General features: G+C 74.1%; 48 protein-coding genes and 2 tRNA genes (1 of these 50 only partly in view). 22 read left to right on the top strand and 28 right to left on the bottom strand.

What is annotated here, in order from left to right; all coding sequences use genetic code 11:
- On the top strand, positions 1-1,210 hold the 3' portion of the coding sequence (locus ACIQI7_RS25690) for a penicillin-binding transpeptidase domain-containing protein (protein WP_401113731.1). 548 nt of this gene lie to the left of the window's left edge; 1,210 of the gene's 1,758 nt are visible here — the last part of the coding sequence; the start codon falls outside the window, past its left edge; its stop codon occupies positions 1,208-1,210.
- Between the two features lie 60 nt (positions 1,211-1,270).
- On the opposite strand, the gene ACIQI7_RS25685 is transcribed toward ACIQI7_RS25690, so the two are convergent.
- The 4 genes from ACIQI7_RS25685 to ACIQI7_RS25670 all read right to left on the bottom strand — a co-directional run bounded on the left by ACIQI7_RS25685 (position 1,271) and on the right by ACIQI7_RS25670 (position 6,143).
- Positions 1,271-2,704, bottom strand: coding sequence for a glycosyltransferase 87 family protein (locus ACIQI7_RS25685; protein ID WP_401113729.1), 1,434 nt, complete (start codon positions 2,702-2,704; stop codon positions 1,271-1,273).
- A gap of 127 nt (positions 2,705-2,831) precedes the next feature.
- A complete protein-coding gene (locus ACIQI7_RS25680) occupies positions 2,832-4,391 on the bottom strand; it encodes an amino acid permease (protein WP_401113726.1) in 1,560 nt (519 codons plus the stop codon).
- 202 nt (positions 4,392-4,593) lie between these two features.
- Positions 4,594-5,277, bottom strand: coding sequence for an ABC transporter (locus tag ACIQI7_RS25675; RefSeq protein WP_401114103.1), 684 nt, complete (start codon positions 5,275-5,277; stop codon positions 4,594-4,596).
- Positions 5,277-6,143, bottom strand: coding sequence for an ATP-binding cassette domain-containing protein (locus ACIQI7_RS25670; protein WP_401113723.1), 867 nt, complete (start codon positions 6,141-6,143; stop codon positions 5,277-5,279). The genes ACIQI7_RS25675 and ACIQI7_RS25670 overlap by 1 nt, the downstream gene beginning before the upstream one ends.
- 163 nt (positions 6,144-6,306) lie before the next feature.
- On the opposite strand from ACIQI7_RS25670, the gene ACIQI7_RS25665 reads away from it, so the two are divergent.
- Positions 6,307-7,635, top strand: a complete 1,329-nt coding sequence (locus tag ACIQI7_RS25665) for a VWA domain-containing protein (RefSeq protein ID WP_401113720.1) — start codon at positions 6,307-6,309, stop codon at positions 7,633-7,635.
- A 2-nt stretch (positions 7,636-7,637) separates the two neighbouring features.
- Positions 7,638-8,519, top strand: coding sequence for a peptidase (locus ACIQI7_RS25660; protein WP_401113718.1), 882 nt, complete (start codon positions 7,638-7,640; stop codon positions 8,517-8,519).
- A 64-nt stretch (positions 8,520-8,583) separates the two neighbouring features.
- Here the strand turns inward: ACIQI7_RS25660 and ACIQI7_RS25655 are convergent, their stop codons facing one another.
- From ACIQI7_RS25655 to ACIQI7_RS25610, 10 genes are all read right to left on the bottom strand, one after another.
- The gene (locus tag ACIQI7_RS25655) at positions 8,584-10,203 is read right to left on the bottom strand and encodes a DUF2079 domain-containing protein (RefSeq protein ID WP_401113715.1); all 1,620 of its coding nucleotides are present in this window, start codon (positions 10,201-10,203) and stop codon (positions 8,584-8,586) included.
- Between the two features lie 42 nt (positions 10,204-10,245).
- Positions 10,246-11,436 (bottom strand): glycosyltransferase 87 family protein, encoded by a 1,191-nt coding sequence (locus ACIQI7_RS25650; protein WP_401113712.1) that lies wholly within the window; start codon positions 11,434-11,436, stop codon positions 10,246-10,248.
- 372 nt (positions 11,437-11,808) lie between these two features.
- Positions 11,809-11,882: transfer RNA gene (locus ACIQI7_RS25645), tRNA-Ala, on the bottom strand.
- 92 nt (positions 11,883-11,974) lie between these two features.
- Positions 11,975-12,973, bottom strand: a complete 999-nt coding sequence (locus tag ACIQI7_RS25640; protein ID WP_401113710.1) for a hypothetical protein — start codon at positions 12,971-12,973, stop codon at positions 11,975-11,977.
- A gap of 150 nt (positions 12,974-13,123) precedes the next feature.
- Positions 13,124-13,708 (bottom strand): GNAT family N-acetyltransferase, encoded by a 585-nt coding sequence (locus ACIQI7_RS25635; RefSeq protein ID WP_401113707.1) that lies wholly within the window; start codon positions 13,706-13,708, stop codon positions 13,124-13,126.
- Between the two features lie 38 nt (positions 13,709-13,746).
- A complete protein-coding gene (locus ACIQI7_RS25630; protein ID WP_401113705.1) occupies positions 13,747-14,280 on the bottom strand; it encodes a molybdenum cofactor biosynthesis protein B in 534 nt (177 codons plus the stop codon).
- Positions 14,281-14,353: 73 nt separating this feature from the next.
- Entirely contained in the window at positions 14,354-14,794 is a 441-nt protein-coding gene (gene moaC / locus ACIQI7_RS25625) for a cyclic pyranopterin monophosphate synthase MoaC (RefSeq protein WP_401114100.1), read from the bottom strand.
- Positions 14,795-14,921: 127 nt separating this feature from the next.
- Positions 14,922-16,268, bottom strand: a complete 1,347-nt coding sequence (gene glp / locus ACIQI7_RS25620; protein WP_401113702.1) for a gephyrin-like molybdotransferase Glp — start codon at positions 16,266-16,268, stop codon at positions 14,922-14,924.
- Positions 16,269-16,302: 34 nt separating this feature from the next.
- Positions 16,303-17,223 carry a UTP--glucose-1-phosphate uridylyltransferase GalU gene (gene galU / locus ACIQI7_RS25615; RefSeq protein WP_401113699.1) on the bottom strand — a complete coding sequence of 307 codons (921 nt, stop codon included), beginning with the start codon at positions 17,221-17,223 and terminating at the stop codon, positions 16,303-16,305.
- A 51-nt stretch (positions 17,224-17,274) separates the two neighbouring features.
- The gene (locus tag ACIQI7_RS25610; protein WP_401113696.1) at positions 17,275-18,195 is read right to left on the bottom strand and encodes a GGDEF domain-containing protein; all 921 of its coding nucleotides are present in this window, start codon (positions 18,193-18,195) and stop codon (positions 17,275-17,277) included.
- A gap of 63 nt (positions 18,196-18,258) precedes the next feature.
- Here ACIQI7_RS25610 and ACIQI7_RS25605 point away from each other — a divergent pair, with 63 nt between their 5' ends.
- Positions 18,259-18,849 carry a 5-formyltetrahydrofolate cyclo-ligase gene (locus tag ACIQI7_RS25605; protein WP_401113693.1) on the top strand — a complete coding sequence of 197 codons (591 nt, stop codon included), beginning with the start codon at positions 18,259-18,261 and terminating at the stop codon, positions 18,847-18,849.
- 73 nt (positions 18,850-18,922) lie between these two features.
- Here ACIQI7_RS25605 and ACIQI7_RS25600 read toward each other — a convergent pair whose 3' ends face one another.
- Positions 18,923-21,640, bottom strand: coding sequence for a penicillin acylase family protein (locus tag ACIQI7_RS25600; RefSeq protein ID WP_401113690.1), 2,718 nt, complete (start codon positions 21,638-21,640; stop codon positions 18,923-18,925).
- Between the two features lie 239 nt (positions 21,641-21,879).
- On the opposite strand from ACIQI7_RS25600, the gene ACIQI7_RS25595 reads away from it, so the two are divergent.
- The 5 genes from ACIQI7_RS25595 (at position 21,880) to mscL (ending at position 26,658) form a co-directional block, all read left to right on the top strand.
- The gene (locus tag ACIQI7_RS25595; protein WP_401113687.1) at positions 21,880-23,364 is read left to right on the top strand and encodes a potassium/proton antiporter; all 1,485 of its coding nucleotides are present in this window, start codon (positions 21,880-21,882) and stop codon (positions 23,362-23,364) included.
- 329 nt (positions 23,365-23,693) lie between these two features.
- Positions 23,694-25,040, top strand: coding sequence for an MFS transporter (locus tag ACIQI7_RS25590; RefSeq protein WP_401113685.1), 1,347 nt, complete (start codon positions 23,694-23,696; stop codon positions 25,038-25,040).
- 125 nt (positions 25,041-25,165) lie between these two features.
- Positions 25,166-25,486, top strand: coding sequence for an FmdB family zinc ribbon protein (locus tag ACIQI7_RS25585; RefSeq protein WP_387749431.1), 321 nt, complete (start codon positions 25,166-25,168; stop codon positions 25,484-25,486).
- 431 nt (positions 25,487-25,917) lie between these two features.
- The gene (locus tag ACIQI7_RS25580) at positions 25,918-26,208 is read left to right on the top strand and encodes a hypothetical protein (protein ID WP_401113682.1); all 291 of its coding nucleotides are present in this window, start codon (positions 25,918-25,920) and stop codon (positions 26,206-26,208) included.
- Between the two features lie 30 nt (positions 26,209-26,238).
- Positions 26,239-26,658, top strand: a complete 420-nt coding sequence (gene mscL, locus ACIQI7_RS25575; protein ID WP_401113679.1) for a large conductance mechanosensitive channel protein MscL — start codon at positions 26,239-26,241, stop codon at positions 26,656-26,658.
- 52 nt (positions 26,659-26,710) lie between these two features.
- Here the strand turns inward: mscL and ACIQI7_RS25570 are convergent, their stop codons facing one another.
- Complete coding sequence (locus tag ACIQI7_RS25570; protein ID WP_401113676.1) at positions 26,711-26,944, bottom strand: hypothetical protein; 234 nt, start codon at positions 26,942-26,944, stop codon at positions 26,711-26,713.
- Positions 26,945-27,070: 126 nt separating this feature from the next.
- Positions 27,071-28,042: a sigma-70 family RNA polymerase sigma factor gene (locus ACIQI7_RS25565; protein WP_392874095.1), complete on the bottom strand. Its 972-nt coding sequence runs from the start codon at positions 28,040-28,042 to the stop codon at positions 27,071-27,073.
- Between the two features lie 420 nt (positions 28,043-28,462).
- On the opposite strand from ACIQI7_RS25565, the gene ACIQI7_RS25560 reads away from it, so the two are divergent.
- Positions 28,463-29,326, top strand: a complete 864-nt coding sequence (locus tag ACIQI7_RS25560) for a phosphatase PAP2 family protein (RefSeq protein WP_401113674.1) — start codon at positions 28,463-28,465, stop codon at positions 29,324-29,326.
- A gap of 325 nt (positions 29,327-29,651) precedes the next feature.
- Here the strand turns inward: ACIQI7_RS25560 and ACIQI7_RS25555 are convergent, their stop codons facing one another.
- Together ACIQI7_RS25555 and ACIQI7_RS25550 are read right to left on the bottom strand one after the other, a co-directional pair.
- Positions 29,652-32,120, bottom strand: a complete 2,469-nt coding sequence (locus ACIQI7_RS25555; protein ID WP_401113672.1) for an ABC transporter permease — start codon at positions 32,118-32,120, stop codon at positions 29,652-29,654.
- A gap of 263 nt (positions 32,121-32,383) precedes the next feature.
- Positions 32,384-32,456 (bottom strand) — tRNA-Arg (locus ACIQI7_RS25550).
- A gap of 166 nt (positions 32,457-32,622) precedes the next feature.
- Here ACIQI7_RS25550 and ACIQI7_RS25545 point away from each other — a divergent pair.
- A complete protein-coding gene (locus tag ACIQI7_RS25545) occupies positions 32,623-34,161 on the top strand; it encodes a glycosyltransferase family 39 protein (RefSeq protein WP_401113669.1) in 1,539 nt (512 codons plus the stop codon).
- Positions 34,162-34,300: 139 nt separating this feature from the next.
- On the opposite strand, the gene ACIQI7_RS25540 is transcribed toward ACIQI7_RS25545, so the two are convergent.
- Positions 34,301-36,739 carry a D-alanyl-D-alanine carboxypeptidase gene (locus ACIQI7_RS25540; RefSeq protein WP_401113667.1) on the bottom strand — a complete coding sequence of 813 codons (2,439 nt, stop codon included), beginning with the start codon at positions 36,737-36,739 and terminating at the stop codon, positions 34,301-34,303.
- Between the two features lie 297 nt (positions 36,740-37,036).
- On the opposite strand from ACIQI7_RS25540, the gene ACIQI7_RS25535 reads away from it, so the two are divergent.
- The 3 genes from ACIQI7_RS25535 to ACIQI7_RS25525 all read left to right on the top strand — a co-directional run bounded on the left by ACIQI7_RS25535 (position 37,037) and on the right by ACIQI7_RS25525 (position 39,484).
- Positions 37,037-37,777, top strand: a complete 741-nt coding sequence (locus ACIQI7_RS25535; RefSeq protein WP_355268249.1) for a GPP34 family phosphoprotein — start codon at positions 37,037-37,039, stop codon at positions 37,775-37,777.
- A 631-nt stretch (positions 37,778-38,408) separates the two neighbouring features.
- Entirely contained in the window at positions 38,409-39,272 is an 864-nt protein-coding gene (locus tag ACIQI7_RS25530; protein WP_359826969.1) for a helix-turn-helix transcriptional regulator, read from the top strand.
- A complete protein-coding gene (locus tag ACIQI7_RS25525; RefSeq protein WP_387749371.1) occupies positions 39,269-39,484 on the top strand; it encodes a DUF397 domain-containing protein in 216 nt (71 codons plus the stop codon). Before ACIQI7_RS25530 ends, ACIQI7_RS25525 begins: the two co-directional genes overlap by 4 nt.
- Positions 39,485-39,619: 135 nt before the next feature.
- Here the strand turns inward: ACIQI7_RS25525 and ACIQI7_RS25520 are convergent, their stop codons facing one another.
- Together ACIQI7_RS25520 and ACIQI7_RS25515 are read right to left on the bottom strand one after the other, a co-directional pair.
- On the bottom strand, positions 39,620-40,735 hold the full coding sequence (locus ACIQI7_RS25520) for an ADP-ribosylglycohydrolase family protein (protein ID WP_401113662.1): 1,116 nt from the start codon (positions 40,733-40,735) through the stop codon (positions 39,620-39,622).
- A gap of 188 nt (positions 40,736-40,923) precedes the next feature.
- Positions 40,924-43,512, bottom strand: a complete 2,589-nt coding sequence (locus ACIQI7_RS25515) for a bifunctional FO biosynthesis protein CofGH (RefSeq protein ID WP_401113659.1) — start codon at positions 43,510-43,512, stop codon at positions 40,924-40,926.
- 181 nt (positions 43,513-43,693) lie between these two features.
- Here ACIQI7_RS25515 and ACIQI7_RS25510 point away from each other — a divergent pair, with 181 nt between their 5' ends.
- The 3 genes from ACIQI7_RS25510 to ACIQI7_RS25500 are packed head-to-tail and all read left to right on the top strand — an operon-like array spanning position 43,694 to position 46,940.
- On the top strand, positions 43,694-44,929 hold the full coding sequence (locus tag ACIQI7_RS25510; RefSeq protein WP_401113657.1) for an outer membrane lipoprotein carrier protein LolA: 1,236 nt from the start codon (positions 43,694-43,696) through the stop codon (positions 44,927-44,929).
- Between the two features lie 3 nt (positions 44,930-44,932).
- Positions 44,933-46,042, top strand: a complete 1,110-nt coding sequence (locus ACIQI7_RS25505; RefSeq protein ID WP_401113654.1) for an ABC transporter ATP-binding protein — start codon at positions 44,933-44,935, stop codon at positions 46,040-46,042.
- Entirely contained in the window at positions 46,029-46,940 is a 912-nt protein-coding gene (locus ACIQI7_RS25500; RefSeq protein ID WP_401113651.1) for an ABC transporter permease, read from the top strand. Before ACIQI7_RS25505 ends, ACIQI7_RS25500 begins: the two co-directional genes overlap by 14 nt.
- Here ACIQI7_RS25500 and rarD read toward each other — a convergent pair.
- Positions 46,930-47,901 carry an EamA family transporter RarD gene (gene rarD / locus ACIQI7_RS25495; protein ID WP_401113648.1) on the bottom strand — a complete coding sequence of 324 codons (972 nt, stop codon included), beginning with the start codon at positions 47,899-47,901 and terminating at the stop codon, positions 46,930-46,932. The two genes, ACIQI7_RS25500 and rarD, sit on opposite strands and share 11 nt — an antisense overlap.
- A gap of 225 nt (positions 47,902-48,126) precedes the next feature.
- Positions 48,127-48,975 carry an SDR family oxidoreductase gene (locus ACIQI7_RS25490; protein ID WP_401113645.1) on the bottom strand — a complete coding sequence of 283 codons (849 nt, stop codon included), beginning with the start codon at positions 48,973-48,975 and terminating at the stop codon, positions 48,127-48,129.
- A 101-nt stretch (positions 48,976-49,076) separates the two neighbouring features.
- Here ACIQI7_RS25490 and ACIQI7_RS25485 point away from each other — a divergent pair, with 101 nt between their 5' ends.
- Positions 49,077-49,478, top strand: coding sequence for a winged helix-turn-helix transcriptional regulator (locus ACIQI7_RS25485; RefSeq protein ID WP_387749349.1), 402 nt, complete (start codon positions 49,077-49,079; stop codon positions 49,476-49,478).
- Here ACIQI7_RS25485 and ACIQI7_RS25480 read toward each other — a convergent pair.
- Positions 49,462-50,229, bottom strand: a complete 768-nt coding sequence (locus ACIQI7_RS25480) for a TetR/AcrR family transcriptional regulator (RefSeq protein ID WP_387749346.1) — start codon at positions 50,227-50,229, stop codon at positions 49,462-49,464. The genes ACIQI7_RS25485 and ACIQI7_RS25480 overlap by 17 nt on opposite strands.
- 61 nt (positions 50,230-50,290) lie before the next feature.
- Between ACIQI7_RS25480 and ACIQI7_RS25475 the strand changes: the two genes are divergently transcribed.
- Positions 50,291-50,530: a DUF6011 domain-containing protein gene (locus tag ACIQI7_RS25475; protein ID WP_401113641.1), complete on the top strand. Its 240-nt coding sequence runs from the start codon at positions 50,291-50,293 to the stop codon at positions 50,528-50,530.
- Between the two features lie 12 nt (positions 50,531-50,542).
- Here the strand turns inward: ACIQI7_RS25475 and ACIQI7_RS25470 are convergent, their stop codons facing one another.
- Positions 50,543-52,537: a hypothetical protein gene (locus ACIQI7_RS25470; RefSeq protein WP_401113638.1), complete on the bottom strand. Its 1,995-nt coding sequence runs from the start codon at positions 52,535-52,537 to the stop codon at positions 50,543-50,545.
- A gap of 250 nt (positions 52,538-52,787) precedes the next feature.
- Between ACIQI7_RS25470 and ACIQI7_RS25465 the strand changes: the two genes are divergently transcribed.
- The 3 genes from ACIQI7_RS25465 (at position 52,788) to ACIQI7_RS25455 (ending at position 55,117) form a co-directional block, all read left to right on the top strand.
- Positions 52,788-53,504 carry a chitinase gene (locus tag ACIQI7_RS25465; protein WP_401113636.1) on the top strand — a complete coding sequence of 239 codons (717 nt, stop codon included), beginning with the start codon at positions 52,788-52,790 and terminating at the stop codon, positions 53,502-53,504.
- A 91-nt stretch (positions 53,505-53,595) separates the two neighbouring features.
- A complete protein-coding gene (locus tag ACIQI7_RS25460) occupies positions 53,596-54,132 on the top strand; it encodes a hypothetical protein (protein WP_401113633.1) in 537 nt (178 codons plus the stop codon).
- A gap of 313 nt (positions 54,133-54,445) precedes the next feature.
- Complete coding sequence (locus ACIQI7_RS25455; RefSeq protein ID WP_401113631.1) at positions 54,446-55,117, top strand: DsbA family oxidoreductase; 672 nt, start codon at positions 54,446-54,448, stop codon at positions 55,115-55,117.
- Positions 55,118-55,196: 79 nt separating this feature from the next.
- Here ACIQI7_RS25455 and ACIQI7_RS25450 read toward each other — a convergent pair whose 3' ends face one another.
- Entirely contained in the window at positions 55,197-55,538 is a 342-nt protein-coding gene (locus ACIQI7_RS25450; RefSeq protein ID WP_401113628.1) for a VOC family protein, read from the bottom strand.
- A gap of 201 nt (positions 55,539-55,739) precedes the next feature.
- Positions 55,740-56,093, bottom strand: coding sequence for an antibiotic biosynthesis monooxygenase family protein (locus ACIQI7_RS25445; protein WP_401113625.1), 354 nt, complete (start codon positions 56,091-56,093; stop codon positions 55,740-55,742).
- Between the last annotated feature and the right edge of the window lie 157 nt (positions 56,094-56,250).

Here is a 56,250-nt window from a genome sequence, read left to right as displayed (position 1 = left end):
CACCCCGGCCGTGCACTGGGCCCCCTCGGTGATCCACCCCCACCTGTCCGGCAACGAGACCATCGCCGTCCAGCCGGTCTTCTCCCCGCCGTCCACCGTGGTCGACCGCAACGGCAAGCCGGTGCAGGGCGCCTCGCTCACCCCGGCGCTGATGACCACCCTCCAGGAGAACGCCAACAAGCTGCTGCCGCCGGACCCGAACAAGGACCAGGACGCGGGCAGCGCGGTGGTGATCTCCGACCCGGCCGGCAAGGGCTCCCAGGACAAGCTGTTCACCATCGTCGAGCCGAAGCCCGGCAAGCCGTTCAAGGTGACCATCGACAACACCCTCCAGGCCGCCGCCGAGAAGGCGATGACCGACCTGGGCGGCAAGCCCGGCTCCATCGTCGCGATCGAGCCGAGCACCGGCCAGGTGCTGGCCTTCGCCAACTCCCCGGCCAACGGCCAGAACCGGGCCTTCACCGGGCTGCTCGCGCCGGGTTCGACGATGAAGATCGTCACCTCGGCGTCGCTGCTGGAGGCCGGGATCAACCCGGACACCGTGGTGGCCTGCCCGGAGAAGAGCGGCAACGCGCACCCGATCCCGAACTCGTTCCCGGGCGCGTTCCCGGGCAACACGCTCCAGCAGGACTTCATGATGTCCTGCAACACGGCCTTCATCAACCAGGGCCTGGCCAGCCTCAAGCCCGAGACGCTGTCCGGCACGGCCAAGGACGTCTTCGGCATCGGCCTGGAGTGGAAGACCGGCCTGCCGAACGCGGACGGCAAGGTGCCGGCCACGCCGGGCAGCAAGGACGAGCAGGCCATGAACTACATCGGCCAGGGCAAGGTCCAGATGAACCCGCTGGCCATCGCCTCGATCACCGCCACCGTGCAGAACGGCGAGTTCAAGCAGCCGGTCCTGGTCGCCGAACTGCCGCAGCAGAAGGCCGCCCGCCCGCTCTCCCCGGACGTGGCCGCCAAGCTGAAGGCGATGATGGCCGCCACCGCCACCGGCGGCACCGCCAAGGACGTGATGGCCGGGATCACCGACAACGCGGGCGCCAAGACCGGCTCCGCCGAGGTCGCCGGCGTCGACGTCACCAACAGCTGGTTCACCGCCTACCGCGGCAACATCGCGGTGGCCGCCGAGGTGCAGGGCGGCGGCCACGGCGTGGACGCGGCCGGCCCGGCCGTCGCCTCCATCCTGAAGGCCGCCGGCGGCCGCTGAGCCCGAGCCGAGCCTCCGGGCCCAGCGCGCCCGGAGGCGAGCGGGCGAGTCGCTTCCCGCTCAGCCCCGCGGCAGGGCGGGCTGCGGCCTTCCCCGCACCCGGCCGCGCGGGACCGGGCGCCGGCTGCTCCAGCGCCGGGCCGCCAGCCGCGGCCAGATCAGCAGCACCGCCGGCAGCGCGAGGTACCCGAACCGCCCGGCCGGGGCCAGCATGAAGGCGATGGCGAGCCCGGCGGCCAGCAGGTCGGCCGCGGCGATCGCGGAGACCGGCGGCCGGGCCAGCAGCCAGATCGCCACCGCGACCAGGGCGATGGTCATCAGCGCCAACGAGACCGCGTGCCCGGTCGGCCCGAAGCCTGCCAGCACCTTGCCGGGCAGCGGGCTGCCCGCCGGGGTGCGGATCGCCGTCATCCCGAGCGGGAATCGCACCACCTGCTCGCGCAGCGCGTCCGCCTGGGCCAGTACGGAGGGCAGGATCACCAGCGCGCTCGCCCCGACCCCGATCAGCGCGGTCCGGGCGGCGGGCCGCCGTCCGTACAGCCGCCAGAGCAGCAGGACGGCGACCGGCAGCGCGGGCCAGGCCGTCCACTTCAGGGTGCAGGCGAGGGCGAGCACCAGCCCGGCGCCGACGGTGCGGTCCCGCTCGGCGAGCGCCATGGCCAGGCAGCAGACCCCGATCAGCGGCAGGTCCACCCCGCCGACCACCAGGGCCAGCGCGATCAGCGGCGAGGCGGTGAGGACGGCCAGCGGCAGCAGCGGCGCCCGCCGGCCGCTCGGGCCGGGGCCGGAGGGCCGCAGCAGCCGCCAGGCGGCCAGCAGGCAGGCGAAGAAGGTCAGCGCGAACCAGATCCGGGCGTCCCCGGCGACCCGCGCGAAGGCGGTGGAGTCCCCGAGCAGCTGGCGCGGCATCCCGAACAGGGACATCGCCGGCAGGTACGGGTTGTAGTCGGTGACCACCACGGGGTGCGGCAGGTACGCGGTGCCGGTGGTGAGCAGCAGGTGGGCCGAGCGTTCGACCACCATCACCTCGGACTGGTGGCGGCCGTGCAGGGCGAGCAGACCGAGCGGGACGAGGACGGCCCCGACGAGGGCGACGCAGGCCGCCGCGTGGGCCGCGAAGCGGCGCGGCAGGGTCAGGCAGAGCAGCCCGGCCAGGGCGTAGGCGGGGGCCGCGATCTGGCCCCAGAGCCGCTGGTTGGGCAGGTCGGAGACGAGCGGGAAGGCGGCGGCCCAGCCGGCCGCGACCAGGCAGCCGAGCAGTTGGACGGTCCGCGTCGAGGAGAGCCGGGCGAGCCCGGCGGCGTTCAGCCGATCGGGCGTGGGCGGAAACGTGCTCTCACCACGCTGACGGGGGAAGGGCCGCGTGGAGAAACCGCGCGGCGGTCGTCCGGATCCGGACGACGCATCGGTCGCGGAGGTCTGGGCCGGCGTTCTGCTGCGGCCGGTGAAGCGGCCGCGCGGGCGGGAGAAGCCGGGCGTGCGGGTGCTCACCATGGTGGAAGGTTATGGGTGTGGGCCGGGCCCTGTCGCCATGGCGTAGGACACCGGACGGGCGATGGCGTGAAAAGGGCCGCCGGGTGCCTCGGCGGTCGGCGGCCCTTCACGCGGGGTTTGCCTCCGGTCAGCCGACGGCGCTGTCCGAGGACACGGACTGCCGCTCGGCCTGCTCCAGCCGGGAGTGCTTGATGCTGTAGCCGAAGTAGACGACCACGGCGACCACGAGGGCGATGGCGCCGGCCCGGAAGGTGTCGGCGTGCAGGCCGGTGATCAGGTAGGCGCAGAAGCCGACGCTGACCAGCGGGACGACCGGGTAGCCGGGCACCTTGAAGCCGCGCGGCAGGTCGGGCTGGGTGCGGCGCAGCACGATCACGCCGATCGAGACCACCGAGAAGGCGATGAGCGTCCCGAGGCTGGTGATGTCGGCCAGGATGTTCAGCGGGACGAACGCGGCCAGCGCGCCCACGCCGAGGCCCACCACGAGGGTGTTCCACACCGGGGTGCCGCTGCGCGGGGAGAGCTCGGCGAAGCGCTTCGGCAGCATGCCGTCGCGGCCCATCGAGTAGAGGATGCGGGTCTGGCCGTAGATCACCACGAGGGTGATGCTGAAGATCGAGATGATCGCGCCGACCGCGAAGAGCATCGCGGGCCAGCTCTGGCCGGTGATGTCCTGGAGGATCTGGGCGAGGCCGGCCTCCTGGCCGTCGAACTTCTGCCAGGGCTGGGCGCCGATGCCGGCCAGGGCGACCAGGATGTAGAGCAGGGTCACCACGACCAGCGAGATGATGATCGCCAGCGGCAGGGTGCGGCGCGGGTTCTTGACCTCCTCACCGGCGGTGGACACGGCGTCCAGGCCGATGAAGGAGAAGAAGATGCTGGACGCGGCGACCTGCACGCCGCCGATGCCGAGCGGCATGAACGGGGTCAGGTTGCCGGAGTGGAAGCCGGTGAGCGCCACGCCGACGAACAGGATCAGGATGAGGATCTTGATCGCGACCATCGCCGCGTTGACCTTCACCGACTCGCTGACGCCGCGGATCAGCAGGACGCAGACCATGGCGACCAGCAGCAGCGCGGGCAGGTTGAACCAGTGGCCCCCGCCCGGCGCGCCGGACAGCTGTTCGGGGATCGTGATCCCGAAGGCCAGGTCGAGGAACTTGTTCAGGTACTCGGCCCAGCTGACCGCGATCGCGGAGGCGGAGACGCCGTACTCCATCAGCAGGCAGATGCCGACGCCGAAGGCGACGCCCTCGCCGAGGGTGGCGTAGGCGTAGGAGTACGAGGAGCCGGAGACCGGGATCGCGGAGGCCATCTCGGCGTAGCAGAGCGCGGTGAGCCCGGCGGTGATCGCGGCGATCACGAAGGACAGGATGACGGCCGGACCGGCCGAGGGCACGGCGGTGTTCAGCACGAAGAAGATGCCGGTGCCGATGGTGGCGCCGATGCCGATCGAGGACAGCTGCCACAGGCCGATCGAGCGGCGCAGGTGGATGCCGGAGCGCCCGCCCTCCTCGGGCGCGCCGGCCGGGAGGGCGTCCTTGCCTTCGGACTCGGCGATCAGTGTCGAGACGGGCTTGCGTCGCAGCAGACGCGCACCAAGGGTGTTGCTGGCCAAAACTGCGGTCCTTCTAGGCGGGGGAGGGTGTCCTAGCGGCTGGTCACCCGGAACCCTTCCGGGTGTCATCGGGGGACCAACCGAACAAACATGGGACAGTACCCGTCGAAAGCACCAGTGTCGCAAACGAACAGTCCCAACCGGCGCATTGTCCGAATTGGCGCATAGTGCTGTACAAACCGGACACTTCGTAAACGGCGCTTCTCCCACTCGGTGGTCGAAGCAACAGCTCAGCGCCCTGCGGCGATCATCCCCCCAACCCCTCCGCCCGTCACTCCGGCCGGCGCCCGGCCAGCGCCGCCGTCCCCGCGCCGACCGCCGCCAGCAGGACGGCGGCGGCCAGCAGGCTCGCCCACGGCACGGCGATCCGGCCGGTCCGGGCCGCCGACACCAGCTCGCGCACCGCCGTGTTGGCCGGCGAGACCGGCACCACCAGCAGCAGTACGGCCAGCGTCAGCGCCGTCGGGATGCCGTACTGCGGGCGGCCCAGCACCGGACGGTCGGCCAGCGCCCCGGCCAGCACCCCCAGCAGCGCGCAGGCCACCGAGGCCACCAGCCCGGCCAGCACCGCCGCCCCGGCCGACGGCTGCCGCGGCGCCCCCGGGCCGGCCACCGCCCCGCCGGCCCACCACACCGCCGCCACCTGGCCGGCCGCAAGCACCAGCGACACCGTCAGCGCCGCCAGCAGCGCGCCCAGCTGGACCCGCACCGGGCCCGCCGCCGCCACCAGGCAGGCCCGCGAGGCCGGCGGCTCCGCGTTCAGCGCGCCGCGCACGTACCAGGCGCTCACCGGCAGCAGCACCCCCGCGCCGTAGCCCAGGCCGCCCAGCAGCGGGTCGCCCACCGGCACCCCGACCACCAGCAGCAGCGCGTACGCCAGGAACGGCGGCAGCCAGGCGTGCGAGCGCAGCAGCAGCTCCAGGTGGTACCTGGTCAAAGCACCGGTCCGGGTCATCACCGCTCCCCCTCCTCGCGCCGCCGCACCGCCAGCACCCGGACGGCCGGGCGGCCCAGCAGCAGCCGGCGCAGCAGCGCGTCCGAGTGCGCGGCCGGCACCGCCAGCCGCACCGCCGTCCCGGCCAGCGCGGTGACCTCCGGCGCTCCCGGCAGCAACCGCGGCAGCGGGGCGCCGTCCTCGACGTCCACCTCGACCTCCATCACCGGGCCGTCCGAGACCGGGCCGTCCAGCGCCGGCTCCCGCGCCCCGTCCTCGACGGCCCGCAGCCCGCCGTCCGCGCCGACCCGGTACGCGGCGGTGGTCAGCCCGGCCAGCCGGGCCGGGTCGTGGTCCACGAACAGCACCGTGCCGCCCGCCGCCGCCCGCTCGGCGGCCGCCTCGTCCAGCACCGCCAGGGCCTGCGGGTCCAGCCCGGTCCACGCCTCGTCCAGCAGCAGCACCCGCGCCTCGGGGAGCAGCGCCTGGGCGACCGCGATCTTCTGGCAGGTGCCCTTCGACAGCCGGCTCAGCGGCGTGCCCGCCCGGTCCGCGACCCCGAACCGGTCCAGCCACTCCGCCGCCCGCCGCCGCGCCCGCTCCGCCGACAGGCCGTGCACCCGGCCGACCCGCAGCAGGTAGGAGGCGGCGTCGAAGGGCAGCGCCGGCGGGAAGCGTTCGGGCACGTACGCCGTCGGACCGGGCCGCAGCACCCGCCCGGTGCTCGGCCGCTCGATCCCGGCGACCAGCCGCAGCAGCGTCGACTTGCCGCTGCCGTTGCGCCCGGCGATCCGCACCAACTCGCCCGGCCCGACCGCCAGATCGACCCCGCGCAGGATCCACCGCTCCCGCCGCCCGTACCGTTTGCCGACCGCCGTCAGTTCCATCCCGCCCCCGTCGCCGTCGCGTGCGTACGGAAGGCTATCCAGCCGGGGTAAGGGCGGCGTCAGCGAATTGCCCGCCCGCGCGCCGGAGTTCACGCCTCGGCTGGTCGAGGCACGATCCGGGCTCGTTTCGCCATCGTCAACTGATGCTCCCTAGGATCGGCGGGTGACTACCGGACGACGACCACAGACCAGGCTCGGCAGCCTGTTGGCGGCCCTGGCGATAACCGGCGCCTCGCTGCTGCTCGGCCTGCCCGCCCATGCCGACGAACCATCAGCCGGCGCCGCTCCCACGACCAAGGAGGCCCCCCGGGTCGACCTCGTCCTGGACGTCAGCGGCTCCATGCGAGAGGCGGACATCCAGGGCAAGAGCCGCATCGCGGTGGCCCAGCAGTCGCTGAACGAGGTGATCGACGCGCTGCCCGCGGAGACCGAGTTCGGCATCCGCACGCTGGGCGCGACCTACCCCGGCAACGACAAGGCCCAGGGCTGCCTGGACAGCAGGCAGCTGTTCCCGGTCGGCAAGACCGACAAGGTCGAGGCCAAGACCGCCGTCGCCACCCTGCGGCCCACCGGCTTCACGCCGATCGGCCTGGCCCTGCGCGGCGCCGCCCAGGACCTCGGCAAGGGCGAGACCACCCGCCGGGTGGTGCTGATCACCGACGGCGAGGACACCTGCACCCCGCCCGACCCCTGCGACGTCGCCCGCGAGCTCGCCTCCCAGGGCATCCACCTGGTGGTCGACACCCTGGGCCTGGCCCACGACGACAAGACCCGCCAGCAGCTGCTCTGCATCGCCAACGCGACCGGCGGCACCTACACCGACGTCCGCACCCAGGAGCAGCTCACCGACAAGGTGAAGCAGCTGGTCGACCGCTCCAACGACACCTACACGGTGACCCCGGTCAAGACCTCCGGCACCGACAGGTGCGAGAGCGCCCCGGTGCTCGCCCCGGGCGTCTACACCGACCGCGAGAAGTTCTCCGAGCACCGCGTCTACAAGGTCCCGGTCAAGTCCGGCCAGGAGCTGCGCGCCTCGGTCAGCGTCGCCCTCGACCGCCCGGTGGCCCGGGACTACGGGGTGCTGCTCCAGGCGACCAGCGCGACCGGCCAGGAGCTGGTCCGCGGCACCGACGCCGGCAGCGGCCGCACCGACGTGGTCTCCACCGGCCTGCGCTGGTCCACCGACGACTCCAAGGGCTACGTCACCGCGAGCCCCACCGCCACGAAGGGCTCCAAGGAGAAGCCGGAGACCACCGTCTGCCTGGTCGTCAGCAACTCGCTGGCCCCGCAGGCCGGCGTCCTGGCCGACCCGGGCATGCCGCTGGAGCTGACCGTCGACCTGGCCTCCGCCTCGCCCGCTCCGGAGGGCGCCGCGATGGGCCTCGGCCGCGGCTGGATCCTCCTGCTCACCCTCACCCTGGCCGGCCTGGCCTTCGGTCTGGTCCTCGGCTGGATCGCGCGCTGGCGGATCGCCGTCTGGCGGGAGAACTGACCATGCGTACGACGCTTCGCGGCACCCTCGCCGCCCTCGCCCTGCTGCCCGCCCTGGCCCTGAGCGCCCTGGCCGCCCCGGCCGCCTCGGCCGCCTCGCCGTCCCCCTCGGCCGGCGCGAAGGGCACCCCGGCCCCGGCCACCAAGGCCGGCACCTCCTTCCTGACCGCGGTCAACCTCTCCCCCGGCCAGGACGCCAACGTCTCCGTCTCCACCGGTGACTACCTGTACTGGGCGTTCGGCGCCTCCGAGGGCCAGACCCCGACGGTCGACCTGACCGTCAACCTGGCCCCCGCGGCCGACCGGCACGGCCCGCAGACCTGGTCCGTCGAGGTCTTCGACGGGCTGCGCCGCCGCCAGTCGTGCACCGCCGGCACCCAGAACGCCACCGCCGAGCAGAGCGCCGCCACCCTGGCGCTGAACTGCACCCTGCGCGAGGTCCGCACCTGGGCCGAGCCGTGGTCCGGCGACCCGCTGCCCGGCACCTACTACGTGCGGCTGTCGGTCAACGACGTCCCGCAGCCGGACCTCGGCCTGGCCTCCTCGGTCCGGCTGCACGTCGCCGCCAAGGGCGACGCCGACAACGCCCAGCCGGAGGGCGGCGAGCTGAAGGCCCCGCTGGTCCCGCCGGCCGGCGGCGGCGCGAGCACGGCCAAGGCGGCCGCCCCGGTGGCCGAGGAGGAGCACTGGTACACCGGCTGGTTCTCCGGCTGGAACAGCCGCTGGTACTGGACGATCGGCGGCGGCTTCCTGGCCGCGCTGGCCGGCGTCCTCGGCTACAAGCTGACCCGCCACCCGCGCGGCCGGCGGCCGGGCCACTACGGCGCCGTCCCGCCCCAGGGCTCCCCGCAGAGCGGCAGCTACACCGGCTCGGACCGCCCCTGAGGCACTCCCGGAGGGCCGGCCGGACGTCGTTCCGGCCGGCCCTCCGGCGTGTCCGGGGGCGTGCTCAGCCGCGGAACAGGTTGTGCCCCACGTCGGACGGGACCTCGTCCTGGACCGGCTCGTCGCCCGGCCCCGGCACGTGCTCGCCGGGGACCGGCTGATCGCCCTCCCGGTGCAGCAGCACGACCCCGTCCTCGGCCCACAGCTGCCGGTAGCCGTGCGCCAGCAGCAGCTGGATCCGCCCGGCCTGCTCCTTGTCCGTCTTGAACGGGAAGGACCGCTTGTCGCCCCGGGTGAGCACGTACTCGCGCCCGCGCGGCGTGCCGTCGACCAGCACCACGTCCGCCCGGGCGGTCAGCCGCGGCGCGATCTGGTTGTCCGCCTCGACGGACGCCCCGTCCGGGATCAGCGCGGCCGCCCGCACCAGCGCCGCCTCGCTCGTCTTCGGCGCCCAGGAGGACGGTACGGCCAGCGGCAGCAGCCCGATCGGCACCGCGGCCACCAGCGCGATCCCGGCCGCGCCGAGGCCCAGCCGGCGGGCCCGCTGCACGGTCCGCTCCGGCCGCCCGGTGGCGCTCAGCCGGCCCAGCACCTCGATCGCGGCGGTGAGCAGGACCGGCCACAGCAGCGAGTCGTAGTGCCGGGCGATCGACCAGTGGTTGGGGTTGCTGGACAGGATCCGCTCGGCCAGCAGCGGCAGCGCGCACAACACGGTGGCCGAGCGCAGCGGCAGCAGCAGCGTGGTGCCGAACAGCCAGAGCAGCAGCAGCGGCTTGAGCGGCTGGTCGAAGGCGGCCTGCACCAGCAGGAACGGGTCGTGCAGCAGGTTGCGCAGCGCGTCCCCGCCGTCGGTGCCGATCGAGCCGTAGTTCCAGTAGTAGCCCGGCTCCCCGCCCATCGCCGGGATCAGCCAGGTGATGGCGGCCGCCGAGGCGACCGGCCCGCCCAGCAGCAGCCCCAGCCCGGTGCGGCGGCCCGCCCGGTCGCCGGTGCGGCGGGTGCGCAGCAGCAGCACCAGGCCGTACGCCGCGACCATCAGGCCGAGGTCCTCCTTGGTGCAGCACAGCAGCCCGGCGGCGAGCAGCACGGTGCCGTACCGGCGGGCCAGCCCGCGCTCCAGCATCAGCAGGGTCAGCGGCACCGCGAAGGCGACCTCGTGGAAGCCGACCCGGGCGGCGACCAGCAGCGGCCAGCCGAGCGCGTGGACCAGGCCGGCCAGGTCGGCGGCCCGGCGGGCGGTGCGCGGCTCGGCGTCGGCGAAGGCGTACCCGGCGATCCGCCGGATCAGCGGCACCCCGGCGGCGAACAGCAGCGACTGCCCGATGATCAGCGAGCGCGGGTCGTCCCAGATCCAGTACAGCGGCGCGAGCAGCGCCAGCACCGGCGAGAAGTGGTCGCCCAGCAGCGAGAAGCCGGGCGGGAACTCGTGGTGGAAGCTCTTCAGCGTCGAGACGGGCAGCCCGAAGTGGGCGTAGCCGCGCACGCCCTGGTCGAAGATGCCGAGGTCGAAGCCGCCGAGCGACACGGACGTCCAGCCCTGCAGGCCGATCGCGCAGGTCACGGCGAAGCAGAGCGCGGTGAGCAGCGCGGTGCGCCGGGCCGGGCCGAGCAGCACGGCCGCGGCCAGCCGGCGGGCGGCGGGCCCGGCGGCGGCCGGCGGCGGGGGTGCGGTCTGGGTGGTCACGTCAGGTCTGATCCGTCCGGTCTGGGTCCGTGGTCCGGGCCGTCAGGTCCGGCTCGTCAGCTCGGGGTCGCGGTCCGGCCGGTCGGCCGACAGGGCCCGGGCCCCGCCGGTGGCGTCCACGGCCTGCCGCCGGGCGCGGCGCAGCCGTAGGCCCACGACGACCAGGACGGCGATCGCGATCGGCGGGTAGACCGCGCCGGGCAGCTGCCAGTACCAGGCGACCCCGCGGCCCCAGCGGTGCGGCACCGTCCACATGACGTGGGAGAGGAACACCAGCAGGGCCAGGCCGAACAGCACCTTCCGGGCCGTGGTCCTGGCCTCCACCGCCAGCAGGGCGAGGAGCGGGACGCACCAGACCCAGTGGTGGGTCCAGCTGATCGGCGAGACCAGCAGCGCGGTGAGGGCGGCGCAGACCGCGCCCCAGGCGTCGGCCCGGCGCAGCACCCGCGCCGAACGCCCGGCCAGCACCGCCACCCCGAGCCCGACCGCCCCGACCAGCGCCGAGGCGACGAGCCCGACCAGGCCCGGGTCGTTGACGTCGAGCAGCCGGCAGACGGCGCCGCGCAGCGACTGGTTGTCCACCAGGACGGTCACCCCGACCCGGCTCGGGTCCCAGAGGTACTCGGTCCAGAACCCGTACGAGGCGTCCGGCAGCAGGGCCCAGCCGATCAGGCCCGCCGCCAGGAAGGTGCCGGCCGAGACCAGCGCGGCCCGGACCCGCCCGGTCAGGAACAGGTAGACGGCGAACAGGCCGGGGGTGATCTTGATGGCGGTGGCCAGGCCGATGCCCACGCCCTTGAAGCGGTCGCGGTCCGAGCGGGTCAGGTCCCACAGGACCAGGCAGAGGATGCCCAGGTTGACCTGGCCGTACTGGAAGGTGGTGAAGACCGGCTCCAGCCAGATGCCGAGGCCGGTCGCCAGGACCACCACGGCCGCGCGGTGCTGCCTGGGCCAGCCGGCCAGCTTGAGCGACAGGTGCACGGCCGCGGCGAGCAGCGCGTAGTTGAGGAGCATCACCAGGACGCGCAGGGTGCTCACGTCGAACCAGGTGCTCGGCACGAAGAGCATCGCCGCGAACGGCGGGTAGGTGGCCGGCAGGTCCCAGCCGGGCAGCCGCATCGCGTACAGGTCCTCGCCGCGGACGACGGCCTGGCCCTCGGCCCGGTAGACCAGCATGTCGACCATGGTGGCCCCGTGGGTGTGCCGGAACCAGGCGAACACCGCCAGTGACACCGCCGCCACGCAGGCCGCCGGGAGGGTCCAGGAACTCGGTCTTCCGGTTTCCGCCGCGCCGCCGGATTCCTCCGGGTCCGTCCGCCGCCCCCACCGTTTCAGACCGAGCTCGCGCACCGCGATGGCACCCCGTTGAGATAGACCAGATCGTTCCCTCGTCAGCGTCTGGGCCCACCCACCATAACCGACCCCCCTGAGCCCCAAACCGCGTCAGGAACGGGCCCGGAAGGGTGATGTGATCCGCCCCACATCCGGCCGGGGAGCCGGCCGGCGGTCGGGCCCGGCACCGGTTCGGGGGCCCAAAACGCGAAATCCCGCCGGGAGTTGCCTCCCGGCGGGATTTCGTCGACCGGCCTGAGCCGGTCCGTTGGGTGGAGCTGAGGGGATTCGAACCCCTGACCCCCTCGATGCGAACGAGGTGCGCTACCGGACTGCGCCACAGCCCCAACGAGAAGAAACTCTAGCACCTTTCGGAGGGGGCCTGTGACCACCCCCCGGATCACGGTGCCGGTCGGGGGGCGGCCGGGGCCTCCCCGGGCTACTCGTTGGCCGCGCGCGGACGCGACTCGGGGGCCTGGGGGTCGGCGTACTGGTCGAAGAGCGGGGTCTTGCGGGGCTCGGCCGGGCGGCCCGCGGTCCAGGTGCCGGGGGCCGACAGGTCGAGGCCGCGGGAGACCCGGGGCGCGACCGGGGCGGTCACGTAGGTCGGCAGCGGGACGGGCACCGGCTCCCAGGAGTCCGGGCCGGCCGCACCGCGCTCGCGCATGCCGTCCACCCACTCCTCGTGCTCGGTCGCCTCGGCCACCGCGGAGGCGGAGGGCACCGAGACGGTGGCCTGCTCCGGGTCGGCCGCCAGCCGCAGGTGCGGACGGCGGACGGCCCGCTCCTCGGCGGGCGCGGCCGGAGCCTGCTCGTCGGCGGGGGCCTCGGCCGGGGCCGCACCGGGAGCCGGGGCCCCGGCCCGCTGCTGCTCGCGCTTGCGCAGCCGCTCGGCCGCCTGGGCGGCCCGGACCCGGTCGAGCTTCACCTCGTACCGCTGGCGCTCCAGCTTGCGCAGGTGGCCGATGTACAGGGTGAGGAGCACCGCCGGGACCGCCGGGACCCAGAGGAAGGCCAGTCCGGCCACCGCGGCGACCACCGCGCCGAGCGCGAAGGAGAGGAACAGGGCGGTGACCATCCGGCGCCGGCGGGCCAGCAGCTGCGCCCGGCGCTCGGTGCCGGCCCTCGACTCGGGGACCGGCCGCTCGGCCGGGCGCTGCGCCGGGGGTTCGGGCTCCCGTGCGGGGTCGTCGGAGGCGGTCCCGTCCCGTTCGGGAGGACCGTCGTCGCTCTGCTCGTCGTCACGCGGTTCGTCGCCCAGGGCCCGGGCTGCCCGCCGCTCCAGCGCCGAACGCCCGGCCAGCAGGCGGATGGCGGTGCTGAAGCGTTCCGTCGGGCGCGCCTCGTTGAGTTCGTCCTGCCTGCGGAGCCACATCGGCACCAGATAGGCGGCCCAGGCCCCTACGATGACGGCGTAGATAAGGCCGCTACTGCTCACGATTCACACCGTACGGGCGCCGGGGAAGGCCTGGCAGCAATTTGGCACGGCGTGTCGTGTGATCAAGCTGATTCTCCGACTATTTTGCCGCTATTTGTGGGGGTCCGGTGCCCCGACGATGCCATATCGATATTTCTTTCGAACATATATTCAATTACTCGACCCGCGCCCGGAACTGAGCGCCCGCCAGCGCTCCAGCATCCCCTCCGGGACCTCCTCGTCGGTCAGCGCGTACACGAGGTGGTCGCGCCAGTCGCCGTCGATGTGGAGATAGCGCGGACGGATTCCCTCCGAGCGGAAGCCGAGCTTTTCCACCACCCGCCGGCTCGGGGCGTTCTCCGGGCGGATGCAGACCTCGATCCGGTGCAGTCCGAGCGTGCGGAAGCAGTAGTTCACCGACAGCGCCACGGCGGTCGGGATGATGCCCCGGCCGGCCACCGACTCGTCCACCCAGTACCCGATGTTCGCCGAGCACATCGACCCCCAGGTGATCCCGCCGACGGTCAACTGGCCGACCAACTGCCCCTTGTAGACCACGACGAAGGGCAGCATCCGGCCGGCCGAGGCCTCGCCGCGCAGGAAGCGGACCATCTGCCGGTACGTCGGCCGGGGGCCGGCCGCCTGGCCCGCCGCGCCCGGCGGCACGGTGGCCTCCCAGCGGCGCAGCCAGTCCCGGTTGCGGCGGCTCACCTCCTGCCACTCGCGCTGGTCGCGGGCCCGGATCGGGCGCAGCACGACCTCCCCCTCGTGGAGTTCTACCGGCCAGCCGGCGTTCAGTGCCCTCTCCTGGATGCTGGAGCCCCGGGGGCCGGGGCGTCGGTCCGGGGGTGGTCCCCGCCGCCGAGCTGGTCGACGGCGTGGGCGAGCAGCGGCTCCAGGACGGCCAGGCCGTCCTTGACGCCGCCGGTCGAGCCCGGCAGGTTGACGATCAGGGTACGTCCGGCGAGCCCGGCGAGCCCGCGGGAGAGCGCCGAGGTGGGCACCTTCTCCCGGCCGTACGCGCGCACGGCCTCGGCGATGCCGGGGATCTGGCGGTCGATCACCCGGGCGGTCATCTCGGGGGTGAGGTCCATCGGCGAGATGCCGGTGCCGCCGGTGGTCAGCACCACGTCGTAGCCGGCCGCGACGGCCTCGCGCAGCACGGCCTCCACCGGCTCGCCGTCCGGGACGACCCGGGGGCCGTCGGCGGTGAAGCCCATCGCGGTCAGGCCGGCCACCAGCAGCGGGCCGCCCCGGTCCTCGTAGACCCCGGCCGAGGCCCGGTTGGACACGGTGACGGCCAGCGCCCTCCCCGCCGTGCCCGTCACGCGTCCACCTCGCTTCGCTCGGCAGGCGTGACACGCAACCCGCACCTCTGGATGGTGACCTCGCTCCGCTCGCTCACCGGTCCACCTCCGGGGCGAACCAGTCGCCGCTCTTGCCGCCGGTCTTGCTCAGCACCCGGACCGACTCGATCGTGGCACCCTTGTCCACCGCCTTGACCATGTCGACGACGGTCAGCCCGGCCACCGCGACGGCGGTCAGCGCCTCCATCTCGACGCCGGTGCGGTCGGCGGTCTTCACGGTGGCGGTGATCTCGACCGCGTCGTCCGCGACGGCGAGGTCGACCTTGACGCCGGAGACCGCGATCGGGTGGCAGAGCGGGATCAGGTCCGGGGTCCTCTTGGCGCCCATGATCCCGGCGATCCGGGCCACCGCGAGGGCGTCGCCCTTGGGCACGCCCTCGCCGCGCAGCAGCTCGACCACCTGCGGGGAGACCCGCACCCGGCCGGCCGCGACGGCGGTGCGCGCGGTGGTGGCCTTCTCGGAGACGTCGACCATCCGGGCCGCGCCCTGGTCGTCGACGTGGGTGAGGCGGTCGCCGGGGGGAGGTGTCGTCACGGGTAACTCCAGGGGCGCGCAGGTCGAATACCGCGCTACCGTACCGTTCCCAGGTCCTCGGGGCCGATCAGGAGTCCAGCAACACCACGTCCACCTCGCTGCCGGCGGGCAGTTCGGTGGTGTCCTCGGGGACGGTGATCAGACAGTTCGCCCGGGCCAGCGCGCCGACCAGGTGCGACCCGGCGCCGCCCACCGGCTCGACCGTGCCGTCCGCGGCCGAGTAGCGGCCGCGCAGGAACTGCCGGCGGCCGGCCGGCGAGCGCAGCGCCGCCGGGCAGAGCGCGCGGACGACCGGGCGGTGCACGTCGGCGGCGCCGAGCATGGTGCGGATGACCGGGCGGACGAAGAGCTCGAAGGAGATGTAGGCGCTCACCGGGTTGCCGGGCAGGGCGAGCAGCGGCACCCCGGGCGCCCCGCCGATCCGGCCGAAGCCCTGCGGCTTGCCGGGCTGCATCCGCAGCTTGCGGAAGTCGACGTCGGCGGCTCCGCCATAGGTCTCGAAGACCTCCTTGACCACGTCGTACGCGCCGACGCTGACCCCGCCGCTGGTGACGATCAGGTCGGCCCGGCCGAGCTGCTCGTCCAGGACGGCGCGCAGCCGGTCGGCGTCGTCCGGGACGGCGCCGACCCGGTAGGCGATGGCGCCGGCCTCCTGGGCGGCCGCGGTGAGGGTGAAGCTGTTGGAGTCGGCGATCCGCCCGGGGCCGACCGGCTCGCCGGGCTGGACCAGCTCGCTGCCGGTGGACAGCACCACGACCCGGGGGCGCGGGCGGACCTTCACGGTGGGGCGGCCGATCGCGGCGAGCAGGCCGAGCTGGGCTGGGCCGAGCCGGGTGCCGGCCTCCAGCACCCGGGTGCCGGCCGCGACGTCGCTGCCGCGGCGGCGGATGTGCGCGCCATCGGCGACCGGGCGCAGGACCCGGACCTCCTCGTCCGGGACCGGCGCGGTCATCGCCGCGGCGGCCACTCCGGTGCCGGTGCCGCCGTCGGTCCACTCGACCGGGGCGACGGCCCGGGCGCCGGGCGGCAGCGGGGCGCCGGTCATGATCCGGGCGGCCTGGCCGGGGCCGACCCTGGGCAGCTCGTCGGCGCCGGCGGCGATGTCGCCGACCACAGTGAGCACCGACGGGTAGGTGTCGGTGGCGCCCTCGGTGTCGGCGGTGCGGACCGCGTAGCCGTCCATCGAGCTGTTGTCGAAGGGCGGCAGGTCGCCGTCGGCGACCACGTCCTCGTCGAGCCGGCAGCCCTGGGCGTCGAGCAGTCGGAGCTCGATCGCGGGCAGCGGGCCGACCGAGGCCAGCACGTCGGCGAGGTGCTCGTCCACGGTCCAGAGGCGGGGGGCCGCCGGGGCCGGGTCCGCTCCGGCGTCGCAGCAGGCGCTGGGCGTGGTGCTGTGCTCGGTGGACCCGGTCATCGGCGACTCGCTCTCTGTCGTGGTCGGTCCTGCGTCAGGCCTGCATCTCGGAGCCGACGAACTCCCGCAGCCAGGAGCGGAACTCCGGGCCCAGGTCCTCGCGTTCGGCGGCCAGACGGACGATAGCGCGCAGGTAGTCGGCGCGGTCGCCGGTGTCGTAGCGGCGGCCCTTGAAGAGCACGCCGTGCACCTGGCCGCCGTCCGCGGCCTCGCGGTCGGTCAGCTCGCGCAGGGCGTCGGTGAGCTGGATCTCGCCGCCGCGGCCGGGCGGGGTCTCCCGCAGCACGTCGAAGACCAGCGGGTCGAGCACGTAGCGGCCGATCACGGCGTAGTTGGACGGGGCCTCGCCGGGCTCCGGCTTCTCGACCAGGTCGGTCACCTGGAAGACGTCCTCGCCGAAGCCGTTGGCCTTGACGGCGGCGCAGCCGTAGAGGTGGATCTGGGAGGGGTCGACCTCCATCAGGGCGACGACCGAGCCGCCGAGCTGCTGCTGCACCTCGATCATCCGGGAGAGCAGCGGGTCGCGCGGGTCGATCAGGTCGTCGCCGAGCAGGACGGCGAAGGGCTGGCCGGCGACGTGCTGCTCGGCGACCGAGACGGCGTGGCCGAGGCCCTTCGGGTCGCCCTGGCGGACGTAGTGCATGTTGGCCAGCTCGACGGACTCGCGGACCCGGGCGAGGCGCTGCTCGTCGCCCTTGCGGACCAGCAGCTCCTCCAGCTCGTAGGCGCGGTCGAAGTGGTCCTCCAGCGCCCGCTTGTTGCGGCCGGTGACCATCAGTATGTCGGACAGGCCCGCGGCGGAGGCCTCCTCGACGACGTACTGGATCGCCGGCTTGTCGACGACCGGGAGCATCTCCTTCGGGGTGGCCTTGGTCGCCGGGAGGAAGCGGGTGCCCAGTCCGGCCGCGGGTACCACGGCCTTGGTTACCGGAACTCGGGAGTTGGTCGTCGTCATGCGTTTACCTTACTCAGGCACGTTTTTGCCCGGCCGAGCGCGGGCGGACGGCTAGGACAGCACGTCGCGGTGCCCGGCCGCGGTGGCTGGCGTATGGGTCGCGACCGGCTGGGCGAGGGGGTCCCTGCCGACACAGGCCGACAGACTACCCGTCTTTCCCGAAGGGTCACGATCGGCCTCCGCTCCGTGACCGGCGGTACGGGCGCCCTGTCCGGGGCGGTCCTCGCGGGGCCGGTCGAGCTCCCCCGCGGGCTGGGCGGAGAGCCGCCAGCAGTCGCCGCCGGCCGCCCGGGCCGCGGCGAGCGCCGCGTCGGCTGCGCGCAGCAGGACGGCCGCGTGGGTGCCGTCCTCGGGCAGCACGGCGATGCCGGCGGCGGCGGTCAGGCCGTTGCCGGCGGCGGGGCGGGACTCGCGCTGGCCGGAGGACCAGTCCAGCAGCAGGTGCCGGCGGACCGACCAGACCAGCCGCTCGGCGACCTGCGCGGCGCCCTCGGCGCCGGTGTCCGGCAGCACCACCAGGAACTCCTCGCCGCCGTACCGGCCGAGCGTGTCGGCCCGGCGGATCTCCATCGCGAGCCGCTGGGCGAGGTCGCGCAGCACCGCTCCGGCCCGGCCCCGGCCGTGCTCGGCGACGACCGCGTCGAAGCCGGTGATGGCCAGCATCAGCACGGCGAGCGGGCGCGGTCCGTCGGCCTGCTCGGTGTGCTCGGCCCGGCGGGCCCGTTCGATCTCCCGGTCCAGGGTGAGCTGGAGGTGGCGGTAGTTCCACACGCCGGTGAGCGGATCGCAGGAGGCGGTGCGCTCCAGTTCGGCGCAGCGCTCCTCCAGTTCGGCGATCCGCCCGCGTAGCCGCTGCGCCCCGGCGGCGGCCCCGGCCCGCGCCCGCCGTCCGCGCAGTCCGAGGACGGTGGCGCCGGCCAGTGCGGGGACGCTCAGTGCGGCCAGGGCCTGGACCAGCAGCGGGGTGGTCAATGGGGGGTGCCCCTTCGCGTGTCAGGCTCTGCGCGTCGACGGTGCGCAGGCCAGGAGGATCGGATGAACGAGGATCGGTTGCCCAACGAGAAGAGCGGCCTGAGGACACGGCTGTTGGCGGAACGGCGCGAACTGGCCGCCGAGGAGCGCGCGGCGGCGGCCGACGCGTTGGCCGGGCACGCCGGGGAGCTGGCCGTCGCGGGCGCCACGGTGGCCGCGTACGTCTCGATGGGCGCCGAGCCCGGGACGCGGCCGCTGCTGGACGCGCTGCTGGCACGCGGGGTGCGGGTGCTGCTCCCGGTGCTGCTGCCGGACAACGACCTGGACTGGACCGAGTACGCGGGGCCCGACGCGCTGACCCCGGCCGGGCGCGGGCTGCTGGAGCCGGTCGGCCCGCGGCTCGGGCCGCAGGCGGTGACGGAGGCCTCGGTGGTGCTGCTGCCGGGCCTGGCGGTGGACCGCTCCGGGCTGCGGCTGGGCCGGGGCGGCGGCAGCTACGACCGGGTGCTGGCCCGGCTGGCGCGGGCGGGCGTGCGGCCGGTGCTGGCGGTGCTGCTGTACGAGCACGAGCTGCTGGAGCGGGTGCCGGCCGAGCCGCACGACCGGCCGGTGGACCTGGCGGTGCTGCCCTCCGGGGTGCGCAGGCTCGGGTGAGGGCGAGGGCGGGAACGGCGGCGGCCCCGCTCCCTCGGGGGGGAACGGGGCCGCCGGTCGGGCCGTACGGGCGTCAGCCGGTGGTGAGCACCAGCCTGTGCTTGGTGGCCTTCTCGACCGCGTCCGGCGAGTAGGCCCAGGTCAGCAGCTTGCCCTTGAGCCAGAGGTCGGTCTGGTCGTTGTAGTTGTCGTGGAAGGCGTGGCCGGAGGCGCCGCCGACGTTGACCCAGCGCGAGGAGTCGAGGTCGTTCAGGTCGACCACCATGCGCATCGACGGGATCCAGTCCACCTGGTAGCCGGCCGCCGCGTTCCAGCCGGCCGCGTCGACCGCCGCCGAGCCGCCGGAGAGCCGGTACGGACCGCGGTTGAGCAGCTTGTGCACCACGCCGGAGGCGATCGACGAGTCGTCGGTGCCGAGGGTCTGCTCGCGCAGCTCCAGCTTGTGCAGGCGGCCCCAGCTCCAGGTGGAGACGTCCTTGCTGAGCAGCGAGGTCAGCTCCTGGCGGGCGTTCTTCATCGCCTCCTGGAGCAGGTTGTCCAGGCCCTTCTGCTCCTTGTGCTGGTCGTCGATGTACGTCCACCACGAGCTGTCGGGCTTCTCCAGCTGCTGGCGCACCACCTCGGTCCAGCGGTCGCCGCCGTCCGGCTGGGCCTTGCCCGGCTCGCGGGTGCCGCACTCGGTGACGATCTTGGTGGAGCTGTCCGGCTTGGTGGGGTCGTCCTGCTGGCGGACCAGCAGGCAGTTGTCCTTGGCCCGCAGGTCGGCCGGGAACTTCTGGCCGAAGGCCAGGATCAGCAGCTGGCGCCAGACGCCGTTGTAGTAGGCGGCGGCGGCCGAGTCGGCGTCCTGGTGGAAGTTCCAGTCCTTCAGCAGGTCCTGGGCCTCGCGCACGTACGGGTCGCTGATCGGCTGCTTGAGCAGCAGCGGGACCAGCGTCTTGGCCATCACGCTGGTGTTGTCCAGCTGGAGGGTCTGCATGTCGTCCGGCGAGATCTTGCCGTTGTTCTTGAGCAGGCCCTCGATCTGGTCGGTGATCTCCTTGGCGCGGGTGCCGTACTCCCAGTCCTTGGTCAGGCTGTACTTGTAGGCCGGGTCCACCACGGCCTGGTTGGCGGTGACGATGTAGCCGGCCGAGGGGTTGAGGCTCCAGGGCAGCGCGGTGAAGGGGATCGGGTCCTTCCACTGGTACGCGGAGTCCCAGCCCGGCGCGGGGAGGGTGCCGTCGCCCTTGCCGCGGACCGGGATGGTGCCCGGGGCCTGGTAGCCGATGTTCTTGGCGTCGGCGTAGACCAGGTTCTGCGCGGGGACGGTGAAGTCCTTGGCGGCGGCGCGGAACTCGTCCCAGTTCTTCGCCCTGTCCAGTTCGAAGACGGCGTCCATGGTCTTGCCGGGGCTGAGCGCCGTCCACTGCAGGGCGACGCCGTAGCCGCTGGTGCCGCGGTCGGGGGCGGACTGGCCGTTGGGGGCGTACTTGCCGACGTTCTGCTGCTCGCTGCTCTGGTCGGAGATCAGCGGGGCGCCGGTCTGGGTGGTGCGGACGGTGATGGTGCGGTCCTCCCCGCCGGCGACCTTGATGGTCTCCTTGCGGAGGTCGAACTTCACGTCCTTGCCGTCGACCTGGTAGGTCTCCGGGCCGGTGACCTTCTCCAGGAAGAGGTCGGTCACGTCGGCGCCGAGGTTGGTGAAGCCCCAGGCGATGTCCTTGTTGTGGCCGATCACCACGCCGGGCATGCCCGCGAAGGTGAAGCCGGAGACGTCGAACTGGCAGGCCGGGGAGCTGGTCCGGCAGTGCAGGCCCATCTGGTACCAGACCGAGGGCAGGCCGGGGCCGAGGTGCGGGTCGTTGGCCAGCAGCGGCTTGCCGGTGGTGGTGTGCGAGCCGGCGACCACCCAGGAGTTGGACCCGATGCCCTGGCCGGGGCGGCCGAGCAGCTGCGGCATCGAGTCGACCCGGTCGGTCAGGCCCTGCAGCATCGCCTTGGTGGTGGCCGCGCCCTGGGCGGTGGCGGTGCCGGCGGGTGCGCCGGACTGCGGGGAGCCGTCGGCGGGGCGGTAGTTGTCGCCGGCCACGGTGCCGGTCTTCACGATGGTGCCGTTGCGGGCGAACGGGTAGTCCGGGTACAGCTCGGCGATCTTGTCCGGGCCGAAGTCCTGGGCCAGCAGCGAGCGGTCGATCTCCTCCTGCAGGTTCCCGGAGAGGTTCCAGGCCATCGCCTTGAGCCAGGCCACCGAGTCGACCGGGGACCACTGCTCGGGCTGGTAGCCGCTGTTGACGACGCCGAGCAGGCTGTACTCCAGCGAGGCCTTCGCGCCGCCGGGGTGCTCGGCGAGCCAGCCGTTCACGCCGTCCGCGTAGGCCTGGAGGTACTTCTTCGTCTCCGGCGACAGCTTGGTGTCGAACTCCTTCTGCGCCACCTGCCGCCAGCCCATGGTGCGGATGAAGGCGTCGGTGTCGACCTGGCCGTCGCCGAACATCTCGGAGAGCCGGCCCGCGGTGATGTGCCGGCGGACGTCCATCTCCCAGAAACGGTCCTGCGCCTGGACGTAGCCCTGGGCCCGGTACAGGTCCTCGTTGGTGTCGGCGTACAGCTGCGGGATGCCGTTGGCGTCCCGCTTGACGTCGACGGGCGCGCTCAGGCCCGCCACCTTGACACTGCCGTCGACCTCCGGGAAGGAGGCGCGGACCGCGGAGACCCCGCGGTAGCCGCCGTAGCCGGCACCGGCCACCAGCAGCACGACCAGCACGATCACGATCAGACGGGCGCGCCGGAACTTCTTCGAGCGGGGCATCTGGGTCCTTGCGGTCCTGACTTCGGGGCGGGCGGGCGTGTCCAGGGCCTGCGGCCGTGACAGGGCACCACATTAGGCCGAGTCGGCCGGGCACCGTGAACGGGGGACCAAGCTAAAGATATGGCAAAATGTTAGACTGCGTAACGATCCGCAAGGGGAGCATTGACGACTTCTTAACGGGTCACCCCCCAGCACCACCAGACACCCCGCCCGCCCCTGCCTGCCCGAGGTGCCCCTGCGTGAACGTCTCCCATCTGAACCAGCTCCTGCTTGAGTCCTCCGTGATCCTGCTGTTCGCGGTGGGCGCCGTACGCCTCTCCACCCGATCAGGGCTGCCCAGCCTGCTGATCTACCTGGGGATCGGGGTGGCGCTGGGCCAGAACGGGATCGGCATCACCTTCAACAACGCCGAGCTGACCCAGGTGCTCGGCTACGCGGCGCTCGTGGTGATCCTCGCCGAGGGCGGCCTCAAGACCAGCTGGCGGGAGATCAAGCCGGTGATGCCGGCCGCGACGGTGCTCGCCACCGTCGGCGTCGGCGTCAGCGTCTTCGCCACCGCGGCCGGCGCCCACTGGCTGGTCGGCCTGGACTGGCGGACCTCACTGCTGCTCGGCGCCATCGTCTCCTCGACCGACGCGGCCGCCGTCTTCTCGGTGCTGCGGATGGTCCCGCTGCCGCACCGGCTCACCGGCCTCCTGGAGGCCGAGTCCGGCTTCAACGACGCCCCCGTGGTCATCCTGGTCGTCGCCTTCGCCACCACCGGGGAACTGGACTCCTGGTACGTCCTGATCGCCACGATCGTCGCCGAGCTGGCGATCGGCGCCGCGGTGGGCCTGGCCGTCGGCCGGATCGGCGCGTACGGGCTCAAGCACGTCGCGCTGCCCTCCTCGGGCCTCTACCCGATCGCCGTGATGGCGCTCACCGTGCTCGCGTACGCCGGCGGCGCGCTGCTGCACGGCTCCGGCTTCCTCGCCGTCTACATCAGCGCGGTGATACTCGGGAACTCCAAGCTGCCGCACGGCCCGGCCGTCCGGGGCTTCGCCGACGGGCTGGCCTGGATCGGGCAGATCGGCATGTTCGTACTGCTCGGGCTGCTCGTCACGCCCGAGACCATGGGCGACGCGGTGGTGCCCGCCCTGGTGGTGGGCGGGGTGCTGGTGTTCCTGGCCCGACCGCTCTCGGTGATGGCCTCGCTGACCCCGTTCAAGGTGGCGGCCCGCGAGCAGGCGCTGCTGAGCTGGGCCGGGCTGCGCGGGGCGGTGCCCATCGTGCTGGCCACCATCCCGGTGGTGTCGGGCGCGCACCGGGCCGAGGACGTCTTCAACATCGTCTTCATACTGGTCGTCGTCTTCACCCTGCTCCAGGGACCGACCCTGCCGTGGGTGGCCAAGCGGCTGCGGATCGACGAGGGCGACATGGGCCAGGATTTGGGCATCGAGTCCGCCCCGCTGGAGAAGCTGCACGGGCACCTGCTGTCGGTCGCCCTCTCCCCCACCTCGAAGATGTCGGGCGTGGAGATCAGCGAGCTGCGGCTGCCCAAGGGGGCGGCGGTCACCCTGGTCGTGCGCGAGGGGAACTCCTTCGTGCCGGACAAGGCGACGGTGCTGCGCGGCGGGGACGAGCTGCTGGTGGTCACCACCGACGAGGTCGGCGAGGCGGCGGAGCGGCGGCTGCGGGCCGTGGACAAGGGCGGCAAGCTCGCGGGGTGGCTGAACGGGCGGTGACGGCGGGGTCTCCCCGGGGCGGCCCGCCCGCTCGGGGCCTGGCGGGCCGGGAGGCTGGCCGGGTCGGCTGGTGAGCCGGGCGGGCTGGCGTCGTCTACGCGCGTAACTGTATGCTGGTTCGACCACGTCGTATGACCACCGCTAGACCACCCCCAGCATCTGCCTGACGCAGAGTTGGCGCGACCGCTCGGCGGCCGCGGTCCGGCCCCCGGCCAGCACGCCGGACCGACCCGGTATCTACCCCGGTCGACGCGCGAGAGGACGACTCTCGGCGCCGTCGGGGCTCCACCATGCCCTGCCGCGCTACCAGGCAGCAGGAAGGACCGACCGTGACGGCGCGCCGAACGGTCGACACCGCCGCGGACCACGCGGCCACCCCCGCAGCTCCGGCCCCCGCCCGCGTCGGGTACGGCGAGCTGCTGCGCACGCCCGGGGCCTGGACGTTCCTGTCCCCCGCCCTCGTCGCGCGACTGCCGTACGCGATGCTCAGCATGGGCATCCTGCTGCTCGTCACCCAGACCCACGGCTCGTACGGCACCGCCGGTACCGTCACCGCGGTCGCCGCCGTCGCCCAGGCCCTGATCGGGCCGCAGACCGGGCGGCTCGCCGACCGCTACGGCCAGGCCGCGGTGCTCGTCCCGACCGTCCTGGTGCACGCGGCCTCGGTCGGCGCGCTGATCGCGCTCGCGCTCGGCCACGCGCCCGCCTGGAGCCTGTTCCTGGCCGCCGTCCCGGCCGGGGCGAGCGTGCCGCAGGTCGGCGCGATGGTCCGGGCCCGCTGGGTGGCCAGGTTCACCGCGGACGGCGCCTCCGAGAGCTCCGCGGCCCGGGTGAGCACCGCCTTCGCCTTCGAGTCCGTGACGGACGAGTTCACCTTCGTGATCGGCCCGATCCTGGCGTCCGGCATCGCCGCCCTCGCCAACCCGGCCACCGCCCTGGTCGCCGAGGCCGCGCTGACCCTCGTCGGCGGTCTGGCCTTCGCCGCCCAGCGGGGCACCGCCCCCGCCCGGATCGTGCCGCAGCCCGGCACCAAGCGGGCCTCGGCGCTCGCCTCCCCCGGCGTCCGACTGCTGGCCGGGACCTTCCTCGGGGTCGGCGCGGTCTTCGGCGGCATGCAGGTCTCGGTGAACGCCTTCGCCGACTCGGTCGGACAGCACGACGCCGGCGGCACCGTGTACGGGATCTTCGCCGGCGGCTCGATGCTGGCCGGCGTGCTGTACGGCGTGATCGCCTGGCGGCGGCCGGTGCAGCAGCGGATGCTGATCAGCTACGCGCTGCTGGTGCTGGGCTGCTCGGTGCTGTGGGCGATGCCCAACCTGGTCGCGCTGACCGTCGCCGGGCTGGTCTGCGGGCTGGCCATCGCGCCGACCCTGATCAGCGGCTACACGCTGGTCGAGACGTTGGTCGCGGACGGCGCCAAGACGGAGGCCTTCACCTGGCTGACCGGCGCCATCGGGCTGGGCCTGGCCGTCGGCTCGATGGCGGCGGGCCAGCTGATCGACGGGCACGGGCCCTCGACCGGGTTCCTGGTCCCGGTGGCCGGCGCCGGACTGGGGCTGGTCGCGCTGTTCTCGCTGCGGCACCTGCTGGTGGCGCCGAAGGACGGGGCGGGCGCCGGTGCGCGGACCGCGGAGAGCGGGCGCCCGATGCAGCTGGCGGGCGTCGCCGAGGGCTGAGCGGACGGTGACCGGCGGGCGTCCCGGGCCGATCTCACACCGGGGTCGCTGGACTGTTCCAGCGGAATGCCGCATCATTGACCATCGTTAGCACTCATCAGGCGAGAGTGCCAGGAGGAAGACAAGTGCCCACGTACCAGTACCAGTGCACCGAGTGCGGCAACGGCCTGGAGGCGGTGCAGAAGTTCACCGACGAGGCGCTGACCACGTGCCCCGACTGCCAGGGACGGCTCCGCAAGGTCTTCTCGGCCGTGGGCGTCGTGTTCAAGGGCTCCGGCTTCTACCGGACCGACAGCCGCTCCTCCTCCAGCAGCTCGGTGAGCTCCGGATCGTCGTCGAGCACCTCGACCTCGTCCGCCGCGTCCACGTCCTCCTCGACGTCGTCGGGCTCCGGCTCCTCGGCCTCGACCCCGGCCTCGTCCAGCCCGGCTCCGGCCGCCGGCTGACCCGGCGCCGGGCACCGGCCCGGACGGACCGCAGACCTCGGAAAGGCCCGTCGGCCCCGCTTCCACGCGGGGGCGGCGGGCCTTTCCGCGTTTCCGTCCCGGGGCGTCCGGCGGGTGCGCGCCGTCGTCCCGGGCGCCCGCTGTCGACGCGGGTGCGCACTGTCGACGTGGGTGCGCACTGTCGTCCCGGGCGCGCGCTGTCGATGCGGGCGTGTCCTGTGGTCGCGGGCGCGGTGCCGTCCCTGCCACGTCTTGCTGCCTCTTGTCTTGTCGGACGGGTCGAATTCACCCGCACGAGTGAGCGGAGTTGTCCACTGGGCCGGGTTGTCCACAGGCCTGGGGAAAGGGCTTTCCGACGTCGCCGGAAACGCTCATCGTGTGGGCAACCGGTCCGCGAGGGGCCGGTCCGCCGACAGTCCGGAGGTGTGTCGATGACGACCGCGAGCTTCTCCTTCCCCCTGCCCGTGCCACTGCCGCTGCCCGCGCCGGCCGTGCCGCCCCGGCAGGAGCTGCCGAGCTTCCCGCCGATCCGGCGCGGGTGCGGCGGCTGGCACCGCTGGCGCAGCGCCGTGCGGCGGCGGGCCGGAGTGCCTGTCCTGGTGCTGCTCGCGGTGGCGTCGGCCCTGGCACTGGGGCCCGCACGGGCCGGGCTGCCGCCGCCCCAGGGCGGCGCGCTGGGCCGGACGGGTTGTCAATCCGGGGCCGCGGAAGATCACCCGTGACCGGAGGACGACTTCGTCGTTCGAGGCGACATGAAGGGCTTCAAGGAATTCCTGCTGCGTGGAAATGTCGTCGAACTCGCCGTGGCCGTGGTCATCGGCGCGGCGTTCACCAACATCGTCAACGCCTTCGTCAAAGGCGTGATCAATCCGATCGTCGGCGTGTTCGGGACGAAGGACCTCGCGTCCTACAGTTCCTGCCTCAAGGGGCCCTGCGAGGTGAGCCCGACCGGTGAGGTCACGTCCGGAATCCTCATCCTCTGGGGATCGGTGCTCAGCGCCGCGCTCCAGTTCCTGATCACCGCGGCGGTCGTCTACTTCGTTCTGATCCTGCCCATGAACAAACTGGCGGCCCGCCGCAAGTCCGACGTCGAGAAGGCGGCGGAACTCGAGGCCAAGGAGGTCAAGTTGCTGACCGAGATCCGCGACGCGCTGGTCTCGCCGCTGCGCTGACCGGCGGGCGCCCCGCGCCCCCGGTCCCCGCTCCCCGCTCCCCGTGGTGCGGTCAGTCCCCGTGGTGCGGCGGGCGCTGGCTCAGGTACCAGTCCAGCCCCCGTCCACCGCTCTCCCCCGCTCCGGGGCGCCCGCCCCAGCCCGCATCGGTGTCGTCCCCGGACTGCTGGTCCAACGGGTCCCGGAAGACCAGTCGGGCCTTGGCGGCCGCGGCCTTCCCGGGATCCTGCGCCCGGTCCTGGTCCTGCGCCTGGCGCCGGCCCTCTTCCCGTCCCTGCTCGCTCACGCTGTCCACTCCGTCCGTTCGTCCCTCCCCTCAAGCCTAAGAGCCCGTGGCACGCCTCGGGCCCCGGTGCGGAGTGCTCCGCGCCAGGGCCCGGGTGAGGGCTCGGCCAGGGGGCCGGCTGGTCCGTCAGGCGGCTTCGAAGCCCGCGTGGTCCGCGATCTTCTTCAGCTCGGCCAGCGCGTGCTTCTCGATCTGCCGGATCCGCTCACGGGTGAGGCCGTGCTGCTTGCCCACCTCGGTGAGGGTGCGCTCGCGGCCGTCCTCCATCCCGTAGCGGGAGCGGATGATCGAGGCGGTGCGGTCGTCCAACCGCCCGATCAGGTCGTCCAGTTCCTCGCGGCGGAGCATGACCATCACGGCGTCCTCGGGGGACGTCGCCCCGGTGTCCTCGACGAGGTCGCCGAACTGGGTCTCGCCCTCGTCGTCGACCGACATGTTGAGGCTGACCGGGTCCCTCGCCCAGTCCAGCACGTCCTTGATCCGGGCCTCGGTGGTGTCCAGCTCGGCCGCGATCTCGGCCGGCTCCGCCTCGCGGCCCAGCTCCTTGGACTTCTCCCGCTGCACCCGCCGGATCCGCCCCAGCTCCTCCACCAGGTGCACGGGCAGCCGGATGGTGCGGGACTGGTCGGCGATGGACCGGGTGATCGCCTGCCGGATCCACCACGTCGCGTACGTGGAGAACTTGAAGCCCTTGGCGTAGTCGAACTTCTCGACCGCGCGCACCAGGCCGGCGTTGCCCTCCTGGATGAGGTCCAGCAGCGGCAGGCCGCTGCGCGGGTAGCGACGGGCGACGGCGACCACGAGCCGGAGGTTGGAGCGGATGAAGACGTCCTTGGCGCGCTCGGCGTCGGCGGCTATCGCCTCCAGCTCCTCGCGCGTGACGCCGTCGGGGAGTCCGCCCTCCTCCAGCAGGTGCTGGGCGTACACGCCGGCCTCGATCCGCAGGGAGAGCTCGACCTCCTCGGCGGCATCGAGCAGGGGCGTCCTGGCGATCTCGTCGAGGTACATGCCGACCAGGTCGCGGTCGGCCTCGAGGTTGGTCGGGCGGGCCGCGCGACTCCGGTCGGCCCTGTCGCGAACGACGGCACGGGTGGCCATGCTTGCTCCCTTTGCTGGTGTTGCCGAGGTCTGCCTGCCTGCCTCGTGAGGGCAAGAAGTGCGGGCCCTGGGGCCTCACACGTAACGATCCAACGAACAGAATCCGGACAACATTCCCAAGTCACTCAGATTCTTCCCGGCGATGCAGTATCCTGCCGGTTTTCACCCGGTCATGGACAGCGGGTGATCGGTCGGACACTTCCCGTGTCATCGGGCGACCGGTTCGGGAGCGATTTCTTCACCCGGCCCACACCGGTCCGTCGCCTACTCGTTGAACCCGCGAACGGCCGCCGACGTTCCCCGCGCGCGCCGCCTCCACACCCACTCCGCTCCGGTGCGCGCAGGTTCTCCCCACAAAAGATGCCGAATCGCTATCACTCCGGCTCTTGCTCGGCGCGGGACACTGGGAAGGTGTCAGCCATGCACCTGACCAACAGCACGACGCTCCTCACTGCGCGTAATCGCAGTCTCCTTCGGGACACCGCTCTCGCGCTGTGCTGTGCCGCGCTGTTCGGCCTGTTGGCGGTCCTGGTCACCGGCCGCTGGCGGCCGCTGGCCAGCTTCGACCAGGAATGGGTCGGCGATCTCCACACCTATGCCAGGGGGCACCCGATCTGGACCGCCGCGGTGCAGACGCTCTCGGACATCGGCGGCACCGTCACGATGCGTGCACTCCTGGGGATCGCGGCCGGGTGGCTCTGGTTGATCGGCGCCCGGGTGCTGGCCGGCTGGGTGGCCGCCCAGGCCCTGGTCGGCTGGGGCGCCCAGTGGGCGCTGAAGCTGGCCTTCGAGCGCGGCCGCCCCTCCTTCACCGACCCGGTTTCGCACGCCGGCGGCCCGGCCTTCCCCTCCGGGCACGCCATGGCCTCGGCGATCGCCTGCGCCGTCCTGGTCGGCCTGCTCTGGTACCGGGTCCGCCGGCGCGGCCGGACCGCCGCCTGCGTGGTGGCGGCGACCGCGGTGCTGACCATCGGCTGGACCCGGGTCGCGCTCGGGGTGCACTGGCCCAGCGACGTACTGGGCGGCTGGCTGGCCGCCGGGATCGTGCTGGGCGCCGTGACCGCGGTGATCCAGGTCTGGCGCCCCGGCGCGCTGGCCCGGGACGTGCGGCGGGTCAACTGGCGCACCAGACCCCGGGTGCAGCGGGTCGTCGTGTCGACCGGGCAGGCCCCGCACCCCGCCACCCCGCTGGACGAGGACGGGCCGAACGGCCCCCGGGAGGAGCCCCTGGGCGACCAGGCCGACCGGCCCCGCCGCCCGGGGCACCCGAGGACCGCCCCCTGAGGACCCATCACCCGTCAGCCGTCGATGGCCACTGCGGGCCGTCGCGCCGGCGTGGGGCCGTGTCCGACAGCGCCGTCCGGGACCCGGACGGCCGGCTGATCGCCGGAGCGGGCGAGGACCGGCGCCAAGTCGTCGCCGTCGACTTCGACCGGCCGTCCCGCGCAGCACCCGCGAGGCCGAGACCCTCCTCGCCGGCCTCGCCCTCGCCCGGCCGACCGCGCCCCGGACCCGGTTCACCCCTGTCCTGGCCGCACAGCCGGCACCGCAGGCTCGGCAGACCCGGCTCGGCAGACCCGGCTCACGACACCCGGCTCACGTCACCGGCTCAGGAGGCCCGCATCGCGGCCACCACGCTCATCCGCCCGACCCGGCGGGCCGGGAGCACCGCGGCCGCCAGCCCGACCAGGACGGTCAGGCCCAGGGCGGCCAGCACCGGCAGGACCGGCGGGGCGCCGACCGTCCCCACCGTCGAGGTCATCGAGCGGGCGGCCGCCCAGCCGTAGGCGGCGCCCAGGGCGGTCCCGACCAGCGCGCCGGCCAGGGAGAGCCGCAGCGCCTCCAGGGTGAGCATCCGGCGCAGCTGCTCGCGCGACATCCCGATCGCGCGCAGCATGCCGATCTCGCGGGAGCGTTCGCTGATGCTGAGCATCAGGGTGGCCGCGACGCCGAGGCCCGCGATGGCGACGGAGAAGGACAGCAGGGCCATGCTGACGGCCGTCAGCCGGTCCAGCAGGGAGCCCAGGGTGTCCGCCTGGGCGGCCGTGTCGGTGACGGCGACCTGGGGGTGGTCGGCGAGGGCGCGGTCCAGGGCGCGGCGGGCGGTCGGCCGGTCGTCGCCGGCCGCCGGGCTGATCCAGGCCGTGGTGACGGGCGCGGCGGGGGCGAGGCGGTCCAGGGTCGCGGGCGTCACCAGCAGGGTGGCGCCGCTCTGCAGGGTGGACGGCAGGGTGCTGCGGCCCGCCTGGAGCCGCAGTTCGACGCCGCCGACCCGCCGCACCCCGGTCTCGCCGAGGCCGCTCAGCGCGGTGCCCTCGGTGAGCGCGCGGGCCCGGTCCACGTCGTCCGTCGAGGAGTCGAGCCGGGACGGGTCGACGGCGGCGACCACGGTGGGGCGACCGTCGAGGTCGACGGTGGCCGAGCGGACCGGGGTGACGGTCAGCCCGCGTTCGGCACCGAGCGCGCCGAGCGCCCCGGCGGGCAGGGCGCCGCCGCCGGTGGCGGCCGCCGAGAAGACGCCCGGCTGGCGCGCGGAGATCGCGGGCACCAGCGACCGGGAGGTGAGGTCCAGCGCGGTGACCGCGCCGACCATCACGGTCACGCCGAGCAGCAGCGCCGCGCCGGTGGCCCCGGTGCGGCCGGGGTTGAGCCGCAGCTGCTGGGTGGCGAGCCGCCCGGCCGTGCCGCCGAACTTCCGGGCGGGCCGGCCCAGGAGGGCGACGACCGCGGGCAGCACCCGGTGGGAGAGCCGCAGCACCCCGAAGAAGCTGGCGATCGCCCCGACGGTGACGGCGAGCAGCGACAGCGGCGGCGGGATCGTCGCCCCGGCCACCAGCAGCGCCGTGCCCGCGAGCAGCAGCGCTGACGTCCACACCGCGGCGCGCGCCCTGGCCGCCCCGCCGGCCGGCGCGGGGGTGCCGCCGAGTGCGGCGATCGGCGGCACGGCCGCGGCGGCCTTCGCGGGGCCGCGGACGGCCAGCAGGGCCAGCAGGACGCCGAACAGCCCGGCCAGCAGGCAGGTCAGCGGGGAGGGCATCAGCGACAGGTGCACCGGCCCGAGGTCGAGCCCGCCGACCACGGCGGTGCCGAGCGCGCCGAGGGCGACCCCGAGCAGCACGCCCGCGGCCGAGGCGCCGATCCCGAGCAGCAGCCCCTGGCGGCGGATCAGCCGGCGCACCTGCTGCCGGTCGGCGCCCACGCAGCGCAGCAGGGCGAGCTGGCGGGTCCGCTGGGCGAGCACCACCGTGAAGGTGTTGCCGACCACCATCCGGGCCACCGCGAGCGCGATCAGGACGAACGAGAGTGCCGCGATCAGCACGACGCCGTACATGGCGCCGCTCTGCCGGGTCGCCTCGGTGACCGAGGCCTCGCGGGTGTGCACCCGGACGCCGGTGCCGAGGGTGGCGCGCAGGGCTTCGACGGTCGCGGTCCGGGAGGCGTCGGGGGCGACCCTGACGTCGAGTCGGTCGGTGGTGACACCGGTCGCGTAACCGGCGACCGCGCCGGCCGGGACGCCGATGACCGGGACTCCGGCGAGGCTCGGCGCGCCCTGCTCGTCCAGGGTGCCCACCAGCCGGGCGGTGGCGGCGCTGCCGTCGGCCCGGGCCAGGTGCACCTCGGCGCCCACGACGGCGTCCAGCCGGTGCGCGGTCGCGGTGTCGAGCAGCACCTCGCCGGGGGCGGCGGGCCAGCGGCCGTCCGCGAGCAGCTGCCAGCGCAGCGCCGGGTCCTCGGCGACGGCGCTGACGGCGGCGGTCCGGTCGAGCGGCCGCCCGTCGGCCGCCAGCACGCCGCCCTTGCCGGTCAGCCGCGGAGCCACCGCGGCCACCCCGGCGGTCCGCCGCGCCCGGTCCTCGGCGGCCGCGTCCAGTCCGCCGTCCGGGGCCTTCCCGGTCACCTGGATGTCACCGGGGCCGACCTCGGCGGCCGCGGTCTGGCTGTAGGAGTCCACCAGCGCCCCGCTGCCGCTGACGGAGGCGATCAGGAAGGCCACCCCCAGCACGATCGCGGCACCGCTCAGGAGCAGTTGGCGCAGCTGGCCGCGCAGCTCGGCCACGGTGTATCGGTACGTCGTCATGGGTTCCCCGGCTCGTCCGCCCTGACCGGGAAAGGTGCTCCGGCAGGGGTCCCGTCGAGCCTAGGAGCGCGATGGCCACGGCCCGTCAGCACGAGGTCCGCTCCATGATCACTCCGTGGGCGGACGGCCGCCCCCGCCGTCTCCTCCTCGGGAGGTACACCACCCCCGACGCCGGTCGCACCGGCGGGCCGCGGCGGCCCCGGAAATGCCGCAGGCCCTCCCGCCCGGTGCGGGCGGAGGGCCTGTGACCTGCGTGTTCGTTGTGCCCCAGACAGGAATCGAACCTGCGACACCGGCTTTAGGAGAGCCGTGCTCTATCCCCTGAGCTACTGAGGCGCGGCCCGGGTGCTCCCAGGCCGTTCACAGCGTACCGGATCGGGCGTGGGGCGCGGGGTGACGGAGGGGGGCACGGGCGGCCGACGGGGTGTCAGGGCGGGTCAAGTAGCCTGCCGGGCAGGGTGGGATCCGCCCCGGCACGCCGCGCTAAGGAGACGAAGGCCCGATGAGACCTGCTGTGCACCCGGTGGGCCGGTTGTTGGGGCAGGTCTGGGTGTGGCCCGCGGCGGTCATGCTGGCGGTGGGCGGGTACCGGCTGGGGACGCCGGACCTGTGGCGGGACGAGATCGCGACCTGGACGGTGGCCACCCGCTCGCTGGGCGACCTGCTGCGCCTGCTCCAGCACGTCGACGCCAGCAACGGCGCGTACTACCTGCTGATGCACGGCTGGACGACGGTGTTCGGCGACTCGGCGGTCTCGTTGCGAATACCCTCCGTGCTGGCGATGGCCGGGGCGGCGGCGCTGGTGGCGCTCACCGCCCAGCGGCTGTTCGCCAACCGGGTGGCGGCGGTCAGCGCCGGACTGCTGCTCGCGGTGCCGCCGGAGATCCCCCGCTACGCCCAGGAGGCGCGCTCCTACGCGCTGGTGACCTGTGCGATCGCGGCGGCCTCGTACTTCCTGCTGCGGGCGCTGGAGCGGCCGACCTGGCGGCGCTGGGCGCCGTACTGCGTGGCCATGGCGCTGGCCGGTGCCGGGCACCTGGTCTCCTTCAGCACGGTCGCCGGGCAGGTGGCGCTCCTGGCGCTGCACCTGTGGCGCACCCGTCCGGCGGCGGACCGGCGGCTGCTGTGGCAGTACCCGCTGGCGGTCGCGGTGGCGGCGCTGCCGGGGCTGCCGGTGGTACTGCTGGGCAGCCGGCAGTCGGACCGCCAGCTGGGCTGGATACCGACCCCCTCGATGCGCGGTCTCGCCTACTTCGGCGAGCGGCTGTTCGGCTCGGAAACCGTCTTCTACGCCTTCCTCCCGCTGGCGCTCCTGGCGCTGGCGCTACCCGGTCGGCGGATCCAGGCCTGGCAGGCGCTGCTGCTGGCGGAGCTGCCGGTGGTGGGCGTCTGGCTGGTGTCCCGGCTGAGCGACACCTCGTACTTCCTCGGCCGGTACCTGCTGTTCACGGTGCCCGCCTGGGCGGTGCTGGCCGGCGGCGGCGCCGGGGCGGTGTACGGCGCGGTGGCGGCCCTGGCCCGGCGACGCGGCCGGGCCACCCGCGGGGCCGTCGCGGCGGCCGGGCTGCTGGCCGTCGGGCTGCTCGCGGTACCGGCCGTGGCGGCGCTGCCGGAGCAGCGCGCGGTGCGGTACCCGGGCTCGCACAACGGCTCGGAGGAGCCGTTCAAGGCGGTGGCCCGGGAGATCTCGGCCGGCTACCGCGCCGGGGACGGGCTGGCGGCCCCGCTGGGCGACCAGTCCTGGGCGATGGCCTGGCCCGGCGTCAGCTACTACCTGCCCTCGGACGTGCGCCCCTACCCGGTCTTCGTCGCGCGGAGCGCCGACGACGCCGAGGAGCTCTCGCCGACCGCCTGCCCGCGGCCGGAGGACTGCCTGGGCGGGGGCTCCCGGGTCTGGCTGGTGGTCCTCGGCGACACCGCGGACCCGCTGGGCACGATGCCGGCGGACCAGGCGCAGGCGCTCCGCGCCCGGTACGGCGCCCCGGACCGGGTGACGCCGCTCGGCGGGCTCACCCTCGCGCTGCTCGACCGGGACGTCTAGGCCTGGCGCAAACGGAGGAAGGGGAACCGGTGCGGACCGGCTCCCCTTCCTCCTGTGCTCGACGGCTCCTCCTGTTCGACGGCTCGGCGCGTCAGCGCCTCGACGCCTCGGTGCCCGGGCGGTTCAGCGCCTCAGCGCCTCACAGGGTGCGCAGCAGTCGGGACTGGATGGACGGCGGGTTCAGGTCCGACTGGAGCGCCACCGGGACCTCCAGCTTGTCCGCGCCCGCGCCCACCCGCAGCACGCCGACCTCCTTGCCGGCCTGCTCGGTGTGGCCGATCTTCGAGGTGTCCAGGGTGATCGTGCCGGCAACGCCGGGGAAGCCCGCCACCACCAGGTCCTTGGTCGCGACGAGCGGGACCTTGCCGCCGAGCCCGTCCTCGACCGATCCGACGACGTCGCCCTTCTTCACCACGGTCTGGCCGGTCAAGCCGTTCTGCGCCGCCTGGATCTGCTTGCCGCTGACCTTCAGCACGGTCGGCAGGATGCCGTCGCCCGGGTTGGGCGAGGTGGCCTGCTGGCCCAGGGTGACGCCGAGGATCAGCCGCTTCACGCCGCCGATCTCCTTGTACGCGGCCCACATCAGGCAGCCGCCGGCCGGGGTGCTGGAACCGGTCTTGACGCCGATGACGCCGGTCTTCGGGTTGATCAGGTTGTTGGTGTTGGGGATCTTCACGTTGTTGAAGTTGGTCTCCGAGGTGGAGACGATCTGCCGGAAGATCTCGTCCTGCATGACCTGCTCGGCCAGCTTCAGCTGGTCCTTGGCGGTGGACTTGGTCTCCTGGTTGAAGCCCGCCGGGTCAGCGTAGATGGTGTTGGCCATGCCGAACTTGGCCGCGGTGTCGTTCATCGCCTTGACGAAGGCGTCCTCGGAGCCGGAGTGGTAGCGGGCGAGCAGCCGGGCCACGTTGTTGGCCGAGGGCAGCATCAGCAGCTCCAGCGCCTGGTACTCGGTGAGCACCTGGCCCTCGGTGAGCGTCACCCGGGACTCGTCGGCGTTGCCGGACTCCTGCGCGGCCTGCTTGTCGACGATGATCTTCGGGCCGCTCTCCCCCTTCTTCAGGGGGAACTTCTGGAGGATCAGGTAGGCGTTCATCACCTTGGTGACGCTGGCGATCGAGGCCGGCGTCTCCGGGCCCGAGCTGCCGAGGCTGCCGACACCGACCACCTCGGCCGCGGACTGGCCCTTGGCCGGCCAGGCGAGGTCGAGCGCGTCGCCGGAGAAGCTGTAGCTGCCGACGGCGGTCATCTTCGTCTTGGGGTCCGGCAGCGGGCGCAGCAACTGGGCCACCGCGAGCGCGCCGAGCACCACGGCGAAGAAGACCGTCCAGATGGTCACCCGCTTGAACGCGCGCTGCAGCGGCGAGACCGGGCGGGCGTTGAGGGAGGCCAGGACCTCCATCGCCTCGGCGGTGGTCTCCGGCGACGGCAGCGGCTCGGGGGCGGGCAGCGGCTCCGGCTTGGGCAGCGGCGGGACCGGCGGCACCGGCAGCGGCTTCGGGCCGGGTACGGGGGCGGGCGCGGGGGCCGGCTTCGGCAGCGGCGCCGGACCGGGGGCCGGCTCGGACTTCGGCTCCGGCTCGGACTTCGGCTCCGGCGCGGGGCCGGCCGGGCGGGCGCCGCCGGCGGAGGCCGCGGAGGAGCCGGAGGCGCGTAGTGGCGCGGGCTTCTCCAGTTTCTCGGCCTGACCCGACGGCTGACCGGGCTGCCCGTTCCTGGTCAGTGCGAGGGTCACGGCACCCTTGGCGGGCGCGTCGTCGGCGCCGGTGTCGGCGCCGGTGTCGTCGGCGCCCCCGGCGTCCTTCGGGTGGTCCCCGGCTCCGGCGTCCTCGGCCTCATCGGTCGGGCCGGCCGCATCGGTCGGGCCGGCCTTGCCGGTCGGCTCGGGCTCCGAGGTCTTCTCGGACTTCTCGCCCTGGTCCGCCTTGTCGGCCTTGGCAGCCTTGTCGGCGGCTTCGGCGGCCGGCTTCCCGGCAGGTGCGGCCGCGCCCTCGGAGCCGGTCTCCCCGGACGGCTCCGCCGCCTCCTCCCCGGCCTTCTCCCCGGTCTGTTCACCGGCCTTGTCCGCTACTACGGCGTCCGTCCGCATGGCGAGACGCGGGTCGGCGGCGACCGGACGCCCGGCGGGCTCGGTCACCTCCGCCGCCTCCGGCGAGGACTCCTTCTCTCCGTCCCCACCTTCGGAACTCTCGTTGCCGGCGCCCTTCAACAGCTCGTCGGGCAGCCGCAGCGCGGTGGTCTTGCTGTCCACCGGCAGCCGCAGCATCGTCGTCCGGCTGTCCACATCCCGGACACGGAGCTGCACGGTCGAGCCGCCCTTGGGCGCCGCCCCCGGAGCGTCGGCGGACGCCTTCGGAGCCGCCTCGCCGGAGGACTCCGCGGGGCTGTCCGAGGAGGTGTCGGAGGTGGTCCCGGCGGTCGCCCCGGCAGCGGCCGCGACTGACGGACCGTCAGCCTCCGGGCCGGAGCCGCCCTCGGTCGGCTCGGCGGCGCCGGCCGCCGCACCGGTCCGTTCGCGCTCGCGGTCCCGCTGCCGCTCGTCGCCGTCCCTCAGCACCCTGTCGGGGGACTCGCCCACGTATCCCAGCCTCCTCAACGCCCCGCGGGGCACCGGCGAACCCGATTTCGGGAAGCCGACGCCCCGCCCGTGTACCTGTACAGTCTCCGCCACCGGCGGCCGTTCCGGCCGCGCACACCCCGCCCGACCGGCGCTTATTGTCGTCGCCCGGTCGCGCCGCGGTCTGTTCACCGGTCAGACGCAAGGCCCGCCGCCGCCGGTTCCGCGCCTTCACCGCAAGGTCACGATTCGGAGGCGTACTCGACAAGCCCGTGTGAGAGGCGTCACCCTGTCTCTCATCCACGCGGGGAGGCTTGGATGGGCAAGAGCCGCAGAACTGTTCCCGAGGAACTCTTGCTGCTCGCTTTGGACCCGACCACGGGTACCACGGCGCAGCCGCAGACCCTCGACCTCGGACTCGCCGGGGCGCAGCTCGTCGAGCTGTCCCTGGCCGGACGGATCGTACCGGAGGGAGACCGGATCGCCGTCGTGCTCGCACGACCGACCGGTGACCCGACCCTTGACCACGCACTGGAACTGCTGCGCCGACGCGGCAGCCCGGTCCGCGCGGCGCACTGGATCGGCGGGCCCCGGCTGGGGCTGCGGCAGACCTACCTGGCGCACCTGGAACGCTGCGGCATGGTCACGGCCGTGCCGGGCCAGGTGTGCGGGGTGCTGCCGACGACCCGGTACCAGGCGTCCGACGACTGCACCAACGCCGCGATCAAGCAGCGGCTGGACACCGCGATCCGCACCGGTGTCCCGCCGGACCCGCGGACGGCCGCGCTCGCCGCGCTCGCCCACTCGGTCGGGCTGGGCAAGCACCTGTACCCGGGCAACGAGGGCCGTTCCTCGCGGTCGAGGCTGCGCGACCTGATCCGGTACGACCCGCTGGGCGGGATGGTCGCGCACGCCGTGATGGACGTGCAGAACGGCCTGCCCGCACAGCAGAACCGTTCTTCCCAGGGTTCCGGGGCCGCTGCCGGCCGCCCCGGCGCCCGTACGGCGGGCCGGGGCTCGGGCGGGCGGGTCCCCGCCTCCCGGGTCGGCGTCCGCTGACCCGGGAGACCGGGAGGACCGCGGAGGCCTTCGGGACGGAGGCCTCCGGGAGCGCGGAGGCGGGGAGGACCGCCCCGGCCGGGGCGGTCCGCACGGCCCGGCGGGCAGCCACCACGGCGCCCGACACCACCGGCCGCGCACCCGGCGGCGCACGCCGCCCCGCTCGCACCGCCCGAGGGCGCTGAGCGACCCGACGCACGACCGGTGGTACCGGTGCCGGGAACACCGTCGGCACCACCGCTCCGGACGCTCCGCCGGCACCACCGGCAGCACCACCAGCACCGAGGGGCGGTCGCCCCGCGACGCGAGTCGCCCGGCGACCGCCCCTTCGCCGTCCCCGGACGCCCGGCAACCGCCCGCCCCCGCACGTGCCGGGGCAGGTGCGGGCCGGTCCGGGGGCGGCTTGCGCAGTACCTGTCCGAGTCGCCGAGCCGCATTACCACCTGGGATCTTTCGCTGTCTCGCGGAAGCACTTTTCCGATGATCTGTTCTACCGCGCTGCTGTGAATCCCCGGCGCCGAGCTGGCCCGAGGTGACATGCTGCTCCAAGTCAGGGGGGTTGGTCCCAATGTCCGAAGTGTTCCGAGGACTGCAGTTCCAACGAGCACCAGAGGTCCGGCCGGAGGTCGAAGTGTCCGCCAACGTCAATCCCACCGTGCGCCGCCGACGCCTGGGTTCGGAGCTGCGCAAGCTCCGCGAGGGCCTGGGTATGACGGCCGAGGAGGTCGCCGGCCGGCTGATGGTCTCCCAGTCGAAGATCAGTCGACTGGAGAACGGCCGCCGCAGCATCAGCCAGCGCGACGTGCGCGACCTCTGCGACGTCTACAAGGTGCCCGACGACCAGCTGCGCGCCAGCCTGATGGAGATGGCCAAGGAGTCCCGCCAGCGCGGCTGGTGGCACGACTTCAACGACATGCCGACCCCGTACAGCGTCTACATCGGGCTGGAGGCCGAGGCCTCCTCGATCCGCGCGTACGAGTCCTCCTTCGTCCCCGGTCTGCTGCAGACCGAGCACTACGCCCAGGCCGTGGTCGAGGGCACCCAGCCGGACACCGACGCGGTCGCCGTGCAGCGCCGGGTGCAGGTCCGGATGAAGCGCCAGGAGCGCATCCACGGCGAGAACCAGCTGGGCAGCCTGTGGACCGTCATAGACGAGGCGGTGCTGCGCCGCGAGGTCGGCAGCAAGGCCGTGATGGCCCGGCAGCTGCGGCAGATGCTGGAGCTCAGCCAGCGCCCGAACATCACCATCCAGGTGATCCCGTTCTCGCACGGTGCCCATCCCGGCATGACCGGGACATTCTCGCTGCTGGAGTTCCCCGAGTCAGCCGATTCCACGGTTGTCTACTTCGAAGGTGTGACGAGCGATCTCTACCTGGAGAAGGAGGCGGACGTGCGCCGCTATACCGGTCTGTACGACTACCTGAGGGCGGCCGCGCTCGGTGTCGCGGAGAGCCGGTCGCTGATAGCAGACATCGAGAAGGAATTCCACGAATGATCACCCCGTCCGAGTACGGAACCCGTTGGCGCAAGAGCAGTCACAGCGGCGGCCAAGGCGCCTGTGTGGAGATAGCCGCCCCAGGCGCGGGGGAGGTCGCCGTCCGGGACTCCAAGGACCCCCGCGGACCCCAGCTGCGCTTCTCGACCGAGGCCTGGAACGCCTTCGCCTCGGCCGCGGCGGGCGGCGCCTTCGGCGAGCTCCCCGGCTGACCGACCCACCCGGTTCCGTACCCGGACCAGTTGCCCGTAGCGGTGTCCGTCGCCCCCTCGGCGGCGGCCGGCGCTACGGGCAACTCGGCTTTCCGGGCGCTGCGGATCGGCTCCGAGGGCTCCGAGGGCCCCGGATCAGCCCGTCACCGGGTAGCGGGCGGCCCAGTTGACGCCCTCCGCGGTCCGCCGGTCGTGCAGTTCGGTGCCGTGCACCAGCTCCAGCACGAAGTCGTCGGCGAGTTCGAGGATCGCCCCGCGCCCTTCGAGCCCGGCCAGCAGGCCCGGCGGCAGGGCGGTGTCCCCGTGCAGCGCCCCGAGCAGGTTGCCGCAGATCGCGCCGGTGGAGTCGCTGTCCCCGGAGTGGTTGACGGCGAGCAGCAGGCCCGAGCGCACGTCGTGCGCGACCAGGGCGCAGTAGACCCCGATCGCCAGCGCCTCCTCGGCCACCCAGCCCTCCCCCAGCGCCTCGACCCGGTCCGCGGACGGCTCGCCGGCCCGCACCGCGTCCAGGGCGGCCCGCAGCGCCGCGGTGGTCTCCTCGTGCGCCGGCCGCTCGGAGAGCAGGGCGAGCGCGAGGTGGACGCCCTCCTCCAGGGTGCCGCCGCGGGCGACGGACTGGACGATCACCGCGAACGCGCCCGCCGCGAGGTAGCCGGTGGGGTGGCCGTGGGTGAGCACCGAGCACTCCACCGCGAGCTGGAACACCAGGCCCGGCTCCCAGGTGGTGAGCAGCCCGAAGGGCGCCGCCCGCACCACCGTGCCGCAGGCCTTGGAGTGCGGGTTCTTGGGGGCCTCCAGGGTGCCGAGCCGCTCGGCGTCGGCCCCGCCGAGGCCGGACAGGCAGCCCTGCCCGGGGGCGCGCTGGGCGTACAGCCACTCCTCGCGGCCGAGCCAGCCGAGGTCGGGGCGGCGCTCGTCCGGGCCCCAGTCGCGCTGGGTGGCGGCCCAGCGCAGGTAGGCCAGGTGCAGGTCGGTGGGCGGGTGCCAGCTGCCGGTGTCCCGGCGGATGTGGGCGCGGATCAGCCCGTCGACGGTGAACAGGCTGAGCTGGGTGTCGTCGGTGACGGCGCCGGTGCGCCCGTACGCGGGGACGTAGCCGGTGACGCCCTGGGGGCCGTGCTGGGCCCGGATCTTCTCCAGCGACTCGAACTCGACGCCGGCACCGAGCGCGTCGCCGATGGCACCGCCGAGCAGACAGCCCCGCACCCGGCTGCGGTAGTCCTGCTGCTGGGCGCGTGACCACAGTGGCATCACGACGGGGCGCCTTTCCTCGGGTGTGGGGGCCGCGCGACGCTCGGCCGGGCGCGCGCCCTCGCACTGTATTCGAAGAGCCGATCGAATCGGTCCCGTCCCCCGGAGTTCGGCGCCCCCGTCCCGGTCCCCGTGAGTGCGCCCCCGTCCCGGCCGCCGTACGGGCGGCGGCCGGGACGCCCCGGGTCTCAGTCCAGCACCGGCAGCAGCTCCGGCAGGTGCCCGTCCGAGGCCAGCGCCGCCGCCCGCCGCTCGGCCGGCACCTCGCCGTAGGTGGTGGTGCGCTGCCGGTGCGGCCGGCCCGCCGCCTCGGCGATCGCCTGGAGGTCGCGCACCGACTTGTAACTGCCGTACGCCGAACCGGCCATCCGCGAGATGGTCTCCTCCATCAGCGTGCCGCCGAGGTCGTTGGCGCCCGAGCGGAGCATCTCGGCCGCGCCCTCGGCGCCCAGCTTGACCCAGCTGGTCTGGATGTTGGGGATGTGCGGGTGCAGCAGCAGCCGGGCCATCGCGACCACCGCGCGGTTGTCCCGGGCGGTCGGACCGGGCCGGGCGATGCCGGCCAGGTAGACCGGGGCGTTGGTGTGGATGAACGGCAGCGTGACGAACTCGGTGAAGCCGCCCGTGCGTTGCTGGATCCCGGCGAGCAGCCGCAGGTGGCCCAGCCAGTGCTTCGGGGTGTCCACGTGCCCGTACATCATCGTGGACGAGGAGCGGATGCCCAGCTCGTGCGCGGTGGTCACCACCTCGACCCAGGTCGCGGCCGGCAGCTTGCCCTTGGTGAGCACCCAGCGGACCTCGTCGTCCAGGATCTCGGCGGCGGTGCCCGGGATGGTGTCCAGGCCCGACTCCTTGGCCCGCTGGAGCCAGTCCCGGATCGACAGCCCGGTGCGGGTCGCCCCGTTGACCACCTCCATCGGCGAGAAGGCGTGCACGTGGATGCCGGGCACCCGCTCCTTCACCGCGCGGGCGATGTCGAAGTAGGCGGTGCCGGGCAGGTCCGGGTGGATGCCGCCCTGCATGCAGACCTCGGTGGCGCCCACCTCCCAGGCCTGCGCGGCCCGGTCGGCGACCTGCTCCAGGGAGAGGGTGTAGGCGTCGGCGTCGGTGCGGCGCTGGGCGAAGGCGCAGAAGCGGCAGCCGGTGTAGCAGACGTTGGTGAAGTTGATGTTCCGGGTGACGCAGTAGGTGACGTCGTCCCCGACCGCGTCCCGGCGGACGTCGTCGGCGATCCGGCACAGCGCGTCCAGGGCCGGGCCGTCCGCGTGGAAGAGGGCCAGCGCCTGGTCGTCGGTCAGTCCCGCCGGGTCGTCGGCGGCCACCGCCAGGGCCTCCCGGAGGTCCCCGGCCAGTCGCTCGGGGGCGCCCTTGGCGAGCACCTGCTCGCGCAGCACCTCCCAGTCCCCGTACACGTCCTCGAAGTCGGCCCGGCGGTCGCCGGTGCGGCCCTCGGTGTCGACGGCGGTGTGCAGGTCGGTGCGCCCGTACGACTCCGGCAGGTCCTCGGGCTCCTGCCAGGGCAGGCCGCGGACCACCGCGTCCGGGTTCGCCAGGCCGGTGGCCGGGTCGGCCAGCGCGCGGACGTGCGGCAGCACCCGCGGGTCCAGCCAGGGCTCGCCGCGGCGCACGTACTCGGGGTAGACGGCGAGGCGTTCGCGCAGTTCGAAGCCGGCCGCGGCGGAGCGCTCGGCCAGCCGCTCGATCTGCGGCCAGGGGCGCTCGGGGTTGACGTGGTCCGGGGTGAGCGGGGAGACCCCGCCCCAGTCGTCGATGCCGGCCGCGATCAGCCGCTCGTACTCGCCGTCCACCAGGTTCGGCGGGGCCTGGAGGCAGGCGGCCGGGCCCATCAGGTGCCGGGCCACCGCCACCGTGGCCACCAGCTCGTCCAGTTCGGCGTCCGGCATGCCGCGCATCGCGGTGTCCGGCTTGGCCCGGAAGTTCTGCAGGATCAGTTCCTGGACGCCGTGGTAGGCGCGCGAGACCCTGCGCAGCGCGAACAGCGACTCGGCGCGTTCCTGGTAGGTCTCGCCGATGCCGATCAGCAGGCCGCTGGTGAACGGGACGGAGCTGCGCCCGGCGTCCTCCAGCACCCGCAGCCGGACGGCCGGCTCCTTGTCCGGGGAGCCGAAGTGCGGGCCGCCGGGCTCGCTCCACAGCCGGGTGGCGGTGGTCTCCAGCATCATGCCCATCGAGGCGGAGACCGGCTTGAGCCGCTGGAAGTCCGTCCAGCCCAGCACCCCGGGGTTGAGGTGCGGCAGCAGGCCGGTCTCCTCCAGGATGCGGATCGACATGGCGCGCACGTAGGCGATGGTGTCGTCGTAGCCGTGCGCGTCGAGCCACTCGCGGGCCTCGGGCCAGCGGTCCTCGGGCTTGTCGCCGAGCGTGATCAGGGCTTCCTTGCAGCCGAGTTCGGCGCCCCGGCGGGCCACCTCCAGCACCTCGTCCGGGGACATGTACATCCCGTGCCCCTCCCGGCGCAGCCTGCCGGGGACGGTGGCGAAGGTGCAGTAGTGGCACTTGTCGCGGCAGAGCCGGGTGAGCGGGATGAAGACGCTCTTGGAGTAGGTGATGACGCCGGGTCGGCCCGCCGCTTCGAGGCCCGCGTCCCGGACCCGGGCGGCACCGGCACAGAGGTCCAGCAGGTCCTCGCCTCTGGCCTGGAGCAGCACGGCGGCCTCGGTGACGTCGAGGGCGACGCCGTCCCGGGCGCGGCGCAGGGCGCGGCGCATCGCGTTGGCGGTCGGCGGGGTGCTGGCGTCCGTGGCGGTTCCGTCCATGGCGCGACCCTACGCCAGCGGTGGGGCCCGCGGAGGGGCCGACCCTGAGACCGTCTCAGGGTCGGCGTACCCAAGAAGGTCACCCGATCTGCCCCCACAGGGCGATGACGGCGGCGGCGCGGCGGCCTCTAATGGAGGGGCAAGGCCAATCGGACGTGTTCGCGGAGGAGTTGAGGACGCCATGACCAATGAGAAGACGGCGGGGGACGATCTGGACGGCGGTGTGCCGTACCGCTCCCGGCGGCGCGTCCTGATGCGCGCCGGGGTGCCGGTGGCGGTGGTCGCGGTGATCGCCGCGGGGGTGGGCCTGGTCCCGGCGCTGGCCGCCGACGGCGCGCCCGACCTCCCGGCGCTGTCCGCGGAGCAGCTGGTCGCCAAGGTGCTCGGCTCCGAGGCGCAGACGCTGTCCGGGACGGTCTCGATCAGCACCGACCTCGGGGTGCCCGGCCAGCTGCTCGGCACGGCCGGCGGCCTCGGCGCGGCGGCCGGCGGCAAGGGCGGCGCGGGCTCCGCCGCGGACCCGCAGTCCAAGCTGCTCGGCCTGCTCGGCGGGGACCAGACGCTGCGGATCGCGGTGGACGGTCCGGACCGCCAGCGGGTGGACGTGCTGGAGAACATGGCCGGCTACACCCTGGTCCGCAACGGCGACCAGGCCTGGGCCTGGGACAGCTCGTCCAACAGCGCGGTGCACATGACCGGTCGGGCCGCCGGCGAGCGGCAGCACGCCGGGACGCCGCTGTCCGAGCTGCCGACCAGCCCGCAGGAGGCCGCCCGGCAGTTCCTGGCCGGGAGCGCCGGCACCACCTCGGTGACCGTCGCCGGGACGGCCAAGGTGGCCGGGCAGAACGCCTACCAGCTGAGCGTGAAGCCCACCCAGTCCGGTTCGACCCTCGCCGAGGTCCGGATCGCGGTCGCCGCCGAGAACGGGGTGCCGCTGTCGGTGGCGGTGAAGTCCGTGGACGGCAGCACCGTGCTGAACGTCCGCTTCACCCAGGTGTCCTTCGCCAAGCCGGCCGACCGGACCTTCGACTTCACCGCCCCCAAGGGTGCCAAGGTGACGGAGCAGAAGGCGGGGGACGTGGCCGGGGGCGCGCCGGGCGGGGCCCGGGAGCACCGGGGCGCCGAGGCGGCCGAGGGCGTCAACGTGATCGGCGAGGGCTGGACGACGGTCGTCTCCACCAAGCTGCCCGGCGCGGTGGACGGGGCGCCGAAGGGCGACGGCGAGGGCCGCGGGCACGGGGACCGGTCGGGGCGGTCGGTGGACCCGCGGGCGATGGTGAAGTCGCTCGGCAAGCCGGTCGCCGGCGGCACCCTGGTGAGCACCAAGGTGCTCAACGTCCTGCTCACCGACGACGGCCGGGTCCTGGCCGGTGCGGTGACCCTGCCGGTCCTCCAGCACGCCGCCGGGGTGAACTGACGGATGACCAAGGCTCCCGTAACGGGGGACGTTACGGAGTCGGCCGGGGGTACGGGCGCCGCGTCGCGCCCGGCCCCCGCGCCCGTTCCATCCGCCTCCTCCGCCGCCCCCTCGCCCCAGGACGCCGCCTCGCCCGCCTCCCGGGGTGCCGCCGGCCCGCCCGGTCCCGGCACCGACGACGTCATCCGGACCCGCGGCCTGACCAAGCGCTTCCGCGGCGGCCAGCTCGCCGTGGACGGCCTGGACCTGGCCGTGCCGCGCGGCTCCGTCTTCGGCTTCCTGGGCCCCAACGGCTCCGGCAAGACCACCACCATCCGGATGCTGATGGGCCTGATCGCCCCCACCTCCGGCGCGGCCACCGTGCTCGGCGAGTCGATGCCGCAGTCCGTCGCCACGGTGCTGCCCCGGGTGGGCGCGCTGATCGAGGGTCCGGCCCTGTACGGCTTCCTCTCCGGACGGGACAACCTGGTGCGCTTCGACGCCGCCGACCCGACCGCCGACCCGCGCACCCGTCGGAAGCGGGTCGAGGCGGCGCTGGAGCGGGTCGGCCTGAGCGCCGCGGCGGGCAAGAAGGCCCGCGCGTACTCGCTGGGCATGAAGCAGCGGCTGGGCCTGGCCTCCGCGCTGCTCCAGCCGCGCGAGCTGCTGGTGCTGGACGAGCCGACCAACGGGCTGGACCCGCAGGGCATGCGGGAGATCCGGACCCTGGTCCGGGAGGTCGCGGCGGAGGGCACCACGGTGTTCCTCTCCTCGCACCTGCTGGACGAGATCGAGCAGGTCTGCACCCACGCCGCGGTGATGTCCCGGGGCCGGCTGGTGGTGCAGGGCACCGTCGCCGAGCTGGCCGCCCGGGCCCAGGGCCGGCTGGTGGTCCGCACTCCGGACGTGGCGCGGGCCGCGGAGGTGCTGGCGGCCCACCGGGTCACCGCGCTGGTGCCCGGCGACGGCCGGGTGGACGGCGAGCCGGGCGTGCTGGACGAGGAGGCGCTGCCCAGGCTGTGCGCGGCGCTGGTCGAGGCCGGGGTGCGGGTGCACGGGTTCGGGCTGGAGCGGGGCACGTTGGAGGACGCCTTCGTGGCGCTGACCGGGGAGGGCTTCGATGTCGCGGGCTGAGGCGCGGACCGAGTCACCGGCCGAGGTACTGGCCGCGACGCCGCCGGTCGGCACCGGTCGGCGGCCGCAGACGGCGGCCGGGTTCCTGGCGCTGTTCCGCAGCGAGCTGCACCTGACCTTCCGCCGGATGCGCACCAAGGTGCTGCTGGGCATCCTGGCGGTGCTGCCGATCCTGATCGGGGTGGTGGTCAAGCTCAACACGGACAGTCCGCACGAGGGCGGCGGCGGTCCGAGCTTCATCGCGCAGACCACCCAGAACGGGCTCTTCCTGGTCTTCACCGCGCTCGCGGTGGCGCTGCCGGTCTTCCTGCCGATGACCGTCGGCGTGGTCGCCGGGGACTCGGTGGCGGGCGAGGCGGCCACCGGCACGCTGCGCTACCTGCTGGTCGCCCCCGCCGGCCGGACCAGGCTGCTGGCCGCCAAGTTCACCGCCGGACTGGTGTTCTGCCTGGCCGCGACGGCGGCGGTCGCGGTGACGGCGCTGGCCGCCGGCGCCGCGCTCTTCCCGCTCGGCCGGGTCACCCTGATCTCCGGGGACACCATCGGGCTCGGCGACGCGCTGCTGCGCGCACTGCTGGTGGCCCTGGTGGTCGCGGCCTCACTGGCCGGGCTGGTGGCGATCGGGCTGTTCGTCTCCACCCTCACCGGCAGCGGCATCGCGGCGATGGCCGCCACCGTCGGGCTGGTGGTCACCGTCCAGATCCTGGACGCCTTCCCGCAGCTGGACGCCGTCAGCCCGTTCCTGTTCTCCCACTACTGGCTGAGCTTCGCGGACCTGCTGCGGGCACCGATGTACTGGGACGGCGTGCTGAAGGACCTCGGCCTCCAGGCCGCCTACGTCGCGGTGTTCGGCTCGGCTGCGTGGTCCCGCTTCACCAGCCGGGACATCAGCGCGTGACGGCCGGCTCCGCCGGTGCGGGCTGCGGCGCCACCGCCGCCGCCCGCACCGCGCGGTCGGCCCGCACCTGGCGCAGCGCGTCCCAGGTGAGCAGCGCGAGCGCGGCCCAGACCAGGGCGAAGCCGGCCCAGCGGGCGGGCGGCATGGACTCGTGGAACACCGCGACGCCGATCAGGAACTGGAACACCGGCGCCAGGTACTGCAGCAGCCCGAGCACGGTCAGCGGCACCCGGACGGCGGCCGCGCCGAAGAACAGCAGCGGGACCGCGGTGATCACCCCGCTGAGCATCAGCAGCCCGGAGTGCCCCCAGCCGTACGAGCCGGCCACCGTGTGCCCGAAGGTGCCGCGCCCGGAGACCTCCAGGTAGACCAGGTAGCCGAGGGCGAACGGGAACATGAAGGCGCTCTCGGCCGCCAGGCTCTCCAGCCCGCTCAGCCCGACCTGCTTCTTCAGCAGGCCGTAGGTGGCGAAGGAGAGCGCCAGGGTGAGCGCGATCCAGGGCAGCTGCCCGTACGCGACGGTCAGCACCGCGACGGCGGCGGCGCCGATGCCGACCGCCGTCCACTGCGCGTTGCGCAGCCGCTCCTTGAGCACCAGGACGCCGAAGCCGATGGTGACCAGCGGGTTGATGAAGTAGCCGAGGCTGGTCTCGACGACGTGGCCGGCGTTGACGGCCCAGATGTAGACGCCCCAGTTGACCGAGATCACGGTGGCCGCGCCGGCCAGCATGGCGAGCCGGCGGGGCTGGCGCAGCAGCGGGCGTATCCAGCCCCAGTGCCGCTGGGCGATCAGCAGCAGGACGACCGCGACCAGGGACCAGACCATCCGGTTGGCCAGGATGTCGTCGGCGGCACCCGGTTCCAGCAGGGGCCAGAACAGCGGGAAGAGGCCCCAGATGCCGTACGCGGCGACGCCGTACCAGAGGCCCCGGCCGTTGTCCTGCTGGTCTGTGTCCGCCATGGCCGAGTGCCCTCCCGCGCGCGTGTGTCCAGGTGACGGTAACCGGCGGGAGGGGTGGCTGTCATCTCCGTTTCCGCATTTTGGTCATGACACCGTTTGCATGCTGGACCTTCCGCGGCCCCCGGGTGCCCGGAGCTGCGGCGTTCCGGGCACCCAGGGGGGCCGCGGTGACGGCTCGGGCTCCCGGGCCCGTGGCGGCTCGGGAGCCCCGTGGGCCGTGGCGGCTCAGGCGTTCAGGGCCTCGCGGACGGACTCGGCCAGCGGGACGGTCGGACGGCCGATCAGCCGGGCCAGGTCGCCGGGGGTGCCGGCCAGCTCGCCGCGCGCGATGCCCGCGTCCACGTCCACCAGGGCCTCGGCGAAGCCCTGCGGCAGGCCCGCGCCGACCAGCGCGTCCAGGTGCTCGGCCGGGGTGACGTCCCGGTGCCCGACCGGCTTGCCGGAGGCCTTCGCCAGCTCGGCGGCCAGCTCCGGCAGGCTCCAGGCGGCGTCGCCGCTCAGCTCGTACACCGTGTTGCCGTGCCCCTCGCCGACCAGGACGGCGACCGCCGCGGCCGCGTAGTCCCGGCGCGGGGCGGTGGCGATCCGGCCCTCGCCGGCGCTGCCGAGCACCGTGCCGCGCGCCACCGTGCCGGCCGCGTCGCCCAGGTAGTTCTCGGTGTACCAGCCGTTGCGCAGGAACGCGTACGTCAGGCCGGAGGAGAGGATCAGCTCCTCGGTCGCCCGGTGCTCGTCGGCCAGCCGGAAGGTGGCCGCGCCGGGAGCGCTGGTGTAGGTGAGCAGCGCGACCCCGGCGGCCTTGGCGGCCTCCACCACGGCCCGGTGCTGCGGGATCCGGCGGCCGACCTCGCTGCCGGAGATCAGCAGCACCCGGTCGCCCTCGGCGAAGGCGCCGGCCAGGGTCTCCGGCCGGTCGTAGTCGACAACGCGGACGGCCACGCCGCGCGCGGCCAGGTCGGCGGCCTTCTCGGCGGAGCGGACGGCGACGGCCACCTCGCTCGCGGGGACCTGGGCCAGCAGGCCCTCGACGACGAGACGGCCGAGCTGGCCGGTGGCACCGGTGACGACGTACATGGTGTGCTCCTCAGGGGTTGCTCCGGGGTTCTGACCTCGAAACTCACCCTACGGGCGGCACTAACCTTTCGAAAGTACGCACTTCAAAGTAGGGTACTGACATGAAGGTAAGCGAGTTGAAGGCGGGCGGGCCGCCGCCCGCCGACGTGTTCGACCGGATGTGCCCGTCCCGGGGCGTGCTGGAGCACGTCACCAGCCGCTGGGGCGTGCTGGTGCTGGGCGCGCTGAACGAGCGCGGCTACCGGTTCAGCGAACTGCGCCGCCGGGTCACCGGGGTCAGTGAGAAGATGCTCGCCCAGACCCTCCAGACGCTGGAGCGGGACGGCTTCGTGCTGCGCGAGGCGCACCCGGTGATCCCGCCGCGGGTCGACTACAGCCTCACCCCGCTGGGGCGGGAGGCGGCGGAGCTGGTCGCCGCGCTGGCGCACTGGTCGGAGCGGCGGGTGCCCGAGGTCGAGACGGCCCGCCAGGAGTACGACGGGCGCGCTACCGCTCCGCGATGAGGGCTTCGAGCCCGTCCAGGACCCGGGCCAGGCCGAAGGCGTAGGCGTGGTCCGGGCTGTACGCGCCGCCGTGCGCCTCCCCGGCCGCGGCACCGACCCGGGCGGCGACCGGGTAGCGCTCGGGGTCGAAGACCCGGGCGAGCAGTTCGGCGTTGGCGGCCCACCACTGCTCGTCGGTCATCGCGCTGTCCTGCCGGGCGGCGCGCTCGTCGGCGGCCATCCGGGCGCAGGTCTGGACGAAGCCGAGCAGGTGGGTCAGCCCGGCGTCCAGGTCGACGTCGGACAGGCCGGTGCCCTCGAAGGCGCGCAGCTCGTACTCGTACTTGGCCATCAGCCCGGGCCCGAGCGGCGGGCGGCTGGTGGAGACGGCGGCCACCCACGGGTGGGCGCGGTGCAGCGCGCGGTTGTCGTCGGCGACGGCGGTGACCCGGGCGCGCCAGCCCTCGTCGGCGGGGGTGCTGCGGGGCATCGTGGCGTAGACGGTGTCCAGCATCAGGTCGAGCAGCTCGGCCTTGCCGGGCACGTAGGTGTAGAGCGCCATCGGGGAGAGCCCCAGCTCCTGCGCGACCCGGCGCATGGTGACGGCGTCCACGCCCTCGGCGTCGGCGAGGGCGATCGCGGTGGCGGCGATCTCGCCGGTCGAGCGGGCCTGCCGGGGGCCGCGCCGACCGGGCTTCTCCTCGGCGGTGAGCCCCCAGAGCAGGGCGAGGGTGCGTGCCGGATCTCCTGCGCTGCTGCGGTCGGTGGCCATGGGGCCATCGTGCCACGCACCGGCAGCGGGCCTTGACGGTGCGGGCGGCTACCGTCTGACCATGACCAGCCCGACCGATCCGTCCAGCCCGGCGGGTTCGCACAGCGCGACCGGACCCGAACCGCTCCCCGGTACGGACATCGCGCGGACCCTCCGGCCGCGGGTGACCTGCCGCCGGTGCCACCGGCCGCTGCACGATCCGGAGTCCCGGATGCTGCGGCTGGGGCCGGAGTGCCGGGACCCGGCGGAGCGGGTCGCGCGGTTCGACGTGGACCAGGATCCGCTGCCGGGGGTGGGTTGAAGCCGGGCGGCCTCAGCCCCGCCCGAAGAGGCGGCGCAGGCGGCCGGGGCGGGGCTCCTCCCCCACTCCCGCCCCCTTCGCCCCCGCCGCACGCTCCGCCGCCCGGTCGGCCTCCGCCGTCGCCGGTTCCGCCCCCGCCGGTTGCGCCGCCGGTTGGGCCGCCGGTTGCGCCGCCGGTTGCGCCGCCGCCCCCGCGTCGGCGGCGTCCTCCCGGGCCGTCAGGCGCCGGGCGAGCGCGCGGTCCTCGTCGGACATCCAGGGCGCGGCGAGCACCAGCGCGGACAGCGAGCGCAGGATGGTCACCACCCGGGTGCGGCGGGCCCGGGCGTCGTGGTGCAGCCGCTGCTGGAGCAGGGCAGCGACGTCCGCCCGGGTCCGCGGCTCGGTCCAGCCGATCGCGACCAGCGCGAAGCCGGCCGCCTCGACCACCCAGTCCTCCGGCCCGAGCAGCAGGTCGCGCAGCACCCGGCGGCGCTCGGAGCCCTCCCAGGGCTGGTCGGTGCGGTGGTGGGCGATGCCGAGGCAGGCGAAGACCTGGACGGCCCGCACCCAGAGTTCGGGCTGGTGGGCGAGCAGGGCGCGGCCGAGTTCGTCCTCGCGCGGCATCGGCGGATGGACCAGGACGCCGAGCAGGTCGTCCAGCGGCAGCCCGGCCAGCCGCACGGCGTGGTCGTAGGCGGCGGGGACGGTCGGCCAGAAGACCTCGGCGGTGGCCCGGACGAGTTCGGCGCTCCGCGGTGCGGGCGGGGCGACGGCCGGGCGCGGGGCGGTGCCGTCCCAGGCCCAGATCCGGGTGGTGGGCTCGGTCAGCGGCAGCCGGGGGTCGGGCTCGCCGACGGCCTGGTAGCCGACGGTGGCGCGCGGCAGCGCGAGCCGGACGGCCAGCACCGAGCTGGGCGGCTCCAGGGTGGAGGCGGTGCAGTCGATCTCGGTGTCGCGGGTGGCGCCGGGCTCGGCGAGCACCTGGTGCAACACGTTGACGGTGGCCTCGGTGGCACCGGCGACCAGGCCGAGCCAGGGCTCCCGGCGGCTCAGCCGCTCCAGCAGCTCCTGGGCGTACCCGTGCTCGGGGTTGGCGCGGTGGTGGTCGGCCAGGCCGAGGAGGTGGGCCGGGTCCCCGTCGAGGGCGTGCCGCAGCCCGTACCGGGCCGGGCCGGCCTTGGGGTGGTCGGGCTCGGCGGCGAGCACCCGGTCCAGCCACGGCAGGCCTTCGGCGGGGCGGCCGAGCGCGCCGTACAGCTCGGCGACGTCGACGGCGAGGTAGCCGCTGGAGTCGTCGCGGTCCGGAGCGGCCCGCTCCAGCTCGGCCTCCCAGACGGCGAGCGCCCGCTCCGGCCGGCCGGCCGAGCGCAGGGCGTTTCCGAGCATCACGGCGGGCAGGTAGCCGGGGGCCAACCGGTGGGCCCGCTCGGCGAGTTCGACGGCGCGGGCGGTGTCACCGAGCCGGCGGGTCAGGCCCGAGGCCATCGCCAGCAGCAGCACGTGGTCGGCGTGGCGGGCCAGCACCGCCTGCGCGAAGTCGTGCAACGGCCGCACGGCTTCGGCGAGTCCGGCCGGGAGCGGGTCGGGCAGCGCACCGGTCGCGCGGGCGACCGCCTGGGCGACGGCGTCCGGGTCGACCAGGCCGGGCAGGTCCTCGCGGGCGAGCCAGGCGGCGTGCGCCCAGGGGCGGGCCGGCTCGTACTGGACGGCGGAGGCGAGCAGGCCGACGGCGGCGTCCCAGTCCCCGGCGGCGGCCTCCACGTGGGCCCGGCAGGCCACCGTGCCGAGGTACACCTGGCCGTCCAGCGGGAACAGCTCGCGGGCCGCCGCCGGGCCGCCCGCCGCGGCGCACAACTCGGCCAGCGCCTCGTGCAGTTCGGGCAGCTGGGGGTCGGCGAGGATCGCGTCGCCGAGGTGCTCGGCGGCGTGCGCCAGGTCCCCCGAGTCGATGGCCAGCCGGGCGACCGCGACCTCGCCCTGCGCGGCCAGGCGCCCGTCGCCCCCGTCGTCGGTGTGACCGCTCATTCGCCCTGCTCCCCCGGTGGTCCCGCGCGGTCCCGTCCCCGCTGCGCACGAGGCTATCCGGTGCCACCGACAGCCGGATGATCACCATGGCCCGGCCGTCCACTCCTTGGATCGGATACGACCCGTGCGGGTGGTTTAGACCTCCGAGGGGTGCGGTCGGCGGCTGGCGGCCACCACGATGGCCGAGGTCCTTCGCGAGCGAAGCGCCAAGAGCGGACTTCCGATCCAGTCAACGGAATCGAGGACATCGATGAAGCTCTCGCGCACCCTGTCGCTGGCGGCCTCCGCCGCCGTCCTGAGCACCCTCGCCGTCGCCGGCCGGACCGCCCCGGCCTCCGCCGCCGGCTCCTTCGTGGTCAGCGAGTCCCAGTTCAACCAGATGTTCCCGAGCCGGAACGGCTTCTACACCTACCGGGGCCTGGTCGACGCCCTGAGCGCCTACCCGAAGTTCACCACCACCGGCGACGACGCCACCCGCAGGCGGGAGGCGGCGGCCTTCCTGGCCAACGTCAGCCACGAGACCGGCGGCCTGCGGTTCGTGGTGGAGCAGAACACCGCCAACTACCCGCACTACTGCGACGCTTCGCAGCCGTACGGCTGTCCGGCGGGGCAGGCGGCGTACTACGGGCGCGGGCCGCTCCAGCTGAGCTGGAACTTCAACTACAAGGCGGCCGGCGACGCCCTGCGCATCGACCTGCTGCACGACCCCTCCAAGGTCGAGAAGGACCCGGCCGTCTCCTGGAAGACCGCCCTCTGGTTCTGGAACAGCCAGACCGGCGCCGGGCGGATGACCCCGCACGACGCCATCGTCAACGGCAAGGGCTTCGGGGAGACCATCCGGAGCATCAACGGCGCGCTGGAGTGCGACGGGAAGAACCCGGGCCAGCGGGACGACCGGATCAACCTGTTCAAGAAGTTCGTCGGCGTCCTGAACACCAGCGTCGGCGGCGGCAGCGTCTCCTGCTGAGTCCCCTGCCGACGGCCGGCCCGCTCCGCCTGTCGGTGCCCGCTGCTTCACTGGTCCCCGACGTCGAACGCGAACGAGTGGGGTGGCCGCGATGGGTGTGCTGACCGACTACTTCCGGGCGCCCGATGCGGCGACGGTCGTCCGGGCCCTGGAGCTCGGGGAGGGCGTGCTGCCTCCGTTCGACGGGCCCTCCGGCGGTTCCTCCGACGAGGCCTCCGAGGGGGCCTTCGAGGGGGCCTTCGACGGAGTGCGGGCCAAGGGCGTCGATCCGGACGTCATGCTCGGCCAGCTGGTGGCGGCCGTCCTCGGGGAGCCGTGGCGGGCCGGCCTGGTGTCGGAGACGGCGGTCTGGCCGACCACGCCGCAGCCCGCCCCGTCCGGGCCCTGGGCCGAGGACGACCCGTGGGCGACCGGCCCGTGGGTCACCGAACTGGGCGCCACCGCCCGCGACGCGCTCGCCGGGGTGCCCGACGAGCGGGTGCCGGAGGCCGTCGCCCGGTGGGCCGAGGCCGAGGAGTGGTACGGCGCCGATCCGTCCGATCTGCTGCCGCTGGCCGAGGAGCTGGTCGCCCTCGCCCGCCGGGCGCGGGCGGCCGGCGAGCGGCTGTACTGCTGGATCTGCCTGTAGCGGGGCCTGGGGCCCGGCTGCTGGATCCGGACGGCCGGACGGGCGGGGCCCTCGACCTGTTCCGGTCGTCCACCGAGTACGGGGCTCACCGAATCCTTGCCGGAATCCTGAGCAGGCACGGCCACTGCGCCGAGGCCGTCGCCGCCGTCCCCACGGTGTCCTCCCGGCCCGAGGCGTGGGAACCGCGCTGGGGCGGGCGGCCGCCGACCGGCTCGCCCGGATGTTTCAGTGAGAGAAATATCCAGGTGGACGGCGGTGTTCCGGTAGGCGTCGACGCGGGAGGTCCGCGCGAGGCTGGAAGGAGCGCGGCGCCGTGCGCGTGGAGATCTGGAGCGACATCAACTGCCCGTGGTGCTACGTGGGCAAGGCCCGGTTCGAGCAGGCGCTGGCGGCCTTCCCGCACCGCGAGGAGGTGGAGGTCGTCCACCGCTCCTTCGAACTGGACCCGCGGGCGCCGCACGAGGCCCGTCCGGTGGTGCCGCTGCTGGCCGCGAAGTACGGGATGAGCCTGGAGCAGGCCGAGGCGGCGGAGGCCCGGATCGCGGAGAACGCGCACGCCGAGGGGCTGCCGTACCTGCGCGAGGGCCGCGACGCGGCGAACTCCTTCGACATGCACCGCCTGCTGCACTTCGCCGAGGAGCACGGCCGGCAGGCGCAACTGCTGGACGGGCTGTACCGGGCCAACTTCGCCGAGGAGCGGTCGGCCTTCGAGGGGGGCCGGCTGGTCGAGCTGGCCGTCGAGGCCGGCCTGGACGGCGAGGCGGCCGCGGCCGTCCTGGCCGACCCGGAGGCGTACGCGGAGGCGGTGCGCGAGGACGAGGCCACGGCGAGCGCCATGGGCGCGACGGGCGTGCCGTTCTTCGTCCTGGACCGTCGGCTCGGCGTCTCGGGCGCTCAGCCCGCCGAAACGTTCACCCGCGCGCTGGAGCAGGCCTGGGAGAGCCGGGTCGCAACGCCGCTGACGCCACTCACGCCGAAGAAGTGAACGGCGGCGGAGCAGGAAGTCGGCCCGTCCGACTTCCTGCTCCGCATGACGGGAGGCCCGGAGGGCACCGGCTCCCGGCTCAGGGGCCGACGTACTCGTACACGCCCCCGTGCGGGTGTCGCAGCACCGCCCGCCGACCGTTGGGGGTGGGCTGTGCCGGCATCACCACGGTGGCACCGCCCGCGACCCCCTCCGCGACGGCGGCGTCCAGATCTCCCACGGCGAGCGTGGCACTCACCCCGGCGACCCGCTGCACCGCCTCGTCCGGACCGCAGTACAGAAGGAACGGCCCGACACTCGCCAGCTGGACACCCGCGAAGGCGAAGCGGCCCGCCGTCTCGCCCGTCAGCCGCTCGTAGAACGGGACGGCCGCTTCCAGGTCGTCGACACGCTGTCGTGCGATCACCGATTCGATCTTCATGGAGAGCTCCTCGTCCGGGCCGGGTTCGGCGTTCGGCATCATCGTGCTGGTCAGTTGATCCCCGGCGGGTTCCGGGCACAGGTCGCATCTGAGCGCCCCTGAAGCACCGATCGGGATCGTTCGCAGACTCACGGATCGTCCCACCCGAGGCCGGCGCGGGCTGTCCCGCGGTTGTCCCGCTGCCGGGCGGTGCCGCGGGCGCTATTCCCGCACGAAGCCGTGGCTCCGCTCCACCTTCGCCACGTGCAGCGTGTAGCCCTGGTACCAGTCGGCTCGCCCGCGCTGCTGCGCCACGCGGTGCTCGGCGTTGGTCCGCCACTCCGTGAGGGCCTCGGCGTCACGGAAGTACCCGACGGTGATGGACAGCCCGCCGGGATTCTGCGCGTGGTCCATCCCCAGGAAACCGGGGATGTCCTTCACCAGCTCCTCCATGCGGGCGCTGGTCTCGCCGTAGCCGCTCTGGTCCTGGGTCCGCACGGAGGTGAAGACCACCGCGTAGTAGGGGGGTTCAAAGGCCTGCACGGGCCCGACAGGTGCTTCCGGTTCGTTGCTCACCGCGCCACCGTAAGGCGGGCGGCACCTGATGATCCAGCGGCTTTTGCCACCACGAGGACGGGCCGGAAACGCGAAGAACCCCCATCCGGGGTCCCGGACGGGGGTTCTTCAGCAATGATTGTTCGGCGGCGTCCTACTCTCCCACAGGGTCCCCCCT

This window comes from Kitasatospora sp. NPDC092039 (genome assembly GCF_044756065.1).
Lineage (GTDB): Bacteria > Actinomycetota > Actinomycetes > Streptomycetales > Streptomycetaceae > Kitasatospora.
This window is presented reverse-complemented; position numbering and strand designations above follow the sequence as displayed.

Bases quoted from the DNA above. Each gene is read 5' to 3' on its own strand.
- ACIQI7_RS25660 (WP_401113718.1), top strand. From the start codon at position 7,638: ATGCGTACGACGCTTCGCGGCACCCTCGCCGCCCTCGCCCTGCTGCCC.
- glp (WP_401113702.1), bottom strand. From the start codon at position 16,268: ATGACCGGGTCCACCGAGCACAGCACCACGCCCAGCGCCTGCTGCGAC.
- ACIQI7_RS25545 (WP_401113669.1), top strand. From the start codon at position 32,623: ATGAGACCTGCTGTGCACCCGGTGGGCCGGTTGTTGGGGCAGGTCTGG.
- ACIQI7_RS25490 (WP_401113645.1), bottom strand. From the start codon at position 48,975: ATGTACGTCGTCACCGGTGCCACCGGCCAGCTCGGCCGTCTCGTCGTC.
- ACIQI7_RS25685 (WP_401113729.1), bottom strand. From the start codon at position 2,704: ATGGTGAGCACCCGCACGCCCGGCTTCTCCCGCCCGCGCGGCCGCTTC.
- ACIQI7_RS25485 (WP_387749349.1), top strand. From the start codon at position 49,077: ATGAAGGTAAGCGAGTTGAAGGCGGGCGGGCCGCCGCCCGCCGACGTG.
- ACIQI7_RS25450 (WP_401113628.1), bottom strand. From the start codon at position 55,538: ATGAAGATCGAATCGGTGATCGCACGACAGCGTGTCGACGACCTGGAA.
- moaC (WP_401114100.1), bottom strand. From the start codon at position 14,794: ATGGTCGACGTCTCCGAGAAGGCCACCACCGCGCGCACCGCCGTCGCG.
- ACIQI7_RS25515 (WP_401113659.1), bottom strand. From the start codon at position 43,512: ATGGACGGAACCGCCACGGACGCCAGCACCCCGCCGACCGCCAACGCG.
- ACIQI7_RS25675 (WP_401114103.1), bottom strand. From the start codon at position 5,277: ATGACCCGGACCGGTGCTTTGACCAGGTACCACCTGGAGCTGCTGCTG.
- ACIQI7_RS25670 (WP_401113723.1), bottom strand. From the start codon at position 6,143: ATGGAACTGACGGCGGTCGGCAAACGGTACGGGCGGCGGGAGCGGTGG.
- ACIQI7_RS25505 (WP_401113654.1), top strand. From the start codon at position 44,933: ATGACCAAGGCTCCCGTAACGGGGGACGTTACGGAGTCGGCCGGGGGT.
- galU (WP_401113699.1), bottom strand. From the start codon at position 17,223: ATGACGACGACCAACTCCCGAGTTCCGGTAACCAAGGCCGTGGTACCC.
- ACIQI7_RS25480 (WP_387749346.1), bottom strand. From the start codon at position 50,229: ATGGCCACCGACCGCAGCAGCGCAGGAGATCCGGCACGCACCCTCGCC.
- ACIQI7_RS25605 (WP_401113693.1), top strand. From the start codon at position 18,259: ATGAACGAGGATCGGTTGCCCAACGAGAAGAGCGGCCTGAGGACACGG.
- ACIQI7_RS25465 (WP_401113636.1), top strand. From the start codon at position 52,788: ATGAAGCTCTCGCGCACCCTGTCGCTGGCGGCCTCCGCCGCCGTCCTG.
- mscL (WP_401113679.1), top strand. From the start codon at position 26,239: ATGAAGGGCTTCAAGGAATTCCTGCTGCGTGGAAATGTCGTCGAACTC.
- ACIQI7_RS25510 (WP_401113657.1), top strand. From the start codon at position 43,694: ATGACCAATGAGAAGACGGCGGGGGACGATCTGGACGGCGGTGTGCCG.
- ACIQI7_RS25680 (WP_401113726.1), bottom strand. From the start codon at position 4,391: ATGACACCCGGAAGGGTTCCGGGTGACCAGCCGCTAGGACACCCTCCC.
- ACIQI7_RS25600 (WP_401113690.1), bottom strand. From the start codon at position 21,640: ATGCCCCGCTCGAAGAAGTTCCGGCGCGCCCGTCTGATCGTGATCGTG.
- ACIQI7_RS25560 (WP_401113674.1), top strand. From the start codon at position 28,463: ATGCACCTGACCAACAGCACGACGCTCCTCACTGCGCGTAATCGCAGT.
- ACIQI7_RS25470 (WP_401113638.1), bottom strand. From the start codon at position 52,537: ATGAGCGGTCACACCGACGACGGGGGCGACGGGCGCCTGGCCGCGCAG.
- ACIQI7_RS25555 (WP_401113672.1), bottom strand. From the start codon at position 32,120: ATGACGACGTACCGATACACCGTGGCCGAGCTGCGCGGCCAGCTGCGC.
- ACIQI7_RS25580 (WP_401113682.1), top strand. From the start codon at position 25,918: ATGACGACCGCGAGCTTCTCCTTCCCCCTGCCCGTGCCACTGCCGCTG.
- ACIQI7_RS25565 (WP_392874095.1), bottom strand. From the start codon at position 28,042: ATGGCCACCCGTGCCGTCGTTCGCGACAGGGCCGACCGGAGTCGCGCG.
- ACIQI7_RS25500 (WP_401113651.1), top strand. From the start codon at position 46,029: ATGTCGCGGGCTGAGGCGCGGACCGAGTCACCGGCCGAGGTACTGGCC.
- ACIQI7_RS25475 (WP_401113641.1), top strand. From the start codon at position 50,291: ATGACCAGCCCGACCGATCCGTCCAGCCCGGCGGGTTCGCACAGCGCG.
- ACIQI7_RS25535 (WP_355268249.1), top strand. From the start codon at position 37,037: ATGGGCAAGAGCCGCAGAACTGTTCCCGAGGAACTCTTGCTGCTCGCT.
- ACIQI7_RS25520 (WP_401113662.1), bottom strand. From the start codon at position 40,735: ATGCCACTGTGGTCACGCGCCCAGCAGCAGGACTACCGCAGCCGGGTG.
- ACIQI7_RS25460 (WP_401113633.1), top strand. From the start codon at position 53,596: ATGGGTGTGCTGACCGACTACTTCCGGGCGCCCGATGCGGCGACGGTC.
- ACIQI7_RS25525 (WP_387749371.1), top strand. From the start codon at position 39,269: ATGATCACCCCGTCCGAGTACGGAACCCGTTGGCGCAAGAGCAGTCAC.
- rarD (WP_401113648.1), bottom strand. From the start codon at position 47,901: ATGGCGGACACAGACCAGCAGGACAACGGCCGGGGCCTCTGGTACGGC.